Below are 57,671 nucleotides of genomic sequence, written 5' to 3' on the forward strand. Positions count from 1 at the left end.
ACCGGTCAATGACAACTACGGCCATGCCGCTGGAGACCGCCTGTTGATCGAGGTTGCGCAGCGACTCAAAAGTTGCGTCCGCGGTGACGATACGGTGGCTCGATTGGGTGGCGATGAATTCGTCCTGCTGCTGTCCGGCCTGGTTGACATCCATGAATGCGACCAAGCAGTCAAGCGTATCTCGTCCGCACTGACACAAGCATTCATCATTGCCGATCATGAAGTGCTGATTTCGGCCAGTATCGGCGTCACACTATATCCGCAGGACGGCTCGGATGCCGACACCCTGCTGCGGCATGCAGACCAGGCGATGTACATTGCCAAGCAGGCGGGACGCAATCGGCATCACCTGTTCGACCCGGAAAACGACCGCCGGGCCCGCCGTCGGCGTGACGAAGTCACGCGCATCCACGAAGGTTTGCTGGCTGGGGAATTCGTGCTTTACCACCAACCCAAGGTCGATATGCGACAAGGGCGGGTGATTGGCGCCGAAGCCCTGATCCGCTGGCAACACCCGGAGCGTGGCTTGCTGCCACCAGCAGAATTCCTGCCGGCAACCGAAGGTAATGAACTGGCCATCGAACTGGGCGACTGGGTGATCCGGACGGCGCTGGATCAGTTATCCGAATGGGCCGCAGCCGGCATAGACCTTGAACTGAGCATCAACATCGCTGGCGAGCACCTGCAACACCCCGGCTTTGCCCGGGAACTGGCCAGACACCTGGCTGCCCACCCCGACGTCCGCCCCGAACGGCTGGCACTCGAAGTGCTGGAAACGGCAGCCATCGACGATATTGCCGGCGTCGCCGATCTGTTTGGCGAATGCCGGCAACTCGGCGTCAGCTTCGCTCTGGATGATTTCGGAACGGGCTATTCATCGCTGACCTATTTCCGTCGCCTACCCGCCGAGATGCTGAAGATCGATCAATCATTTGTTCGCGACATGCTCGACGATCCGGAAGATCTGGCCATCGTCGAAGGGGTCATCGGCCTGACCCGTGCGTTCAAGCGCCAAGTGATTGCCGAAGGCGTCGAGACCGTCGAACACGGACTGGTCTTGCTACTGCTCGGCTGCGACTTGGCGCAGGGCTACGGCATTGCCCGCCCCATGCCGGCAGCCGAACTCCCCGACTGGATTGCAGCATTCCGGCCCGACGAGCTGTGGGGCGCCGCTTCGGCCTTTGAATGGTCACGCGAGGACCTCCCGATGCTGATCGCCGAAGTCGACCATCGCCGCTGGATGAAGGCCCTGGAAAAATACATGGGCGACGACACATCGAATTCCCCGATGCCGGAACTTGACGACAAGGCTTGCGGCTTCGGACGCTGGTATCACGGCGCGGGAGCCAAACGCTACGGTGACATTCCCGCCTTCCAGATGATCGAAGACGTTCACCTCCGGCTGCACCATATCGCCCGGCAAATGTCTGCGCAACACCAGAGCGAACTGCGTGAAGCACACACCGAACACTGGCCGGCATTGCACGAAACCAGCCTGCAACTCGCCGATTTGTTACAGCAGTTACAGGCCGAAATCCTGATCGGGACTCAGGCCAGCAAACGGTAAGCCGGCGAGTTCAGACCGCGCACGGCGGACAACAGCGCATCAATCGCCTTGGGTCGCACAAAACAGCTGCGCCAGGCCAGTGCGACTCGGCGCGACGGCTCGGGCGGGGTAAACGGGATGACGCTGATCATGTCGTTACGGTAAGGGTGCTGCAATGCACCGTCCGGCAAAACCGAAACCCCCAGCCCGGAAGCCACCATGCAACGTATGGTGCCAATCGAATGGCCGAGACGAATATCGGTTTCGGGACTGCTGACCTGTGGACAGGCACCAAGCACCTGATCGCGGAAACAGTTACCCGCCTTCAACAATAAAACCTCATCCCCTGCTACATCCTCCGGCGCGATGGCCTCGCGGGTTTCCCAAGGATGTCCGCTGGGCACTACCACCTTGAATACTTCATCGTACAAAGGACGGGTCAGTACCCCAGGCAAATCGAACGGCAATGCCAGGATGGCCACATCAAGATCGTTGTCGCGCAGCATTTCAGCCAGATTGGCCGTCATGTTTTCCTCGATGACCAAAGGCATGTTCGGCGCCACGCGTTTCAGTGAATGGATCAACTGCGGCAGCAAATATGGACCTATGGTGTGAATTACCCCAAGACGCAAGGTGCCATCCAGTTGATCACGCCCGCGCTGGGCGATCTGGCGGACTTTTTCGGCCTCGTCGAGCGCGTGCTGCGCCTGCTCCACCACTTTTGCACCAACCAGGCTGGGACTGACAAAGCCCTTGCCGCGCTCGAACAACTGCACACCCAATTCATCCTCAAGACGAGCGATAGCCACACTCAGCGTGGGCTGACTGACTGAACAGCGTTCGGCAGCACGGCTGAAATTCTTTTCCTGGGCAAGCGCCACGATGTAGCGCAACTCGGTCAAGGTCATGCTTTCTCCTCGAATACCAGGCTCAAATGGCCCCTTCAACTATAGGGGTTACCTATAGTCACTATAGCCAAAAGCCATGAAAATCATTGACTTGGATCAAGTCTAGCATAGAGACCAAGGGGAGAATGGGCTGACCGTTTTTACAAAGAGGGAGATTCAATATGAAACGTACCGTCCTTTCCACCGCCATCGCGCTACTCGCTGGCTTCACCATTCATAGCGCCGTCCAGGCCGCTGACGAACCGATTCAGCCGATCAAACCGGCAGCCAACATCAACCTCGGCATGGTTGAACTGGGCAAGAAGCTGTACTTCGATCCCCGCTTGTCCAAGTCCGGCTTCATCTCCTGCAACTCCTGTCACAACCTCTCGATGGGCGGCACCGACAATATTCCGACCTCGATCGGCGACAAGTGGCAACAAGGCCCGATCAACGCACCGACTGTGCTCAACTCCAGCCTCAACGTCGCCCAGTTCTGGGATGGCCGTGCGTCCGACCTCAAAGCCCAGGCTGGCGGCCCGATCGCCAACCCGGGCGAAATGGGTTTCACCCACACACTGGCAGTCAACGTACTTGAATCGATCCCGGGTTACGTCCGCGAATTCAAGCAAGTCTTCGGCAAGGACAAGATCAGCATCGAAGAAGTGACGCTGGCCATTGCCGAATTCGAAAAGACTCTGGTGACGCCGAATTCACGTTTCGACCAATGGCTTTTGGGTAAAAAGGATGCGTTGACCGCAGAAGAGCAAGCCGGCTACAAGCTGTTCAAGGATAGCGGCTGCGTTGCCTGCCATAACGGCGAAGCCGTTGGCGGCAACTCGTTCCAGAAGATGGGCGTCGTCGAGCCGTACAAGACCAAGGCCACGGCAGGCGGTCGAGCCGATGTGACGGGCAAGGATGCCGACCGCTTCAACTTCAAGGTACCGACGCTGCGCAATGTGGAAATGACCTATCCGTACTTCCACGACGGTGCAGCCAACACGCTGACCGAAGCCGTCGACATCATGGGCCGTCTGCAATTGGGCAAGAAGTTCACCAAGGATGAAAACGCCAAGGTCGTCGCCTTCCTGAAAACCCTGACCGGCGATCAACCAAACTTCCAGTTGCCCATCCTGCCGCCGTCTACCGACGCTACCCCGCGTCCGACGCCGTTCAAGTAAAGCAACTCACTTAGCGCCAATTCGGGGGCTGCGGTCCCCGTTTTTTTCTTGTTTGATTCACCTCAATCTGCCGGTACACTTGCGCGTCCATAATTTGCGCCTGACTCAACCGGGTTTTCTCCCATGCTGGAAGCTGACAATCTGGAATGCGTGCGCGGCGAGCGCCGCCTGTTCGCAGGCCTCGGCTTTCGTCTGGAAGCGGGGGAACTGCTCTACCTGCAAGGCCGCAATGGCGCCGGGAAAACCAGCCTGTTGCGCATGCTGATCGGACTGCTGCCGCCGGAAAACGGCGAAATCCGCTGGCGGGGCGAGCTGATCGATGAAGCGGGCGAGGCGTTTCGCGCCGATCTCTGCTACCTCGGCCACTTGAACGCCATCAAGGAAGACCTGACGCCGCTGGAAAACCTGCTGTCCGCCGCCCGCCTGGCCGGACTCACACTCTGCGAAGACGATGCAATCGATGCGCTGGAGCAGGTCGGTCTGGCTGGCCGGGAAGACCTGGCCTGCAAATATCTGTCGCAGGGCCAGAAACGCCGTGTCGCGCTGGCCCGCTTGGTCGTTGACCGGCGCCCGCTGTGGATACTCGATGAACCCTTCGTCGCCCTCGACGTTGCTGCGGTCGACTGGCTGGCCGGCATCATTTCCGGCCACCTGCAGCGCGGCGGCATGGCCGTCATGACCACCCATCAACTGGTTGCCATCCCGGCCGGCACCGTTCGCGAATTACGGATCGGTTGAGGCGCCGGGGATGCTAAATATCGTCTTTTCCGTCATCGCCCGCGACCTGAAGCTGGCCATGCGTCGCCAAGCCGATATTGTCTCGGCACTGTTCTTTTTCGTCATCGTGGTCAGCCTGTTCCCGCTCGGCATCGGCCCGGAACCGGACCTGCTGCGTCAATTGGCGCCCGGCGTGCTGTGGGTGGCGGCCTTGCTCGCCACGATGCTCTCGCTGCCGCGCATGTTTGCCGACGATCACCGTGACGGCACGCTCGAACAACTGGCCCTGTCGCCCAATCCGCTCGGTCTGATCGTCACCGGCAAAGTAATCGCTCACTGGCTGGTTTCAGGCCTGCCGCTGGCCCTGATCGCCCCCATCCTCGGCATCCAGTTCGACCTCTCGGGCGATGCACTGCTCGTATTGACCGGTGCCATCCTGCTTGGCACGCCGGCCCTGTCCGGCATTGGTGCCATTGGTGCTGCCTTGACGCTAGGCGTCCGTGGCGGCGGTGTTCTTTTGTCCCTGCTGGTTCTCCCGCTCTACATTCCGGTGCTAATATTCGGCGCTGGCGCAGTTGATGCGACGGTGTCCGGTCTCGGGGGGGAAGGACATCTTTCACTGCTCATTGCAATGACTTTTGCTGCAATCGGTTTCGCCCCCTGGGCGTCGGCTGCGGCCTTGAAGATCGCCCTCGAATGAACGACCGCTTCAATTTATCCCGCTTCAGCTTTTATCGCTTCGCCTCGCCCGCCATCTTTTATCCGCTGGCCGGCAAGATGATTCCCTGGTTCATCGCTGCCGCCGTGCTGTTCGGCCTGGCCGGCCTGTATATCGGCATGCTCGTCGCACCGACCGATTTCCAGCAGGGCGAGGGTTACCGGATCATCTTCATCCACGTCCCGACCTCCTGGATGAGCATGTTCATCTACCTGATCATGGCCTTCTGGGCCGCCATCGGCCTGGCCTTCAATACCCGGCTGTCCGGCATGATGGCGCAGGCACTGGCCCCGACCGGCGCGCTGATGGCCTTCCTGTCGCTATGGACCGGCGCGCTATGGGGCAAACCGATGTGGGGTACCTGGTGGGTGTGGGACGCCCGCCTGACCTCGGAACTGATCCTGCTTTTCCTTTATATCGGTTACATGGCGTTGACCGCAGCAATCGACGATGCACGGCGTGCCGACAAGGCCGGCGGCATTCTGTTGCTGGTCGGCGTGGTGAACATCCCGATCATCTATTTCTCGGTGAAATGGTGGAACACGCTGCATCAAGGCTCCAGCGTCAACCTGACCAAATCGGCGATGGCCGAAGTCATGCTGTGGGGCATGTTGCTAATGGCACTGGCTTTCTGGATGTATTCGATTGCTGTGGCCCTGACGCGGGTCCGCACGCTGATCCTCGAACGCGAACGCCATACCGACTGGGTCAAGGCCGAGCTGGAGGGCGTTAGCAAATGATTTACTGGAACAGTTTTGGCGATTTTCTCGCCATGGGTGGCTATGGACTGTACGTCTGGGGCTCTTTCGGCCTGACCGCGCTGGTCATGATCATTGAACCGATTGCCGTCGCGCGCCAACGCAAGACCACCATTACCCGCCTGAAGCGCCAGTTGCGCGCAGAGTCCCGGAGTCACGAAGCATGAAGTCACGCCATAAGAAACTCGCCCTGATCGCTGGCGCCGTCGCACTGATCGGCATCATCGCCGCCCTCGTGCTGAATGCCCTGAACAGCAACATCGCCCTTTACATATCGCCGACCGACGTCGTCGCCGGCAAGGCACCGCAGGACAAACTGTTCCGTATCGGCGGGCTGGTCAAGGAAGGCAGCATCCAGCGCCAGGCCGACGGCGTGACGATCCGCTTCATCATTACCGATTCGGAAACCGATGTCTTCGTCGATTATGTCGGCATCCTGCCCGACCTGTTCATGGAAGGCAAAGGCGCCGTGGCCCAGGGCAAGCTGATGCCCGATGGCACGATCAAGGCCAGCGAAGTGCTGGCCAAGCATGATGAGAACTACATGCCGCCAGAAGCTGCAAAGGCGTTGAACGATGCCCATGAACGTGGTGTCCAGAAGCAGAATGATAAAGCCGGCATTGCTGCCACACCCGCTGCCACACCTGCCGGCGCTCCAGCCACACCCGCAGCACCCGCACAACCGAAAGCGAGTTACTGAGCATGATTCCTGAAATTGGTCATTTCGCCCTCATTCTCGCCGCACTGACTGCGCTGCTGCTCGGCACCTTGCCGCTGATCGGTGCTCATACCGGACGCCAGCCATGGATTGCACTGGCCCGGCCGGCCACCACCGCATTCGCACTGCTCGTCACCTTTTCCTTTGCCTGCCTGACTTGGGCGTTCATCGCCAACGACTTTTCCGTCGTATATGTCGCCCAGCACTCGAACACGCTGCTGCCAACCGAATACCGCATGGCCGCCGTCTGGGGTGGCCACGAAGGTTCGCTGCTGCTGTGGATGCTGATGATGTCCTGGTGGGCACTGGCTGTCCGGCTGTTCTCCGGCCATCTGCCGGAAACCATGCTGGCCCGCGTCCTTGGTACGCTGGGACTGGTCTCTTTCGGCTTCCTGCTGTTCATCCTGTTCACGTCCAATCCCTTCCAGCGTCTTTTGCCGGGTGCGGCCGAAGGGCGCGATCTGAATCCGTTGCTGCAGGACCCCGGCCTGATCATTCATCCGCCGCTGCTCTACATGGGCTACGTCGGTTTTTCGGTCGCCTTCGCCTTCGCCATTGCCGCGCTGCTTTCCGGCAAGCTTGATGCCGCCTGGGCCCGCTGGTCGCGGCCGTGGACCACGGCGGCCTGGTGTTTCCTGACCTTGGGCATAGCGATGGGCTCGTGGTGGGCTTATTACGAGCTGGGCTGGGGTGGCTGGTGGTTCTGGGATCCGGTCGAAAACGCTTCCTTCATGCCCTGGCTGGTCGGCACCGCACTGATCCATTCGCTGGCCGCCACGGAAAAGCGCGGCAGCTTCAAGAACTGGACCGTGCTGCTGGCGATCTCGGCGTTCTCGTTGTCGCTGCTCGGTACCTTCCTCGTCCGCTCCGGTGTATTGACCTCGGTGCACGCCTTCGCCACTGATCCGACCCGCGGCATCTTCATCCTGATTTTCCTCGTCGCGGTGATTGGCTCATCGCTCGCGCTGTTTGCTTGGCGCGCGCCGTCAGTCGGACTGGGCGGGCGTTTCGGTCTGGTTTCCCGCGAATCGCTGCTGCTGACCAACAATGTATTGCTGGTGGTTTCCTGTGCCACCGTGCTGCTCGGCACACTGTACCCACTGCTGATCGATGCGCTTGGCGTTGGCAAGATTTCCGTCGGCCCACCGTATTTCGATGCGGTGTTCGTCCCGGTCATGTTGCCGATTCTTTTCCTGATGGCCGTCGCACCTTTCGCCCGCTGGAAGGAAGCCTCGGTGGCAGAAATTGTTCGTACCCTGCGCTGGGCCTTCGTCGCCGCACTCGTTGTCGCCATCGCCGTGCCGCTCATTTATGGCAAATTCAAGCTGTTGACCGCAATCGGCATCCTGCTCGCCGCCTGGATATCACTGGCTGCCGGACTCAACTTCATCCAGCGAACCAATCACACCCGTGCCGGCCGCAGCTTCATCGCTGCCGCGCTTGATCAGCCGGCCAGTTTTGCCGGCATGCATCTCGCCCACATCGGTATCGCGGTATTTGTCGTCGGTGTCACCATGGTCTCCAGCTACCAGCAGGAGAAAGACATCAAGATGGGGCCGGGCGACACCGTGGAGGTTGCCGGCTACAGCTTTACGTTCAACGGCGTCAAGGCGGTCAAGGGGCCGAATTACCAGGCCGCCCAAGGCGAATTCGATCTAGCCATGAACGGCAAGTTTCTGCGCAAGCTGAATCCGGAAAAACGCAACTATTTCTCCTCGACCATGCCGATGACCGAAGCCGCCATTGATGCCGGCCTGTTGCGCGATGTTTATGTTTCGCTCGGCGAACCGATCAACCCGGACCAGCCGGAAGGCGACTGGGCCGTACGGGTTTATTACAAGCCTTTCGTTGACTGGATCTGGGGCGGCAGCGTGTTGATGGCACTTGGCGGCTTGCTGGCCATGCTCGACCGGCGCTACCGGAATCGGCGTAAAAACCCCAAAGATGAGGCCATCACACCGGCCGGAGCGCAAGCATGAATCGTTATTACTGGATATTGGGCGCCTTTGCCGCGCTGGTTATTCTGCTCGCCGTCGGACTGAATCTGAACCCGCGCGAAGTGCCCTCACCACTGGTCGGCAAACCCGCACCGGCGTTCAAACTGGCGGTGCTGGGTAAGGAAGGCCAGACCATGAGTCCCGAAGACATGAAGGGCAAGGTCTGGCTGCTCAACGTCTGGGCCTCGTGGTGCGTCTCCTGCCGTCAGGAACACCCGGTGCTGGTCGACTTCTCGCGCCGTGGCAGCGGCACGCCGATCGTCGGCCTCAACTACAAGGAACTGCGCGGCGACGGCAGCATCGACATGCGTCGCATCGCCCCCGATCAGGAAGTGCCATTGGCCCTGCAACGCGCAAATGGCTGGCTGAGCGAACACGGTGACCCCTACCAGCTTACTGTTATGGACATCGATGGACGCGTCGGCATCGACTACGGGGTTTATGGCGTGCCGGAAACTTACGTCATCGACAAGGCCGGGATCATCCGGATGAAACACACCGGGCCGATCTCGCCGCAAATCCTCAGCGACAAAATCCTGCCGCTGGTCGCGGAGCTGAACAAATGATCTTCGCCCGCGTATTGTTTTTTGCCCTCAGCCTGCTGTCGACCGCAGTATTTGCTTCAGCCGCCAATGAAGCGGCGCTGGCCGAAGACCCGGTTGCCGAAAAGCGCCTGCAAGCACTATCCAAAGAGCTGCGCTGCCTGGTTTGCCAGAACGAGACGATTGCTGATTCGAACGCCGAACTGGCGGTCGATCTGCGCCGTGAAATTCGCGGCATGATCCGTGACGGGCGCTCGGATGCCGACATCCTCGACTTCATGGTGACCCGCTACGGCGATTTCGTGCTCTACCGACCACCCGTCAAAGCCATCACCTTGCTGCTCTGGGGTGGCCCCCTGATGCTCCTGTTGGTCGGCATCATCGCCATGCGCAGTTATCTGAAACGCCGCGGCATCCAGGTGGCAGCCAACGACAAGCCCCTCTCCGCCGAGGAAGCCCAGCGCGCCCAGTCGCTGCTCAAGGAAGTCGACCAAAAATGACCCAGTTCGCGATTTACGCCATCCTGCTCATCGTCACCGTAGCCGCATTCATTTTGCCGCCGCTGTGGTTCGGCAAACGCCGCCAGGCATCCGGAGCCGACCGGAAAGCCACCAACTTGGCCATTTTCCGTGATCAACTGGCCGATCTCGAGCGGGACCGGAGCGATGGCACGCTGCTTGAGGCTGATTTCGCACAGGCGAAGAACGAATTGCAACGGCGCTTGCTGGACGAAGTCGAAACCAGCGCTGAGCTCAACGCCAACACCACCCAACCGCCAAGCACGTCGACCAGTCGTCCAACCGCCATCATCCTGCTGCTTGTCTTGCCGATACTTGCAGTTGGCGCCTACGCCTTGCTCGGCAATCCCCGGGCGCTGGACCCGGTAGCGACGACACCGCAGAAGCAGATGACGGCTGCCGATATCGAAGGCATGGTGGCCAAACTGGCCGAGCGCATGAAGAACAACCCCGATGATCTCAATGGCTGGCTGATGCTGGCCCGCTCCTACAAGATGATGGGACGTTATAGCGATTCCGTCGACGCTTACGCCAAGGCCGAGTCGGTCATCGACAACGATCCGGAACTATTGGCCAGCTATGCAGAAACCATCGCCATGGCCAGCGGCAAGGGTTTAACCGGGAAGTCGCGAGAATTGATCGCCAAAGCACTGAAACTCGATCCAAAACACGCGCACAGCCTGTTCCTGGCCGGCGCAGCCGCGATGGAATCCGGCGATAGCAAAACGGCGATAGCCCACTGGGAAGCGCTGCTGCCGCAAGTCGAAGCGGGTTCCGAGCTGGATCAAATGCTGCGCAAGGGTATCGAGCAGATGAAACAGGGCAAGTGATGTTCTCCTGAGCGGGAAGGCGGTATGCTTGCGCATGTTGCCAATGTCTCCGGAGACCTCACGAATGTCACAAGAAAAATTCCGCCTCGTCACCCGCAGCGATTTCGACGGGCTTGTCTGTGCTGTCCTGCTGAACGAACTTGATCTGATCGACGACATCAAGTTCGTCCATCCCAAAGACATGCAGGATGGCAAGGTAGACATCACCCCGCGCGATATCACGACCAATCTGCCTTACGTCGCAGCAGCGCACATTGCCTTCGACCACCACCTCTCTGAAACCCTGCGCAATACCGGCGAACGCAAGAACCACATCATCGACCCGAAAGCACCGTCAGCGGCCCGCGTGGTCTATGACTACTACGGTGGCAAGGAAGCCTTCCCGAACATCACCGATGACATGATGGAAGCGGTAGACAAGGCCGATTCCGCACAATACAGCCGCGACGAAATCCTCGCCCCAACGGGCTGGGTATTGCTCAATTACCTGATGGATGCACGCACCGGCCTCGGCCGTTTCCGCGAATTCCGCATCAGCAATTACGCGTTGATGATGGACCTGATCAAATATTGCCGGAATCACGGCATCGACGACATCCTGATGCTGCCCGATGTGCGTGAGCGGGTCGATTTGTACAACGATCACGCCGAAAAGGCCAAGGAACAGATCCTGCGTTGCTCGACGGTGCACAAGAATCTGGTGGTACTCGATCTGCGCAATGAAGAAACCATCTACGCGACGAATCGCTTCATGATTTATGCGCTGTTCCCGCAAACCAACATTTCCATCCATGTGCTGTGGGGCCTGCAGCAACAAAATACCGTTTTTGCTACCGGCAAATCGATTCTTGATCGCGGCAGCAAGACCAACGTTGGGGAACTGATGCTGCAATACGGTGGCGGCGGCCATCATGCAGCCGGCACCTGCCAGGTAGCCAACGATCAGGCGGTTGCGACGTTGCAGGCATTGATCACCCGGATCAACGCTGACGGCTGATTATTCGGCTAGAGGGGAAAGCAGGAACGAGGGCGGCGTTTCGCCGTTCTCGATCATTTCCGTTTCCACCTTGATGCGCAGGATAAGCAGCCCCTTAAGCGTTTCGCGCGCCTTATCATCACTCCAGGCATCATGGTGCTCGTTAAGACAGGCGTCGATTTCATAACGATTATTGAGGTTGACCCCGCAAAGCATCGCGTACTTGCGGATTTCATGGTCTAACTCGCTCAATTCCCGTTCGTAATGTTCAAAGCTGCTCATGGTTTCTTTCAGTAAAAAAGGCCTGTTCGAAAACAGGCCTTTTTGATGGTTGACCGCAAGAATACTGTTTATTCGTGCAGTTTATCCGCGAATCTTATTCAAACTCGATGATCACCTGATCGACAGAAAGGCTCTCGCCGGCAGCAGCGGAGATTTTCTTGACCTTGCAATCCTGATCGGCCTTGAGGATGTTTTCCATCTTCATGGCTTCGATCACGGCGAGCTTTTCGCCAGCCTTCACTTCCTGACCGACCGTTACGGCAACTTCGCGCAGCAGCCCAGGCATCGGGGAGAGCAGGAACTTGGACAGATCCGGTGCAGCCTTCTCCGGCATCAATGCCAGAAGTTCAGCAGCACGCGCGCTCATCACCATGAAGTCGGCACGCGTCCCCCAATGGAACAGCGAGTACTTCGTCTTGTGCCGTTCGACCTGCAGCGTGAATTCTTCGCCATTGCAAGTGCCGTTGAACAGGGACTCGCCGAGCTTCCAGTCAGACAGGATCTCGTACTGCTCGCCGTTATACTCGACGTGGTAACCGCCAGGAATCGGGCGGGCAACAACGTGGTGGCTTTCGTTGCCATTCGGGTTCAGGCGAACGACACACCACTTATCGCCAACCAGACGTTCATGACCCTGCAACTGACCGGTAATAGAAGCTGAGCGGTCGGTAAAGGCACGGTAAACGTAGGCAGCAACGGAAACCAGCAGCGCCGGATCATCGTGCGGCACCATTGAGGCATCGAAGCCGGTCGGGTAGTGCTTGGGGATGAAACCGGTGTCGAAGATGCCGGAATGGAAGACCGGATGCTGCATCAGTGCGGCCTGGAACGGAATGTTCGACGAAATGCCGCGAATCACGAAACCGTTCAGCGCATCACGCATGCGGGAAATCGCCTGCTCGCGGGTGGCGCCGTGCACGATCAGCTTGGCGATCATCGAATCGTAGAACATCGAGATCTCACCACCGTCGTAGACACCGGTATCGACACGGACATGGCCCGCATCTTCCTTCGGCGGCTGGAACTTGACCAGACGACCGGTGGACGGCAGGAAGCCGCGGAACGGGTCTTCGGCGTTGATCCGACACTCCATCGCCCAGCCGTCGATCTTCACTTCAGCCTGGGTCAGCGGCAGCTTTTCGCCGTAGGCAACGCGGATCATCTGCTCGACCAGGTCGAGGCCGGTGATCAGTTCGGTAACCGGGTGTTCCACCTGCAGGCGGGTGTTCATTTCCAGGAAGTAGAACTCCTTGGTCGCGCCGGAAACGACGAATTCGACCGTACCGGCCGATTCGTAATTCACCGCACGGGCCAGAGCCACGGCCTGTTCGCCCATCGCCTTGCGCATTTCCGGATCGACGAACGGGCTCGGCGCCTCTTCGATGACCTTCTGGTGACGGCGCTGGATCGAGCAGTCACGTTCGTTCAGGTAGACGTAGTTGCCGTGCGAATCGCCGAGCACCTGGATTTCGATGTGACGCGGCTCGAGCACGTACTTCTCGATGAAGACGCGGTCGTCGCCGAAAGAATTGCGGGCTTCATTGACGCAGGACGAGAAACCTTCGTGCGCTTCGGCATCGTTGTAAGCGACGCGCAGACCCTTGCCACCGCCGCCGGCGGAGGCCTTGATCATCACCGGGTAACCGATCTTCCTGGCGATTTCGACAGCAGCATCCGGGCCATCGATGGCATCGTTGTGGCCCGGGATGGTATTGACCTTGGCTTCGATGGCCAGCTTCTTGGACTCGATCTTGTCGCCCATCTTTGCGATGGAGTAGTGCTTCGGACCGATGAACTTGATGCCTTCTTCTTCCAGACGGCGCGAGAACGCGGCGTTCTCGGACAGGAAGCCATAACCCGGATGAACCGCTTCAGCACCGGTCTGCTTGCAGGCGGCGATGATCTTGTCGGCAACCAGATAGGACTCTTTCGAGGCGGCAGGACCGATACAGACGGCTTCGTCAGCCAGATCGACGTGCAGCGAATCCTTGTCGGCTTCGGAATAAACGGCAACGGTCAGGATGCCCATCTTGCGGGCGGTCTTGATGACGCGGCAGGCGATCTCACCGCGGTTGGCAATCAGAATTTTCTTGAACATGTTCCTTTTTCTCCCTGACGCTTACAGAGGAATATTGCCGTGCTTGCGCCACGGGTTTTCGAGTTTCTTGTCGCGCAGCATGGCCAGCGAACGGGCGATCCGCTTGCGGGTCGCGTGCGGCATGATGACGTCGTCGATGAAGCCACGTGCACCGGCCACGAACGGGTTGGCGAACTTTTCCTTGTACTCGGCTTCGCGCTGGGCGAGCTTTTCCGGATCGTTCTTTTCTTCGCGGAAGATGATTTCCACGGCGCCCTTCGGACCCATCACGGCGATTTCAGCCGACGGCCAGGCCAGATTGACGTCGCCACGCAGGTGCTTGGACGACATCACGTCGTAGGCACCGCCGTAGGCCTTGCGGGTGATCACGGTAACCTTCGGCACGGTACATTCGGCGTAGGCGTAAAGCAGCTTGGCGCCGTGCTTGATGATGCCGCCGTATTCCTGCGTGGTACCCGGCATGAAGCCCGGGACATCGACGAAGGTGACGACCGGAATGTTGAAGGCATCGCAGAAACGGACGAAGCGGGCAGCCTTGATCGACGACTTGATGTCCAGGCAGCCGGCCAGAACCAGCGGCTGGTTGGCGACGATACCGACCGGATGGCCATCGATGCGCGAGAAGCCGACGATGATGTTCTTGGCGTAATCCGGCTGGATTTCGAAGAAGTCGCTGTCATCGGAAATCTTGATGATCAGTTCCTTCATGTCGTACGGCTTGTTCGCGTTATCCGGCACCAGGGTGTCGAGCGAATAATCCATGCGGTCGGCCGGATCGTTGGTCGGCGTGACCGGCGGCTTTTCCTTGTTGTTGGCCGGCAGGAAATTCATGAAGCGACGCAGCATGGCCAGTGCTTCAACGTCATTCTCGAAGGCCAGATCGGCGACACCGGACTTGCTGGTGTGGGTCACTGCACCACCCAGTTCTTCGGCGGTCACGTCTTCGTGGGTCACGGTCTTGACGACTTCCGGACCGGTCACGAACATGTAGGACGAGTCCTTGACCATGAAGATGAAATCGGTCATCGACGGCGAGTAGACCGCACCACCGGCACAGGGCCCCATGATCATCGAGATTTGCGGCACGACGCCGGAAGCCATCACGTTGCGCTGGAACACGTCTGCATAGCCACCGAGGGAGGCGACGCCTTCCTGGATGCGGGCGCCGCCCGAGTCGTTCAGGCCGATCACCGGCGCACCGACCTTCATCGCCTGATCCATGACCTTGCAGATTTTCTCGGCGTGGGTTTCCGACAGCGAGCCGCCGAACACGGTGAAATCCTGCGAGAAGACGAAAACCAGACGACCATTGATCGTGCCGTAACCGATCACGACACCGTCACCCGGAATCTTTTCGGCTTCGTTCATACCGAAATCGACGCAACGGTGTTCCTTGAACATGTCCCATTCTTCGAAAGAACCGGGATCAAGCAACAGTTCGAGACGCTCACGGGCGGAAAGCTTGCCCTTCTTGTGCTGGCTGTCGATACGCTTCTGGCCACCGCCGAGGCGGGCCATTTCGCGCTTTTTTTCCAGCTGGCGGATGATGTCGTGCATAGAAAACTCCCTGAGTGGAACGGGTGATTTGGAACTTAGTGTTTCAAATAATCGAGCAAGGCATACGCGGCAGCTGCCGGCGTCGTATGGCCCTGTTCAACGGATAGTGAGAAAGCGGGCAGGTTTTCCTGCACCCGCGGGTGATGCCGGAAATGCTGGCGCAAGCCGGAATCGATCAATTGCCACATCCAGCTCAGCGCCTGATGCTGGCGCTTGGCGGCGAACTCGCCGGTCGGCTTCAAGGCCGCCTGGTATTTCTCGACCTCGGCCCAGAACTCGACGATACCCTGCTTGTGCAAGGCCGACAGCGCGATCACAGGCGGCGACCAGTTGGGAGACGCCGGCCGCAGCATGTGCAGCGCGTTGCGCCACTGGGCACGGACGACGGCAGTCGCCTGCTTGTCGATGTCAGCCTTGTTGATGACCACCATGTCGGCAATCTCGACGATGCCTTTCTTGATCGCCTGCAGATCGTCACCAGCATTCGGCAACTGCAGCAGGCAGAACATGTCGACCATGCCGGCGACGGTCGTTTCCGACTGACCGACACCGACGGTCTCGATGATGATCACATCGTAGCCGGCCGCTTCGCACAGCAGCATGGCTTCGCGCGACTTCTCGGCAACGCCGCCGAGCGAACCGGACGATGGGCTCGGCCGGATGAAGGCTTCTTCACGCTGGCTCAACAACTCCATGCGCGTCTTGTCGCCGAGGATGGAACCGCCGGACACCGAAGACGAGGGATCGACGGCCAGCACCGCCAGTTTCTTGCCCTGTTCGATCAGCCAGACACCGAGCGCCTCGATGAAGGTCGATTTGCCGGCACCGGGCACGCCGGAGATACCGATGCGGATAGCGTTGCCGGTACTCGGCAACAGCGCGTTCAGCACCTGCTGCGCGCGCTGCTGATGATCGCCACGGGTCGACTCGATCAGCGTGATCGCCTTGGCCAGCGAACGACGCTGGCCGGCCAGCACACCGTCGACCAGGGTCTGGTCGGCAGCGGACAGGAGATTGGCTCGCACGGGCGCTTCGTCCAGTTTCATCCGGGCTTAAGCGCGCGCCTTGCGGATTTCTTCGAGCACCTTGACGGCCGAATCCTCAATCCGGGTTCCCGGACCGAAAACGGCCTTGGCTCCGGCATTGAACAGGTAATCGTAGTCCTGCGCCGGAATCACGCCACCAGCGAAGACGATGATGTCGTCACCGCCCTGCGCCTTCAGCGCCTGCACCAGTTGCGGCAGCAGGGTCTTGTGGCCGGCGGCCAGCGACGACACGCCGACGGCGTGCACGTCGTTTTCGATGGCCTGGCGGGCGGCTTCTTCCGGCGTCTGGAACAGCGGTCCCATGTCGATATCGAAGCCGAGGTCGGCGTAGGCGGTGGCAACTACCTTGGCGCCACGGTCATGACCGTCCTGGCCGAGCTTGGCGATCATGATACGCGGACGACGGCCTTCTTCTTCGGCGAATTTGGCGACATCGGCCTTGATCTGTTCCCAGCTTTCCTGACCTTCCACGACACCTCCGTAGACACCCGAAATGGTCTGGTTGTTGGCGCGGAAACGGCCGAAGACCTTTTCCAGCGCATCCGACACTTCACCGACCGTGGCACGCAGGCGCATGGCCTTGACGGTCAGGTCGAGCAGGTTGCCGTCACCGGTTTCGGCAGCCTTGGTTAATGCGGCCAAAGCAGCGTCGACCGCAGCAGAATCGCGCGTCGCGCGGATCTGCTTGAGGCGGGCAATCTGCGAATCACGCACGGCATGGTTGTCGATATCGAGGATGTCGATCGCGTCTTCCTTGGCCAGCTTGTACTTGTTCACGCCGACGATGACGTCCTTGCCGGAGTCGATGCGCGCCTGCTTGTCGGCGGCGCAAGTTTCGACCTGCATCTTCGCCCAGCCGGATTCGACGGCCTTGGTCATGCCGCCCATCGCCTCGATTTCCTCGATGATGCTCCAAGCCTTGTCGGCCATGTCCTGGGTCAGCTTTTCCATCATGTAGGAACCGGCCCACGGATCAACGACATTGGTGATGTGGGTTTCTTCCTGAATGATCAGCTGCGTGTTGCGAGCGATGCGCGACGAGAACTCGGTCGGCAGCGCGATCGCTTCATCGAGCGCGTTGGTGTGCAGCGACTGGGTGCCACCGAAGACGGCAGCCATCGCTTCGATGGTGGTCCGGACGACGTTGTTGTACGGGTCCTGTTCGGTCAGCGACCAGCCGGAAGTCTGGCTGTGCGTGCGCAGCATCATCGACTTCGGGCTCTTGGCCTCGAACTTGGTCATGATGCGGTGCCACAACAGGCGCGCGGCGCGCATCTTGGCGATTTCCAGATAGAAGTTCATGCCGACGGCCCAGAAGAAGGACAGACGGCCGGCAAAGGTATCGACATCCATGCCGGAAGCGATGCCGGTGCGCACGTATTCCATGCCGTCGGCCAGCGTGAAGGCCAGCTCGATGGCCTGGTTGGCGCCGGCTTCCTGAATGTGATACCCGGAAATCGAGATCGAGTTGAACTTCGGCATGTGCTGCGCCGTGTAGCCGAAGATGTCGGCGATGATCTTCATCGACGGCTTGGGCGGATAGATGTAGGTGTTCCGCACCATGAATTCTTTGAGAATGTCGTTCTGGATGGTGCCGGACAGCTTGTCCTGGCTGACACCCTGCTCTTCGGCGGCAACGATGTAGCCGGCGAGGATGGGCAGCACGGCGCCATTCATCGTCATCGACACCGAGACCTTGTCGAGCGGAATGCTGTCGAACAGGATCTTCATGTCTTCAACCGAATCGATCGCCACGCCGGCCTTGCCGACGTCGCCGGTCACCCGGGCGTTATCGGAGTCATAGCCACGGTGCGTCGCCAGGTCGAAAGCAACGGAAACGCCCTGACCACCGGCGGCCAGCGCCTTGCGGTAGAAGGCATTGGAGGCTTCGGCAGTGGAGAAGCCGGCGTACTGGCGAATGGTCCACGGCTTGACTGCATACATCGTCGGTTGCGGGCCGCGCAGATAGGGCGCAACGCCCGGCAGCGTGTCGGCGAACTCGAGACTTTCGACGTCCTTTTTCGTGTACAAGGCCTTGACCGCAAGGCCTTCCGGGGTATTCCAGACCAGATTATTGACGTCGCCACCTGGAGATTGCTTGGCCGCAGCCTTTTCCCATACGTCCAGGTTGTGGGAATCAAAGAATTTTTCAGACATGAAACACCTCTCGCCGATTCGATTTTTTCGGGCCGATAATGCAGAATACAAAATTCTACGCTTTCGCACCCGGCTTGACATAGCTAGCCTCACATAATACTGTATCCATAATTATGGAAGCAAGTACGACTACGTACCCAGCCTCCTGTCGTCACCACACCGGAACCATGACCCGCATCGCCCCCACCGCGCTTTATCAGGAAGTTGCCGAAAGACTGCGCCAACGCATTTTTGCTCACGAGCTGACGCCCGGCATGTGGATAGACGAGCAAATGCTTGCCGAACAGTACGGCATTTCCCGTACACCACTACGCGAAGCGCTGAAAGTACTGGCATCCGAAGGTCTGGTTGAACTGAAGCCACGGCGCGGCTGTTACGTCACCGAAATTTCCCGCCGCGATCTGGATGATATTTTCCCGTTGATGGCCATGCTGGAAGGTCGTTGCGCCGCTGACGCGGTCAGACGCGCCAAGCCTGCCGACATTGCCGACCTGAAGTCCATTCACGAAAGACTTGAATCGGCAGCGCGTGATGGACGGATTGATGCCTTCTTCGAAGCCAATCAGGAATTCCACCGGAGAATTCAGGAAATTGCCGACAATCGTTGGCTGCTCTCGGTCATTCAGGATCTGCGCAAGGTGCTGAAACTTTCCCGCCTGCATTCGCTGTCACTCGAAGGCCGCCTGCAGCAATCGCTGGACGAACACCGGCAAATCATGGCGGCGCTCGAAGCCGGCAATAGCGAGAAAGCTGAAAAAGAAATGCACGACCATCTACTGTCCGGCCGCGAAGCGCTGGCCAAAATGGACAGCAAAAACACGAAGCTTGGGTAAAACGCCCATTACGCACCGTTGACCGCAGCAAACTGCTTCCGGCTTACTTGCGGTAGCAGGTTTTGCACAGCCCAGCCGGCGATCAGCGCATTTGTGCTTCTATGTTGGCAAACAAAGAATCGTAAATAGCGACCAGCGCTTCGCGGTCAGCGCTGCCTTTGACCCACTGACGCGAACGAACGATTGAAACTGCCTGCTGCTCCATTTCGGAAAGACTGGCAATGTTGATTTCATGCCCATTCAAGATACTGTTTGCATCGGCCCGGGCATTTTGGGCCAAGGCGACCAGATGCATGTAATCCTCCATCGCCCGGGTTCCAGCCCCGATGGCGGCGGTCAATGCACCGACCTGCGTGGCCGAACTGGCGGAATGGGCAAGCTCATTGCCGAACTCGTCGGCCGTTGACCGCGCGCCTGAAACCGAATGATTGAGTTGGCGAATCTGCGCGGTTGCGCTTTCCATCGACAAATAAATGGCCGAAATCGCTTTGGCAATTTCCTCGGCGGCGATTTGCGACTGATCGGCCAGCTTCCTGACCTCATCGGCAACCACCGCAAAACCCCGGCCAGCCTCACCCGCCCGTGCCGCCTCAATCGCCGCATTCAAGGCCAGCAGATTGGTCTGCTTGGCAATACCATCGATACGTCCGGTCAGGTCCCGAATGGCAAGCGCCTTGCCGTTCAGGTCCTCCAATGCCGAAGTACCGCTTTCGGCAGCCCCTTGTGCCTCGCCCAAGGCGGCGGACATGCGGGTCGCGGCATCGGACATGGCAGAGGCAGATTGGGCAAACTCCGTGGACAGACTTTCCGAGTCAGCCGAATGCTTTTCAACCTCGGTCAGCGCGCTGCCTACATGCTGAATCGCCATCGACAAGCCGCGCTCCGAACGAAGGAAAATGCGCGACAACAGCGCTTCCCGAGCCACAGACTCCTGAGCGGCATCAAGACGATCCAGCAGTAGTTGCATTTGTTCGAGAACGTCACGGAATGCACCGTGCAAACCTGCTGTCTGCAGGCGACGCCAACCACGGCCTTCGGTCGACGCCTCAAGACCGCCAAGAATCTCGCGAAAAGTGCTTTCCGTCTGATCCAGCACCGAGTTCAGGTTGATCCGGATACTTTCCAGCATCGGGTCCTTGAGCGCATTGGGCATACGAGAAACCAGATTGCCGTCGCTACCTTGATTCAGCAGCTTGTCCAGCTCCTGCAAGGGAGAGGTGCTCTTTCTCGGCCAAAGCAGGCAAAGCAATGCCGGACAGAGGCAGCCCAAGCTAGCCCACGGTGACCAAAAAGCGGCACCGCCCCCAAGTACGACAAAAAGGCCAGCCAACAGCGGCCCGTTAAAGGGAGAAGATGAGTTCTTCATAGCCCATTCCTGATTGTTGCATGACATCCACCAGCACCTTGGTACCCGCCGCAATCGCATCGCGACTGCCGGCATTACGCTCGGCTTGCAGCATCTGCTGGTAAACCGGCTCGATTTTCTGCACCGCATCCCGTTTGGGGCAACGACGCACCGAGGTATAGCCGACGATACTTCGGCCAGGACCAAAATCCGGTGCGATATGCGTAAACACCCAGTAATAACTGCCATCCTTCGCCATGTTTTTTACGTAAGCAAAGAATTCCCGACCGGACTGAATAGTGTCCCAGGCCAACTTGAAGGCGGCACGCGGCATGTCTGGATGACGGATCAGATTGTGCTGGATACCAATCAATTCGGCTTCCGAATAACCCGAAAACTCGATAAAAATCGGGTTGCAGTAAGTAATGATGCCTTTGGGCGTGGTTTTGGAGACGATGAAATCTCCCTCCCGCATGATCCGCTCAACAGTTGTTGGCGCTATCGCTCGTTTCATGGTCTCCCCTCAAGCGCTACTTCCTCTTTGGAAAAACGCTTTGCAAGCACTGTTATTCGTTCTATTGGTTGTAGAGCATACGACCTTAGTAATAATTACGCCATAAACTGCCGGACAAAAAAGTTAAAAAGCCCCCCAAGCATTACCTGGAGGGCTTTTCACCGGCGCAACAACAATGCGCCGGAATCTACAACAGAAGTTGCTTAGTGATTGGAAGCAGATGCTGCACCGTAACCCGTTTGGGCACGGACATACTGATCACCAAAGGCTTCGATTTCCGTCTTGGCACGGGCGCTCGTATCCGTCGTCGAACCAATGTAAGCCAGCAGGAAAGCTATCGGCATGGCGAACAGCGCCGGCTGGGTGTAGGGGAATAGTGCGGCAGAATTGCCCAGCACGTCGACCCACACTGACTTCGAGAAGAGCACGAACAGCACGGCGGAAACCAGACCGCCGTAACCGCCCATCAATGCACCGCGCGTCGTCAGACCCTTCCAGTACATCGACAGGATGAGTACCGGGAAGTTGGCAGCGGCAGCAACACCGAAGGCCAGACCGACCATGAAGGCGATATTCTGCTTTTCAAAGGCGATACCCAGGATGATGGCAACCACACCGAGACAGATGGTGGCGATCTTGGAAACACGAATTTCCGTGGCTTCCGAGGCCGTCCCCTTCATGATCACGCGGGCGTAGATGTCGTGCGAGATGGCGGATGCGCCAGCCAGCGCCAGACCGGAAACAACCGCCAGGATGGTAGCGAAAGCCACCGCAGCCAGGAAGCCGAGCAGCATGTCGCCACCCACAGCCTTGGCCAGGTGCATGGCAACCATGTTACCGCCACCGATCAGCTTGCCGCCAACCACGCCACCTTCAAAGAATTCCGGATTCTGGCCGACAATGATGATACCGGTCAGGCCCATCAGGAAAATGACGTTGAAGAAGTAGGAAACAAAGCCCGAAGCGTAAAGCACCGACTTGCGCGCTTCCTTGGCGTCAGTCACGGTGAAGAAACGCATCAGGATGTGCGGCAGACCGGCAGTACCGAACATCAGGCCGAGACCCAGCGAGATGGCGGTAACCGGATCAGCCAGCAGGCTACCCGGATGCATCAGCTTCTCACCCAGCTTATGCACGCTCATTGCACTATCCAACACCTTGGTGAAGGAGAAGTTGAACTGGCTCATGGCCAGGAACATGACCAGCGTACCGCCGGCGAGCAGCATGCAGGCCTTGATGATCTGCACCCAGGTCGTCGCAACCATGCCACCGAAAGTCACGTACACCATCATCAAGATACCGACAGCGAAGATGGCAACGTTGTACTCAAGACCGAACAGCAGCTTGATCAACTGACCGGCACCGACCATCTGGGCGATCAGGTAGAAGCAAACCACGACCAGCGAAGAAATCGCGGCCATCGTCCGCACCTTGCCCTGATCGAGGCGATAGGCGGTAATGTCGGAGAAGGTGAACTTGCCCAGGTTACGCAGGCGTTCGGCCATCAGGAACAGAATGATCGGCCAGCCAGCGAAGAAGCAAAGCATGTAGATGTAACCATCGTAACCCTGCGTGTAAACCATGGCGGTCAGACCGAGCAACGTGGCGGCAGACATGTAGTCGCCGGCAATTGCCAGACCGTTCTGGAAGCCCGTGATACCACCGCCGGCGGTGTAGAAGTCCGACGTCGATTTGGTACGGCTGGCCGCCCAGTAAGTAATGCCCATCGTCATGGCGACGAAAATGCAGAACATCACGATAGCGTGCCAGTTGGTCGCCTGCTGCTCGGTCGGGCCGAGGGAATCGCCAGCGGCGATGGCCAGCGTACTAAGGCTCAGCAGCCCGATTGCGGAAATAATCTTGCGCATCATTTGTTCTCCTTCCAGGCGGCTTTGACCACTTCCTGCGACAGTGCATCAAATTCGGTATTGGCACGACGCACATACACGGCGGTCAACACCCAGAAGAAAATGAACATAAACAATTCGACCACCACGCCAACTGTCCATCGCGAACCTTCGGCAATCGGCTGACCCAGCGACGCCGGGGCAAATGCCACCACCATCACGAAGCCATAAAACATGGTCAAAACAATAAAGGCCAGTGTCCAGGCAAAACGTCCCCTTTTGGCGACGAGTTCCTGGAATTTGGGATTGACCCGCATCCTCTCGTACATCACGCTGCTCATCCTATATTCTCCTTATTAATAATTACCGTAAAAACCGGCGCAATTATTGTATCTTATGTAAGACATAAGAACCTTACGGCGCACCCAGGTTTTGAGCTTTGCGTCGCCCTCCCGGAACATAGAAATGAGCAGTGTCGACCTCTCCATCGCCGATGAAATAGCCACCCTTACCCTGAACAATCCCGGCAAGCTAAACGCCATCGACTTGTCCATGTGGCGACAACTCAGTAAAAACATGGGCATTATTGCGGTCGACCGCAATATTCGTTGTGTTTTGCTGCAGGGTGCCGGTACGGATGCGTTTGCTGCAGGTGGCGATCTGGAAGAATTCATCACCGGTCGGGCAACGCTGGCCCAGGCACTGCACTATCACGGCGAAGTCGCCGCAGCACTCAAGGCCATCGCCGAATGCCCTCAACCCACCATCGCGCTGATCCGTGGCGCCTGCATTGGTGGCGGGCTGGAAATCGCCGGCGCTTGCGATCTGCGTATTGCCGGTGAAACCGCCCGCTTCGGTGCGCCGATCAACAAGCTGGGCTTTTCGATGTATCCAGGTGAAATGGAAGGCCTGCTGCGCCTCGCCGGCCCTGCCGTCCTGAAGGAAATACTGCTTGAAGGGCGCATTCTGACGGCACGTGAAGCCTATGACAAAGGGTTGCTTACCCGCATCGTGCCGGACGCCCAGCTTGACGATGAAGCCTTCGCAACGGCCCGCCGGATCAGCCAGGGCGCACCGCTGGTTGCCAGTTGGCACAAACAATGGATTAACCGCCTGCTCGACGGTCGACCGCTATCGGAGGCCGAAAAAGCGGCATCTTTCGCATTTCTCGATACGGAAGACTACAAGGAAGGCTTGGCGGCTTTCTTCGAAAAGCGCAAACCAGCTTTCAAGGCGCGCTGAATCAGCTACCGAAAACAGTGTGCAGCATTTTTGCCGACAGCAGAATCAGCACACCCGCAAAGACTTTTTTCAGCACCCCAACAGGGAGACGATGCGCCAGAGCGGCGCCAAACGGCGCCGTGAAACTGGAAACCAGACTAACCAGCAGCAGCGCCGGCAAATAGACGTAACCCACCGACCACTCGGGCAAAGCGGCTGATCCCCAACCATTGAGCAAATAGCCCGCAGCCCCGGCCAGTGCAATCGGCAAGCCAATGGCAGCGGAAGTACCGATCGCATTCTGCATTTTAACATTGCACCAGGTCATGAACGGCACCGAAAGCGAACCGCCCCCGATGGCCACCAATGCCGATACCAGCCCGATCCCAGCGCCGACACCGGTCAGGCCAACCGCCCCCGGCAACTCTCGCGATGGCTTGGGCTTGACGTTAAGCACCATCTGCAAGGCCACATAGGCCATGAAACAGCCGAAAAATATGGCCAGCGGCGCGCTGGCGACACGCGAGGCGATAAAAGTGCCAGCAAAAGTACCCACCAGTATCCCCGGCGTCACCGCGCGCACAATATCCCAGCGCACCGCGCCGTGGGCATGATGGGCGCGCAAGCTGGCAATCGAGGTCATGACAATGGCGGCCATTGAAGTACCGAGCGCGAGATGCACCAGGTGCTCATGGGGAAAGCCCTGGGCCGCAAACAGCGTGGTCAACATTGGCACCATGATGCCGCCCCCGCCGACTCCCAGCAAGCCGGCAAAAAAACCGACGAAGGCGCCCAGCACCAGATAAGCGGCCAGCCATTCAAGTTCCATCAATCTTCTTCCGGGATATCGTTAGCACACAGCAGGCGGGAGGTGGGGGGCGGGGAAAAGCCGCCTCTGGCAACTTGTGCCAAATGCCGCTTTCCCGGCAAAAAAGCCCCCGCGAGTGCCGTCAGGCCGGCATCCTGAACCTGAGTCCAGAGTGGCTGCTTTCCTTCCGCATCAGGCACATTCGACGAAGAACGCGCACAACAGCGGACATTTGGTCCGCAACCGATGCCAATTAGCATTGGTTCAAGGAATATATGGCCTTAACAAACACCGCAGGGGACACTCGGCGGGCTACCCCGCAACAGTCAGATTTCCAACTGTTGCCGGGGCTCCAGCACGGCATCCAACCGTGCGCCCATGTCTTCGATTCTACGCTTCATCTCGGGTGACGCAACCGTTTCATCGGAAGCCCCGAGCGCTGGCAACGCCAGGCGTTCATGTGCGATATTCAACGCTGCCATCACGGCAACCCGTTCGGCAATGGTGTTTTTGGTACGCTGGGCAATGTCACGCATCTTGTTGTCGACCAAGCTGACCGCTGCCTGCAGGGCATCGCGCTCATCCGGCTGACAGGCGACACGATACTCACGCCCCATGATCTTGACGTCGAGGAAATTTGGCTCGGCGCTCATCTCATGCATCCTCCGGAATTTTTTCCATCAGGCCTTCCAGACGTTCACGGGCAGCCGTCATCGTCGAGCGCAAATGCAGCCGCTCTTCCTCTGCTGCAGCCATCTGGTTCTTCAAGACCTCGTTCTCGGCGCGCAACTGGTGAACCAGGGCAACGACCTGTTCGATCTTGGCTTCTAGCGCTTCAAATTCGCTGTTCATGGCGCGCACTATAGAGGGATAAACGCCGCCCGGTCAAGGACTAAGCGGCTATTTTCAAAGTGTTTTATACACAACGAAACCAAGCCCGGTTCGCACCTCGGCGCAATGCCATGTAGAATGCGCGCCGTGTCAGGTGCTGCGCGAGGTTTCACCAAGCGCAGTTAAACGGGAAAGCGGTGCGTCTCCAACGAGACCAATCCGCTGCTGCCCCCGCAACGGTAAGCAAGTGCGGACGTATCACAAGGCCACTGGGGAAACCTGGGAAGGCGATACGTCAAGACTTGCGAGCCCGGATACCGGCCTTACACACCTAGCGGAAGTGCCACGGGGTGGTGGCGCCGGTTATTCCAACCTGCTCTCTCCCCCGGCATTTTCTTTTCAATGCATTCCGGCATGCGGGGACGCCTGCCAGGAAAGGGAAAACATGTATCCACGTTTGAAGCCATTGGCCGCACTGCTGCCGCTCGCATTCGCCTTGCCGAGCGCACCCGCCTATTCCGTCGAGCAACTCGCTGCACTGGACACCGTGCTGGTCACCGCCACCCGTCAGCCACAGCGCGCCAACGAAGTCCTGTTTGACACCACCGTGATCGAAGCGGAAGAAATCCGCAATGCGGGCCCGACGGCGACCTTGAACGACCTGCTGGTCCGCCAGCCGGGCATAGAAATCAATGCCAAAGGCGGCGTTGGTACCGATTCCGGCATTTTCATTCGCGGCAGCAATAATTCGCATGCGCTGGTGCTGGTCGACGGCATGCGTCTCGGCTCCAGTACCACGGGTTATCCGGCCTGGGGGTTCATTCCACTGGAACAGGTCGAGCGGGTCGAAATCCTGCGTGGCTCCTGTTCGTCGCTGTATGGCTCCGATGCCATCGGTGGCGTGATCCAGATTTTCACCAAGCGCGGCGAAGGCCCGTTCCGTCCGTTTGTCGAAGCCGGCTACGGCAGCTGGAACACAAAATCACTCGCTGCGGGTTTTGGCGGCAGCCAGGATGCCTGGCGCTACAACTTCCAGTTTTCGCGTAAGGAAAGCGACTCCTACTCGGCCATTCGCAATCCAAAGAATTCCGCCTACAACCCGGACAAAGATGGCTACGAAATCACCAGCTCGTCGGGCAATCTGTCCTATGCCATCGCCCCGGGCCATGAACTGGGTGCCAGTTATTTGTATTCCGAGGGCTGGAATCGCTATGACACCTCACCGAAGAACAGCGACTTCAAGCAAACCGAAACGATTTACGGCACCAACCTGTACTCCCGAAACCAGCTGACCTCAATCTGGAACAGCACGATCAAACTCGGCAAGAGCATCGACCGCAGCCGGCAATATACCAACAAGGTGCTGGGCTCCCGCATCCAGTCGGAACAAACCCAACTGCAGTGGCAAAACGACATCACCCTGCCATTCGGCATGGCGCTACTGGCCGCCGAAAGGGTCGAACAGGGCGTTGCCGGATCACCCAATTACACGGTCCGGGAACGCAATATCAATTCTTACCTGGCGGGCTGGACCGGCAAACTGGCCGACCATCGCTTCCAGTTGAATGTGCGCCGCGACAACAACTCGCAGTTCGGCAACCATACGACCGGCAGCGCTGCCTATGGCTACCAGATCACCCAGGACTGGCGCGCCAACGTCTCCTACGGCACCGCGTTCAAAGCACCCACGTTCAACGACCTGTATTGGCCGGATTCCGGCAATCCCGACCTGAAACCGGAAAAATCGCAAAACCGCGAAGCTGCACTGCACTACGAAACCAACCAGCACCACGCCTCGGTGACGTATTACCGCAACAAGATCAGCGACCTGATCGAGTGGGCCCCAGCCGGCGGCATCTGGATTCCGTCGAATATTGCCAATGCGACACTCAGTGGCTGGTCGCTGGCCTACAACGGGCAACTGGCGCACGGCTTCAAACTGAGCGGCAGTCTCGATTTCCAGAACCCGGAAGACACGGATCGCAACCGGATCCTGCGTTACCGGGCCAAGCGCATCGCCAAGCTGGCGCTAAGCCGGGAGTTCGGCGATTTCAACGTCGGCACGGAAATCCAGGGCAGCAGCGAACGTTATAACGACGTGGCCAACAGCCAGGTTTTGCCCGGCTACGGCATCGTCAACCTGTTCGGCACCTATCGCCTGGACAAGGACTGGAGTCTGTTCGCCCGCGCCAACAACGTGTTCGACAGGAAATACGAACTGGTCCGCGATTACGCGACAGCAGAAGCCAACTTGTTTGTCGGCATTCGCTATAGTCCGAAGTAACCGACCATGCCTTCCCGTCATCGCGCCTTCCTGATCCTATCCAGCCTCGGCCTCCTGGCCGTGCTGAGTTTCGGGCTGGCGTTGACGGCCGGCAGTCTGAAAGTCGCAGCGGCCGATATTCTGGCCGCCTTGTTTGGCTACGGCGACGGGGCGGCCGACATGGTGTTGCAACTCCGCCTGCCGCGCGCCCTCGCCGGCTTTGCCTGCGGTGGCCTACTCGCCCTGGCCGGCGCGCTGATGCAGGTACTGCTGCGCAACCCGTTGGCCGACCCGTACATTCTGGGCATTTCCGGCGGCGCCGGCGTCGGCGCGATGTTTGCGATGCTGTTTGGCCTGCCGCTGCTGGCCGTCGACGGGCTGGCTTTTGCCGGCGCGCTGGCCGCCATGTTCATCGTGTTCGGGCTGGCCCACGGCGATGGCAGTTGGACGCAGACCCGCCTGTTGCTGACCGGGGTCATCGTCGCCGCCGGCTGCGGTGCACTGATTGCACTGATGCTGTCGATTGCCGACGAACGCAAGCTGCACGGCATGTTGTTCTGGCTGATGGGCGATCTCGGGCAGACCTTCGACTGGTGGCCGGCGCTGCTCGCACTGGTCGTCGCCCTGCTCTGCGCGATGCCTTTTGCCCGCGAACTCAATCTGCTCTCACGCGGCCTGATGCAGGCACAGGCCCTGGGTGTTGCGGTCGACCGGCTGCGCTACGCCATTTATCTGCTGGCCTCGCTGGCCACTGCCGCGTCGGTGACGACCGCCGGCTCGATCGGTTTTGTTGGACTGGTCGTGCCGCATCTGGTGCGCCTGGCGACCGGCAACGACCAGCGTCTGCTACTGCCCGCCGCTGTGCTAGCCGGCGGTTCGCTACTCGTGCTGGCCGATACGGCGGCACGCACCCTCATCGCACCACAACAATTGCCGGTCGGCGTACTGACCGCGTTGATCGGTGTGCCGGTCTTCCTGTTCCTGCTGTCGAGACAAGCCAAGTGAGTGCGCCCTTGCTCGAAGCCCGCCAACTCAGCGTTGAAATCGGCGGCAAAACCGTCGTCGACCGCATGAATCTGAGTCTCGCCCCCGGCGAGCGGCTGGCCATCCTCGGGCGCAATGGCGCCGGAAAATCGACCCTGTTGTCCACGCTGGCCGGCCTGCGCCAGCCACAAGCCGGCGCCGTGCTGCTCGATGGCGAAGACTGCGCTCTGCTCCCCCCGCGCCAAGCCGCATTGCGGCGCGCTTGGCTGGGCCAGTTCCAGGCTGACCCCTTCGGGTCGACGGTCATGGAAACGGCACTCACCGGACGCCACCCGCACCTCGGCCGCTGGGACTGGGAGTCGAAACGCGATGCCGAACTGGCACGCAGTGCCCTGCAAGCCGTTGGCCTGCAGGACATGGAAACCCGCCAGATCCACACCTTGTCCGGCGGCGAGCGCCAGCGTCTGGCCATTGCCACGCTGCTCACCCAGGCCGCGGCGCTCTACCTGCTCGACGAACCGCTGGCCCATCTCGATCTCAACCACCAGATGGCCGTCCTCCAGCTTTTCGCCGGTGCCGCCCGCGATTGCGGCGCCGGCATCATCATGGTCCTGCACGACCCGGCACTGGCACATCGTTTCTGCGACCGGGCCTTGCTGGTACATGGCGACGGTCGCTGCATCATGGGTACGGTCGACGACATCCTGACGGCAAAAACGCTGTCCGAACTTTACGGCTATGGCCTGCGTCAGATCGACGATGGCGGCCATCGCTGCTTCATCCCGGAGTAAGACACCATGGCAATCAGCCACGAACAACGCATGCAGAAAAAAAAGACCGTCGTCGACGGCAAGATCGACGCCGCTCAGCAGGAACGCGGCGTGCTGGTGGTCAACACCGGCAACGGCAAGGGCAAGTCCTCTGCCGCCTTCGGCGTCGTGGCCCGCGCGCTCGGCCACGGCATCAAGGTCGGCGTCGTGCAGTTCGTCAAGGGCCGTTCGGACACCGGCGAAGAAGCCTTCTTCCGTCAGCAGCCCAACGTCGCCTGGCATGTCGGCGGCGAAGGCTTTACCTGGGAAACCCAGGACAAGGAACGCGACGCCCAAGCCGCTCAGGCCGCCTGGGCAGTCGCCTGCCAGCACCTGGAAAACCCGGAAATTGGCCTGCTCGTCCTCGACGAAATGACCTACGCTTTCAAGTACGGCTGGCTCGACCTCGACGCGGTACTCGCCCGCCTGCTATCACGCCCAGTCATGCAGCACGTCATAATAACCGGCCGCGCCGCACCGCAGGCACTGCGCGATGCCGCTGACACAGTCAGCGACATCGGCATGGAAAAACATGCCTTCCAGGTCGGTGTCAAAGCCATGCCCGGGCTGGAGTGGTGATGGCGTTGACGGCCCGACGACTGTCGCTATCGATCAGCCGAAAATTGCTGGAGCGCCTGGAACCCTGTAAGTGCGAAACTTCCGTCCACCCATCCACGGGCGACGCTACTCCAGTGTCTCGACAACGACCTGCCGGCTTTCCGTCAAACCATTGGGATCGACCACCCGCAGCAGGTAGCAGCCGGCTTGCGGCGGTTTCCATTCCAGCGTCTCGCCGGGTTTCACCCGGCCGAGTAGTGTGTCGTCAACGAACCAGTTGAGCGGCCCGACGGTTTCGCTTTCGGCCCGCAGGTACAGGGCTTGCGGTGCATTCAGACGGCTCAGATGAATGACGCCACGCTGCGGGGCGACGATCTGCGGTGGTGCCGCCGGCGCCACCGCATCGTCGCAGACCAGTTCCGCTGGCTGGCGCCGGGGTAGCCCGGCCTTGCGGAACAGGCTCGCCATCTCCGACGACCAGTGTTCGACCACCTCTTCCCGGACATGCTGGCCCGGCGTGCAAGTCGGCTGGCCGGTACGCTGGTCGATGAGGACAGTCCGGTGCAAGGTGCTTTCGCGGATCGGCGACTTACCGGCGATGAACCAGGCCGGGCGGAGCAAGCGACAGGCGGCATTGGGCAGATCGCCGCTGGCCGCGCAGACATCAACCCGGCGCAGATCGGCCGGCTGGGTCTGGGCCATTTCGCCGGGATCGAGCCGTTCGGCCCGCAAGGCATCAACGATACGCAGGAACAGGGGCGCCGCCACGTCGATACCGGTCAGGCCGGGATTGCTGGCTCCGTCGAAATGGCCGACCCAGACGACCAGCGCATGGCGGCCGAAAACCCCGGCCGTCCACGCATCGCGAAAGCCCCAGGAGGTGCCCGTCTTCCAGGCCACGGCCGGGCGGGCCGGGGTGTAAGTGTCGGGGCGCGGCGTCTGGCGCAGCATTTCAATGACGATGCGCGCGGCGGCCGGGCTGAGCAGCGTCAGTTCCCGCGCCGGTCCGCTGGCGGCGGTCTCCAAGTAGCGCAGCTCGCGCCATTGCCCGGCGTTGGCCAGCATGGCGTAGAAACGCACCAGTTCTTCCGCCGTCAGTTCGCCGCCGCCGAGCACCAGAGCCAGGCCGTAATGGGCTTCCGGCAACAGCTTGTCGACGCCCCCCTGCTTGAGAAAGTCGTAAAGGCGGGGGCGGTTCAGGCGCGCGGCCAGATCGACCGCCGGTACATTGCGGCTGCGGATCAGCGCCTCCTGGGCGGCAACCGGCCCGGAGAAACGCCCGTCGAAATTTTCCGGCGAGAAGCCACCAAAGCTGCTCGGCGCATCGCGCAGGATGGAAGCCGAGTGGATCAGGCCCTGGTCGAGCGCTAGCCCATAGATGAAGGGCTTCAGCGTCGAACCAGGCGAACGTTTGGCGAACACGCCATTCACCTGGCCGGCGATCGCCTCGTTGCGATAGTCGGCCGAACCGATCAGGGCCTTAACCTGCATGGTCGAGGTATCGACCAGCACCGCCGAGGCGTTGTCGATGCCGACATCGGCACGGCTCTTGAGATATTCACGCAGCACCCGTTCGATGACTGACTGCATTTTCAGATTAACCGCCGCGACGATTTCGCGCTCGGCGGTCTGGCGCAACAGGTAGTCAGTCAGGTGCGGGGCCCGGAAAGGCAAGGCCGAGCGTGGCCGGAAGACGATCCGCAAGGCATCGGCGCTGACTAGGTCGGCCATGGCCGGGTAACGCTCGGCCCACAGCCCAGCTAGGCGCTGGCGGGCGGCGACCAGGTCTGGTGTCGCCAGGCTGGCGGCGGATTCGCGCAGGCGTTTGTTCGGATTCTGAGGAATGACCGCCAGATTGAGCGCTTCCGGCACGCTCAGCTGGCGCGCCGGCTTGTCGAAATAGATCAGGCTGGCCGTACCGACCCCTTCAATATTGCCGCCGAAGGGCGCCGTATTGAGATAGGCCTCGAGAATTTCGTCCTTGCTGTAGCGCAGCTCCAACCAGAGAGCGGCGGCAATCTGCCTAACCTTGCCGAACAGACTGCGGCTGTCGATACCGTACAGTCGCCGCGCCAGCTGCATGGTGATCGTCGAGCCGCCCACCCGCCGCCCGCCGACCGCAGTCCCGACGCCCGCCCTGAGCAGGGCCCACGGGTTGGCACCGGGGTGCGCGTAGAACCAGCGGTCCTCGTAAAGCAACATGGCTTGCTGCATCGGCGCCGCGATTTCAGCCAGCGGTACCCACAGCCGGAACTGGCCGTCGGCCGCCAGCGTCAGCCGGAGGATTTCACCCCCGGCCGCCGCAACACTGCGCGACGAGGGAACAAGGTCGGCGAGCGGCGCCTTGGGTAGCAGGCGCGGCAGCAGCAGAGCGACCAGCAGGGCAAACCCCCAGGCCGTACTCTGCCACCAGCGCCAACGCCGGATGCCGGGCATGACCGCTAGACCTACTTCGCCACCGCATTCACCTTGAACGCCGCGCCAGCCGAGCGGCCATAGACGCGCCGCTCGTACATCGCCTCGCCGTAGGCGGCAGGCACCACGAAGTTACCGGCATTGGTTGCCCGCACCCGGTAAGTCACCTCGGTCATGGAGCTACCGACCGTACCGTAGAACAGCACGCGATCTTCGCGGATATCGGCGTAGTCGATTGCCCAGCTGCTCTTACCGCCCAGACGCCGCTGCCACAGCGGCACGTCTGGCGCATCGTCGTCAGCGGGCGCGGTCAGCACTGGCTCAAGGCCGCCGGGCAGGACGTCCACCAGGGCCACCTGCTCGATCTGGCTGCGCTCGGTAGCACGCACCCGGACGCGCGCCGTCAGTTCGTCGCCGACTTGCGCCTCGCTCACCACATTGCCCTTGGCATCAAGGAACTCGCGAATGATTTCCAGGCCCTTGACAACCGATTCCCTAGGCACGCTCTTCTCGTAGCCCGATTCCAACCAGCCGTAGAACAGCGGGAATTCACCCCCGTTGTTCAGTTTCAGGGAGCTGCTGTCGAGCGGCACGGCGAGCTTGGCCAGCGCCAGTTTTTGCGGCACCTCGAGCGCCTTGGCCACGTTGGTGGCGTTGACCGCGCTGACCCCAAGCTTGCCGGCGGCCGATTGCGCAGCCCGCGCGGCGTAGGCATCGATTGCCATGACTAGGCGTGCCGCTGACAGGCTCTGGTAGTAGTTCTCCTGAATGGCCTTTGCCATCTGCTCCCAGGTCGCCATCGGCAAGGCCTTGAGCCGGCCGGGGAAGTGCAGGGCAACGAGCTGGATCAGTCCGGCATGCTGCACCAGCGGATCGTAGTAGTAATTCCAGCGCCAGTCCTTCCAGGGATCCTCCTCAGCCAGCAACGACTCCAGCGCCGGCTGTAACAGTTCCTGGGCGATCCGCTCCTGCTTGGTCAGCATGAAGCCCGCCGCCAGATAGGCTGCGCCCAGATCGCGACGCAGGAATTCGCGGCGCCTGGCATCGTTTTCCTTGTTCAGGCGCTGACGCAGGCCATCGTGGAGGTTGCTCAGGATAGCCGTGGTCACGATTCCCTGCCGGGTCAGCAGGTAGGCCGCCTGAGCCTGGACCCGCCACTGATAGTCATAGGGGGAAACATCGGCGAGCTGGCTTTGCAAGTAAACATTGGCCCGCTGCAGCAGGTCGTTGGGCACGGCAAACTTACGCTCCCTGGCTTCAACCAGCAGATTCACCACATAGGTCGTGGCGAACAGGTCGGAGAAATTGCCCGGCCACATGGCGATGCCGCCGTCGGATGTCTGACGCGAGCGAACCTGGGCCAGATAGCGTTCGAAGCTTTTCTTCGGATCCGGCGCCCGGGCGTCCTTCTGCCGGGCGCGTTGCAGTTGCTCCTGCACTTCCGGACGGCCGGCCAGGATCACCGCCGGGAAAATCTGGCTGGTGATCTGTTCTGAACAACCGTGCGGATAGACTTCGAGGTATTGCAGCAAGCCGAAAGAGTAAGCCCAGGGCGAGGTCGACAAGGCCAATTCGCTGCGTTTGAAATTGGGATAGAGATCGACCTGACTGTCCAGTTTCGCCTCGCCGCGAAATAGACCCGTCTGCACTTGAGTGACATAGGGCGAGGCCGGGCGAATGCTCAGCTCGGTCGTCAGTTGTGCCTTGGCATCGCCAACCCGGGCGCTGAAAGTGACTTTGGCAGACCCCAGTTGGGCGGCCGCCGCTGACTTGGCCTTGACCCGGAACTTGGTGGCGGCTTCCGAACGCTCACTGATCTTGAGCGTCTGCGTCGCCGGCCCAACGACTTCGAGACCGGGTGAAACGCTCAGCGTCAAGGCCACGGGAGCATCCTTACCGCTACCCTTGGTCTGGTTAGCGACGCCGACGCCGATTTCCACTTCATCACCGGGCGTCATCGCTACCGGCACATTGGGTAGCAGCACGACATCGCCGCGCACCAGGGTATTGGTGGTGGACGTCGACACCGCGTCCTCATTGACCGTCACCGCCATGACCCGCAAGCTGCCGTTGAAGCTCTCCGGTACCGTATAGGAAAACTCGCGGCTGCCATTGACCTCGACGATGCCCGACCAGAAGACCACGGGCTTGTCGGTGCGCCGCTTGAAGGGATTGAGGTGCTTGCCTGCCTCGCCTTCGCCATCACCGCCGGGCGCTGCCTGCATGAGCTTCTTGAATTCCGGCAGGATCAGATCGAGCGTCTGCTGGGTACCAACCTCGAGGGCGCGCTTCTGGAAGAAATGTTTGAGCGGGTCCGGCGCCTGATAGCGGGCGACCTGCAGGATGCCTTCATCGACGGCAAAGACGATGGCCCGGCTGGGGACCTTAGCCTCCAGACGGAATTTGGCCGTCTGCCCCGGCTTGATGAGTTCCGGCGCCGTCAGGCTCACCACGTTGGTCCGTTTGGCCAGGCTGGTCGCGAAGGGCACGACGCCGTAGCTGAGCGGGCTCATGTAGATCTCGTTGGAGGCGAGATCGCGGGCGAACTGCACCGAGACATAGCCGTTGCCCTCGAAATCTTTGGGGAGCGTGATTTTTTGCACCGAAGCCGTGTCCTTGGCGGTAAACCAGTGATGCACGAAAACCTTGTCGCGCTCGATGGTGATCAGGCCGCTGCCGGCGTAGGGTGCGCGGATGCTCACCTCGACTTCCTCGCCCGGCGCGTAGTCCTTCTTGTTGAGCGACAACTGCAATTCGGCATTGCGGTCGAGCGAACGGGAGACATTGCCGTTGCCGGCCACGCTGTAATCGACCCGCGCCAGTTCGAGGCTCTGGGCATCGCGCACGACGTAGGCGAAATTGCCCGGCGTCTGGGTTGCCAGCATGACGCTGACGCCATTGGCACCAACGCTGAAGGCATCTTCCTTGAGTACGGTTTCCTTGCTGCGCGATTCGTACTTGTAAAGCCCGTTGGGCTGTTTCAGCAACACCGAAACCACCTTGCGTTCGAGGCGTACCAACTTGAGGTTGTTGACCGCCGCTTTCTTCGCCCGGGGATCGATCGCGATGAAATTGACGTTACGCACACCGCTACGGGTGATGTAGCCGAGATCGCCGTCGGCCTTGTAGCCGATCAGGAAAGGCCGGTCGGAAACCAGGGCCGAGGCTTCCGCCGCGACACTGCGGCCACCTTCCGGCTCGAATGCCTTGACCAGCAGGTGCAGCTGGTAGGTAGCTTGGACGTAACGCTGCAGGCCGAGCGCAATATCGGTATTGCCGGCACTGTCCGAGTTGCTGCCCTGTAGCGGCTCATGGTGGCGCTCGCGGGCCCGGGCCGGGTCGAAGAAGGCGTAGTCGGGATGATTGCGGAAGGCCGGGTAGGCCGGCGCCAGCGTCAACTCGGCCTCGATGCGGCGATCCGGAGCCGGTGTGCCGAACAGGTTCTGTACATTCACCTTCGCCGCCAGATCCTTGGGATGCACCCAGCCGCCATCGGCTTCCTGCGACAGGCGGGCCATCACCTTCATGCGGTCGGGCATGAACTCCTGGACCTTGACGGTGACGCTGCCCAGCCGCAAGGACGGCACTTCGGGCGCGCCCGGCGCGGCGGAACCGCTGTCGCGGGCCAAGTTGAGATTGATCGTGTAATTGCCGGTCGGCGAACTGTCCTGTGTCGCATGGCTGAATTCCGCCATGCCGGCCGCCCCCAACTTGAGCTTTTCGCGCCGCACAGTGAGGCCGCGGGCGTCGATCACCTCGGCCTCGACCGGCAGGTCGGCGAGCTTTTGCGCCCAGTTGGCCGATTTGGCCATGATGCCGATGTTCATCGTGTCGCCGGGTCGATAGATGCCCCGGTCGGAAAAGAGATAGGCCTGGATCTGGTTGGGCAACGCGCCCGAGCGCACGCCACCGATATCGAAGCGCGACAGGTCGAGATTGCGATCGGCCCGGTTGAGCGGCAGGAAACTCATGTCGCCGCCTTTCCTGACGACCAGCACGACCGGCGTCTTTTCCCGCGTCATTCCGGTCAAGCTGGGCAAATGCGCCCGCCCTTGGGCATCGGCGGCCTGGCTGGTGAGAACCGCGCCATTGCGTGCCCAGACCTCGACCATCGCGCCGGCCACCGGTTGGCCGCTGGCAATCGACTGGACGAAGACATCCCGCGAACCATCGAGCGCCCGCTTGGCGACGATGCCCAAGTCGGTCACGATGACCAGCCGGCGATCGCGCATCTGGGTCGGATCGACATTCTCCGCGGCATCCTCTCTCTCGCCCTCGTAATAGCCTTCCTCACCCTCGCCTTCGCCGCCATATCGCGGGCGATCGGCTTCGGGATCGGGCGCGGCGACGTTGGCCGCCTTGGGGTCGTAGCCCTGGACCGTCAGCAGGAAAATGCCGCGGCGATCCGTCGCATCGGCCCGCAGGTATTCGCTGAAATCGACCGTCTCGTAATGCGTCTTGCCCGGCTTTAGGCTGAGCGGAATCTGCTTCTCGAAGCGCTCGGTCAGGTGATCCTGGGTGATTCCCGAATAGAACTCGGGACGCGCCATGTCGCCCTGCGACTGGGTGACCAGATGCTGCAACTGTTGCGGCAGCAGGCGGCCGATTTCCAGCCGTACACCGGGCAGGTCGCGGACCACGATGGGCAGCTTCTTGTCGCCGGACAACGCCAGCAGCGAGCCTTTGCTCATGATGCCCAACTCCGGCGCCGAGCGCTTGATGCGGAGAATCTCGTCACGGTTGGCGGCCAGTTGATAGCCGCCCACCGACTTGAGGCCTTTCTGGATGCGGACCAGCAGGTAGCGGCCGGGTTCGGCAACGAACTTGAAGGCATGCCCCTCACCGCTTTCCCGTTCGGCCGGCAGCAGCAGCAAGGGCAGCTTCGACGACTGCTTGAGCACCGCCTCGGTAATTTCGGCGGGATCGCTCCAGGCATAGGCCTCGTCGCCATTCGGCCCTTTCGCAGGCAGCAGCCAGGCGGTCGTCGCCCGGTTCATTTCCTTTTCGTGCACCGCCATGCCGGTCGTCAGCTGCAGGACGTTTTCCGGGTCGCCGTTGTCGGCCGTGACGATCAGTTGCTTGAGTTCGGTAATGTCGAGACTGAACAGGCCGGGAATCGCCACCGCCTTGACCACCTCGTTCGCCGTCCCCTTACCACCGCGCTGGGCCGTAACCCCGGCGCCGATGTGCAGGCTCAGCGGCACGTCGCTCTGGGGAATCGGCAGCGGATCGGAATGCACCGATGCCGCCAGCCGAAGCTTATCGTAGGTCACCGTATATTTCAGCGCGTCGCCAAACTTAGCCAGACTGCTGACGGCCCCCTCAGCGAGCAGACGTAACTTCTTCTCGAAAATATCGGGATTGACCGGATGCGAGAAGGCAACCTCGAACACCGCCTTGCGCAGGCTGACCTGGACCGGGTCCTGATAAAACTCCGCACCGCGGATGTCGACCTCGAATGTCGGCGCGGCAAAACTCAGCTCGCGCTCCGCCGTGACGTGCGGAGCCAAGGTCTTGGCGCCAAGCTTGACCGTGTAGCGTTCGCCGATCGGCCAATCCTCATTGGGCAGGAATTCGAGCCGGTTGGCCGCGCTCCACGTCCATTTGCCGGGCAGAGCCGGGGACAGCTCGATATCCTGAGCCTCCTTGCCGACCCGGGCGAGCGGCGCCGCCGATACCGAAAACTTGAAGATCACCGGCCGTGGCTTACCGTCACCATCATATGGAGTCCGCGTCGGACCTTCGACCCGGATATCAGTGGTTTTGATCTCGCCCTGGTCGGGACGTGCCCCGGAGAAAGTCTGCCAGTCCCACCAGTTTTTCCAGCCGCCGACCGGACCATGTGTGGCGCCCCAGACACCGCCAATGAGCAGCACAACAAGGAGGACAACCCAGGCGGCCTGATCACGGCACCAGCGGCCGAGCGGAGAAAGTCGGGTTTGCAGCCAGGCCAACCAGACCGGCGGCTGCCAGTTCATGTCGCCGAGCACTACCCGACCCAGTGCCGCCAAAGGCCGCCAAGCGATACGGGCAACCCGGCTCAGGCCGACGGCGACGCGACATACTTTCTCATGCATACCCATGATCACCCCTGAATCATTTTTTTTTCATCCCGGCAAAGCTGGAAACCATATTCTGGCCAATTACATGCATCACAAGCCCGGTTCTGACATGACGGATAGGCAGGAAGAGCAATCGGCGGAGAATTCCACCGTAATTATCTTCTATCCATATAACATATGGAAGCGACAAATCAATGCACGTGCATCGATCGAGAGGCGCAGGTGGAGTGGTGATCGCTTTGACAGCCCACCGAGCAATGCGTACGATCATGCGCATTCACTGACAAGAAGAAATCGTCATGGCCCTCCTCACCAGCAGCACACCAAAAAGCCGCCTGTCGCTATCGATCAGCCGGGAATTGCTGGAACGCCTCGAACCCTACAAGCACGAAATCAATTTCTCGGCCGAAGCCGAGCAGCTCTTTACCCGCCTGCTCGAGCAAAGGGAAAACCGTGACTGGGCGAAGCGCAACGCCGATGCGCTGGTCGAACACGGCCGGGCAATTGCCGCCAACGGTCTAGCCGGCAGCGAATTCGAGCGCATCTAGGACGTGGCGCAATACGACATTTACCCCAATCCGGGTAGCCGGAGGGCCGACATTCCCTTTCTCGTCGCCATCCAGAACGACCACATCTCCAGTCGCACCGGTGCTACCGTAGTCATTCCCCTGCGCGCCGGACTGCCGCCGGTCGAAATCATGGCGCCACAAGTAGAGGTTCCTAGGCATGGCCATTTCATATTGTCCACCGACGAAATCTTCACCATCGACAACCATCGCCTGCGCCATGCCGTGGGCAGCCTTAACTTGACCGACCGGGCGAAAATCCGGCCAGCCATCGACAAGCTGATCGGCGAGTACTGATCCCGCATCATCGAATCAAGAAGACTTTACGTTTTCTCCATCCCCTACCTTGGTACCTGATTTGCCAGCCTCCAACATCGTTTTCGACTTCATTTCCTGCTCCGCCCTGCTCATCGCCGCTCCCGCCTCCGGGCAAGGCAAAACCACCGTGGTCGCCGCGCTCGCCCGCCTGCACGCCCGCCAGGGACGGCGGGTTACCGTGTTCAAGTGCGGTCCGGATTTTCTCGATCCGCAAATTCATGCCTTCGCCAGCGGTCGACCGTGCCAGAATCTCGATCTGGGCATGTGCGGCGAAGCCGATGCCCGCTGGCGACTGGCCCGCGCCGCCAAAGACTCCGACCTGATCCTGATCGAAGGCGTCATGGGCCTGTTCGACGGCCAGCCATCCGCCGCCGATATTGCCGAACGCTTCGCTATCCCGGTCATGGCCTTGATCGATGCCGGCGCCATGGCGCAGACCTTTGGCGCCATGGCGCACGGCCTCGCCACTTACCGGCCCGGCCTGCCTTTTGCCGGTGTGCTGGCCAACCGCGTCGGCAGCGCGCGCCACGCGGAAATCCTGAAAGACAGCCTGCCGCCCGGTATGGGCTGGTTCGGGGCCTTGCCAAAAAGCGGCGACAGCCTGCCGGAACGCCACCTCGGCTTGTTGCAGGCCGCAGAAATCGACGACCTCGCCACCCGCTTGGACAAATTGGCCGATGCGCTGGAAGCCAGTGCCGGCACGACGGGAAATACGCAAAATTCTGCGGTCGACCTGCCCAAACCGGTGATTTTTACCGCCGCACCGCCGCCGGCACTGCCCCCCTTACTCGCCGGCCAGCGCATCGCCATCGCCCGCGATGCAGCCTACGGTTTCATTTATCCGGCCAACCTGGAAACCCTGCACAGCCTGGGTGCCGAGTTGCGATTTTTCTCGCCGGTCGCCGGCGAGCCTTTGCCGGATTGCGACGCCGTCTGGCTACCCGGTGGCTACCCCGAACTGCACGCCACGGCACTCACGGAAAATGCGCCGCTGTGGCAGGCGCTGCGTACCCATGTCGCCGCCGGCAAACCGCTACTCGCCGAATGTGGCGGTATGATGAGTCTGTTCGAAGAGGTCGTGGACAAGGCCGGTGTTGCCCATCGCTTCGCCGGCCTGCTCCCGGGCCGCTCGATGATGCAGCAACGTCTTGCCGCATTGGGCACGCAGTTCGCCGAACTGCCGGAAGGCCGCCTTGCCGGGCATACCTTCCATTACTCGAAAAGCGACTCCTCACTAACCCCGCTGGCCCATGCGACCACGCCTGATGGCCGGCCAGGTGAGGCGATCTACCGCCAGGAGCGGCTGACCGCTTCCTACGTGCACTTCTATTTCCCGTCGAATCCGGAAGCTGTCGCCGCACTCTTCAAGCCCTGAAACACTGCGGATTTTGCGAATAGTTATTTAGCCACACCCTGATTTTTCCGATGCTAAAGCTGCGTACAATACAGCCACAACTTTGTCTAAAGGAGACATCCATGAACAAATTCATCGCGATGGCAGCCGCTGTAATCATCGGCTTCACGCTGAACATCAATGATGCAGAAGCCAAGCGCCTGGGTGGCGGTGGCTCGTCCGGCATGCAACGTCAGGCCGCACCGGCCAACAACAACGTCACGTCGGCACCGAGCAAGCCGTCAACGGCTGCTGCACCACAAGCCCAGCCCAAGCGCTCGTGGATGGGCCCGCTGGCCGGTCTGGCAGCCGGTCTGGGTCTGGCCGCGCTGGCTTCCCACCTCGGTTTTGGTGAAGAACTGGCCAACTTCATGATGATCGCCCTGCTCGGCGTCGTCGTAATCGCGGCAATCGGTTTCTTCATGCGCAAGAAGGCGGCAGCGGCAGCCGCAGCACAAGGACATGGCATGCAGTACGCTGGCGCAGGCGCGAACTTCAACGCCACCCCCGGCAACAATGCACGCCCTGACTTCACCCCGGCTGGCGGTTCGTCTTACGCCCCAGCCGCCGCAGGTGCGGTTGCCGGCGCTGCTACCGGTGCCGCAATGGCAGCCAACGGATCGACCTCGGGCAATATCCCGGCCGACTTCGATGTCGACGGTTTCGTACGCAACGCCAAGGTCAACTTCATTCGCCTGCAAGCGGCCAACGATGCCGGCAATCTGGACGACATCCGCGAATTCACCTCGCCGGAAATGTTCGCCGAAATCAAGCTGGCCATCGCTGAACGCAAGGGCGCCAGCCAGGAAACCGATGTCCTTCATCTTGATGCTCAGGTGATCGACGTAGCCGAAGAAGGCAATCGCTACATCGTCAGCGTGCATTTCAGCGGCGAGATTCGCGAAGAGCGCAATGCAGCACCGGAGAACTTCTCGGAAATCTGGCACATGAGCAAGCCGGTCGACGGCAATCGTGGCTGGGTGATCGCCGGGATTCAGCAAGTCCAGTAATCCAGCCCGGCTTGGGGTCCCGCAGGGGATCTCATTTCTGGTCAAAAAAGCCGGCGGCAACCCCGCCGGTTTTTTTATGCGCGCCGGGGTTTGTATACTGTGCCAAACAAATCGATGGATCACCCGTGCATCAGCCAACAATCCGCATTGAAGCTCTGAGTCCCGAGTTCGCCGACGCCGTCACATTATTGGCTGCGACCCTGTCATTACCGCAAACCGGCGATGCCGGCCATGCCCTGCAACTCGGCCCACGCGGCCTGCAATTGCAGGAACTCGGCCCGGATGCCGCCGGCCCGGTACGCGTCGATTTCGTCGAGGGCGCATTAGCCCACCGGCGCCAGCAAGGCGGCGGCAACGGACAAATGATCGCCAAGGCCGTCGGCGTGCAACCCGGCATCCGGCCGATCATTCTCGACGCCACCGCCGGCCTGGGACGCGACGCCTTTGTGCTGGCCGGTCTCGGCTGTCAGCTCTGCCTGATCGAGCGCCAGCCGATCATCGCGGCGCTGTTGGCCGACGGCCTGCAACGGGGACGGCTCGATCCGGAAATCGAACCGATCATGCAGCGCATGCGTTTGCTGCAAGGCAATGCGATCGCGTTGATGCACGCCTGGCAGGACGAAGCGCCACAGGTGATTTATCTCGACCCGATGTTTCCGGAGCGCACCAAGACGTCGCTGGTCAAAAAGGAAATGCGCGTCTTTCGCCCACTGGTCGGCGATGACGATGACGCCCCGGAACTGCTGGTCGCCGCACTGGAGCTGGCCTCGCATCGCGTCGTGATCAAGCGACCGCGCAAGGCGCCAAGCATCCCCGGCCAGTTGCCGGGTTATGTCATCGAAGGAAAATCCAGCCGCTTCGACATTTATCCGAAAAAGGCGCTGAAGGCGAAATCCTGAATTCGCTTCCCGGTCAAAAGCTCACAACTCAGCGCAATTCAGGCAAATTCCTGCGGTCGACCGCAGAATCAGCCCTTTTTCCATGCTTCTGGGGCCAGCCTTTGGTTCTATGGTCCTGGGGCCAGCCTTTGCTTCCCTAGTCGCGAAACTCAGTCCTTTTCCGGCAACAAGGAAAGAACGCTGCCGATGACGATCAGTGCGGGTGGTCTGACACCTTCTTCTTGCGCCGTTTTCGGCAGGCCGCCCAGCGTACTGGGGAAGATTTTCTGCTCGGGCAGGGTGGCCTTGTAGATCAACGCAGCCGGCGTATCCGGCGCCAGACCGGCCGCCATCAGGTTATCGGCAATGCTCTGCAAACCGGTCACCCCCATGTAGATGACCAGTGTCTGATTCGGCTGCGCCAGTGCAGTCCAATTCATTTCGACCTGTTCGTCCTTCAGATGCCCGGTGACAAACGTGCAAGTCTGGGCGTGATCGCGATGCGTCAGCGGAAATCCAAATGCCGCCGCAGCCCCCAGCGCAGCGGTGATGCCCGGCACCACCTCCACCGGAATATGCGCAGCCCGCAACAATTCGAGCTCTTCACCACCCCGGCCGAAGACGAAAGGATCACCGCCCTTCAGGCGAACCACGCGTTTGCCACTGCTGGCCAGGCGCAGCAACAAATGGCTGATTTCCTCCTGCGGCATGGTGTGCATGGAAGCGATCTTGCCAACGTAAATCCGCTCGGTGGCAGGAGGAATCATATCGATGATCTGCCGGCCGACCAGATTGTCGTAGACCACAACTTCCGCCGCCTGAATCAGCCGGCTGGCCTTCAGAGTCAGTAGCTCCGGATCTCCGGGGCCGGCCCCGACCAGGGCAACAGAACCCGTGGTCAGCGTTGTCTTTTGTTCCATCGTCCACTCCCGACCCAAGGCCGCCGAAAAGCGCCGCAGTATACGCTCAGCCTGGGGCAGTTCCCAAGGCAGTGGGTAACCAGTGCAACAGTTTTTCCTGCAGGATATCGAGCTTGATCGGCTTGCTCAGGTAGTCGTCCATGCCAGCTGCCAGACAGTACTCACGATCACCTTCCATCGCATTGGCGGTCAGGGCGATGATAGGCAAACGTGCCACGGCTCCTCGTTCAAGCTCGATCTCGCGCCAACGGCGTGTCGCGGAAAAACCATCCATCACCGGCATCTGGCAATCCATCAGAACGACATCCCAGACGCTATCGCACATCCAGGCCAGCCCGGCCTCGCCATTCTCCGCCAGTGCCGGCGTGATACCCAGCTTGCCCAGCAATGCGCGAACCAACATCTGGTTGATCGTATTGTCCTCAACGACCAGCACACGCAAACCGGCCAAGCCATCGCTAGCCATGCTGAGCATCGGCCTGACCACACTCGCTTGGGGCGATGGCAGCGAGACATCGAGCAGCGCGGCTAGGGCAGATTGACGAAGCGGCAGATACAGTCGGCGCAAGCCGGTCAGTTCATCACTGTCTTCGATGCCTTGACGACGCGTCAACAACAGCACCGGTTGCGGCTCGGGCAACCCGGCTTGCCGGCAGGCATCACGTAACGTACCGGCACGATGTACCGGCGCAGGCGCATTGCTCAGATCAAGCAGGATCAATCGATCCGGCGAGTGGCGCAGGATTTCCACCGCCTGCACATGATCGGTGGTGCTACGCACATCAAACCCCCAGCTTTGCAACTGGGCCGGCAACAATCGGCGGTGACCAACGTAGAGCACCGGCGAACCCGCCGGCAAACCCGAGCGTAGATCCAGCCCTGCCGGCGGCTCACTGAAACACACCGAAAAATGAAAGGTGGCACCGGCACCAGGCTGACTGTGCATGCCAATCTCGCCCCCCATCAACTGCACCAATTGACGGCTGATCGCCAAACCCAGACCGGTGCCGCCAAAACGTCGGGTAATCGAACCATCCACCTGCGAGAACGACTGAAACAACAGCGATTGCTTGTCTTCAGCGATACCGATCCCGGTGTCGCTGACGGCGATCTCCAGCCGACAGGGCTGCTCCGGGTCGGCACAAACCTGAATCTCGACTTCCCCTGCCTCGGTAAACTTGATGGCATTGCCCAGCAAATTGCTCAACACCTGACGCAAACGCCCTTCGTCACCAACGACTTGGCGCGGCAGGGCCGAGCCGGTGCGATAGCCGATCTCCAGCCCCTTATCTGCAGCCCGTTCGGCAAAGAGTTCCAGCACCTCTTCGATACTCAGCAGCGGGTCAAAAATCACATTCTCGAACTGCAGCTTGCCCGCCTCGATTTTCGACAAATCGAGGATGTCGTTGATGATCTTGAGCAAGGACTCCGAGCTTTTCTGCACGGTCAACGCCAATGAACGCTGTTCTTCGTTGAGCGAGGTATCGAGCAACAGATCGTTCATCCCGATGACACCGTTCATCGGCGTCCGGATTTCGTGGCTCATGTTGGCCAGAAACTCGGATTTGATACGCGCCGACTCCAGCGCTTCGTCACGCGCCAGGCGCAAGGCGGCCTCCTGGGCAAGACGCTCGGTCACATCGACGATCACGCCGGCAAAGAAGCTGTCACCGCCGGTTTCCACATGACTGACCGCCAGATGTATCGAAAAAATCTCGCCATTCTTGCGCCGGGCATTAAGCATACGCAGATGGCCGATCACGTTGGCTTCGCCGGTTTCCAGATAGCGTGCCAGATAATTGTCGTGCTGGTCGGCATGCGGGTTCGGCATCAACATGCTGACATTTTGTCCGGTCATTTCCTCAGCTGAATAACCGAACATGTCCGCCGCCACGCGATTGGTCTGAACGATCCGGCCGCGCGTATCAATCACCACCACCGCCTCCAAAATACTGTCAAAAATGGCTCGCTGCTTGGCTTCATTGAGGCGCAACGCATGCCGTGCATCATTGCGATGCGTGATTTCGGCACGTAACTGGCGGTTTGATGCTGCCTTGTCCCGCATGGCCTGACGCATATTGCGCAGACTGATCCACAACAAGAGCAAAATCGCACCAATCATCACCGCCGACAGATAAGCCGCATTACGCAAACCACCAGCCAGAGACTCTTCCGCAAGGCGCATCGAACGACGGATTTCGAGCACCCCGCGCACATCACCGACCACCCAGTCGGTCTTCGGCGATCCGGGATAAGTGTTGTGACACGCCACGCAGCTCTCAAGCATCCGATCTGCCGTGGCATAGCGCAGGATTCGCTCACCGTTCATCTCGACCACGCGAAAATAGGGCTGGCCTGGATCGGTTTTCAAGCTGGCCATGGCGGCGCGCTGAAAATCGTCCAGCACGCGCTTTTCCGCCCGCCAGGGAAAAGCCAGATCGCTGTATAACTGCACCCCGAAACTCTCATTCTGACCGGACAGAAATTCACCGAAATCCAGGGTGAAAGTTGCCGGCAAAGGCAGGGCGTTGGGCAAATGACGATACGCATGGGTAATCTGCATACCGCTGGCGCGCGCCCGGGGAACAATTTCGGCGCTGTAAAAATTGCGAAACTGAGTCACCGAGCGAGAGAAACTTCTTGCGTCGTCAACCGCTGTATCGAGATCGCGCTGACCGATTTGCTGCGCCAGATACCAGATCACAAAACCGGCGCCCAAGGTCAGGAAAACGCCAAGCAACGGGACAAACAGGGTCAGGAAACGCTGCGGCAGAGGGCTTTCAAAACCATCGGAGGAGTCGGGGGAGTCGGGTGGCAAGCTCATTCCATAATGATAGCTGCAAAATTTCCGGAGGCATTCATAAGTGGACGGCACGAAGACCGGGGTAGCGACGCAAGCAAATCGCATTATTGCGGTCGACGCACCTCAATGAGAAGAAAGCGGGCTTGGTTGCAGGGAAAAACGGTCTATACTGAAAATAGTTGATTGGAACAGTCGAGTATTATTCTGAAGCACAAAAAATCCCGGTGTCTGCCCCTTGCCGCAACCCGGCAGTCGCCTATCGGAGTGCGCGTATGCTAATGATTCAGGAAGAGGCCATACAACGAATGCGGCGTGACCACGCATGCATGATTGACCTGATTCAGCGCATCAAGGCTTCATGCACGCAAAACGGTGTTGTTGAAAGTTGTCATCATTGCCAGTCGGATCATCGCCAACTGTGTCACGCCAATATCGAACAACTGGTCAAAGCCTTCGTCGAGGCCACGCTCAAGCACAACGTGATCGAATCCCTGTACATGCAGGATGGCGTGCCAAAAGACCACCGCATCGCGCACAACAAGGCACACCAGGCCATTGCACAACAACTGCAGGCCATTCGCATCATTTTCTCGGAAGATGGCAACTGTGTTCTGGCCATTCATGGCGTAGACGATGTGCTGGCTACGCTGCAGACACACTTCGCCGAATTCGATCAACAGCTGGAAAGCTACCTGCTGCAGTTGTAATCCGCCGCGGACTCGCCTATTTGCTGCTCGGCAACAACCACGCCGCGAGCGCTTCAAACAGTCGATCCGGATCGACCGGTTTGCTGAGATGGTCGTTCATGCCGGCATCCAGACAGATTTGCCTGTCCTCACTGAAGGCATTCGCCGTCATGGCGAGAATCGGCACTTCCGCATAACCGGGCAGTTTCCGGATTTCCCGGGTAGCATCGATGCCGTTCATCTTGGGCATCTGCATATCCATCAAGATCAAGTCGTAGCGATTTTGCCGGGCCAGCGCCACGGCAACTATGCCATCTTCCGCCACATCGACCCGTAGCCCGACATCTGTCAGCAAACCGTACGAAACTTCCTGATTGATCGGTTCGTCTTCAACCAGCAAGATATGGCGACCGGCACACTCATGGCGCAGCCGTACCTCGGCCGACTGCTGTGCCTCAGCCTTCGGGGGTGACAGCAAGGGTTGGTCGGGCAAACGATCCAGCTGCACGATGAACCAGAAGGTACTCCCTTCACCCGGCTTGCTGTTGATGCCGATATCGCCCCCCATCATGCCGATCAAGCGCTTGCTGATGGCCAGCCCAAGGCCGGTCCCGCCATACTTCCGGGTCATTGAATTATCAGCTTGTTCAAACGCCGTAAACAGGCGTTGCTGATCGTCGACATTGATACCGACGCCGGTATCGCTTACCTCGAAACGCAGGACCGCTGTATCGCCCCGCGTATCCAGCGCCAGCACACGCACATCAATCCGGCCCTGCTGGGTAAACTTGATCGCATTGCCGACAAGATTGAGCAGCACTTGGCCCAAGCGCAGTGGATCGCCCTGCATCGGCATGCCGGCCAGTTCGGCGGGCAGATGAATATCCAGCAGCAAACCCTTGTCGACCGCCCTTTGCCCAATCAGGGCGGTCAACTTGTCCATCAAGTCCCCCAGCGTAAACGGAACGCTCTCCAGCGTCAGACGCTCGGCCTCGATTTTCGACAAATCGAGAATATCGTTGATCAATACCAGCAAATGCTGCGATGCCTGATCGATCTTGCCGAGATAATCGCGCAACTGTGGCTCATCGGTGCGGCGCAGGGCGATCGCCGCCATCCCCATGATGGCATTCATCGGCGTCCGCAGCTCATGACTCATATTGGCCAGGAAAGTGCTCTTTGCCCGACTGGCGGTTTCTGCTGCTTCCTTGGCGATAGTCAAGGCCGTTGTCCGCTCCTCTACCAGATGCTCCAGATGATGGCGGTAATGCTCCAGCTCCATTTCTGCCAGACGACGCTCGGTAATATCCTGGACGGTGCCGACTGAACGCAGCGGTTTGCCATCTTCTCCATACAGCGTTTCACCCCGTTGCTGCACGTACTTTATACGGCCATCCGGCAACAACAGGCGATGCGAGATGTCTACCCTGGAGAGTCCGGTCGCCAGACCACGCTGATAATTCTCATGCAGACTGTCGCGATCCTCCGGATGCACGGCGGCAAGGAAGGTTTCGTAGCAGCAATCGAACTGCGCCTTGTCAATTTCGAAGATGCGATGAACCTCGTCCGACCAGGTCAGGCGCCGGGTCAGCAAGTCGAACTCCCAATCGCCGATCCGCCCGATACGCTGCGCCTCGCTCAAGCGCAGGGTGCTGCGCAGCAAAGCACTTTCGATTTGCTTGCGCTCGGTGATATCGGTGGAAATGCCGCACAAACCCCAAACCTCCTTGGTCTCGCCATGGATATAAATCGGTGTCTTGATTTCCCAATAAGTGCGGCTATGGCCAGTTTCATCCTGTACTTCGATTTCTTCTTCCGTATGCTCTCCAGCTAACACGAGTGCATCAACCTCCTTCAGGCGTTGCACGGTGGCCGGCGGAAAGAAACGTTCGTCGGCACTGCCCGGCAGTTCCTCGGCACGAACGCCGAACAGGTCGAGCGTAGGCTGGTTGGCATAAACATAGCGACCGGAAGCGTCTTTCATGTAGATGAACGAACTCACGTAATCCAGCGCCTCGCGGAAGCGCTCTGCTTCGGTCAACGCCGCCCGTAAGCGAATTTCCGTTTGCTTGATATCGGAAATATCGGAAACCAGGACAAAGAAGCCACGTACCTCACCGTCCAGGATGTCCGGGATGTAATGCGCCCAGGTGTAACCCGTACTGCCATCTGCCTTGATCAGCGTGCGCTCGAACGAGCAAGCCTCACCTCCCAAGGCAGTACGGATAAAAGGCTCATTGCGCTTGAACAATTCTTCGCCGAGCAACTCCTGGATCGTCAAGCCGTGCATCTGTGCCGGCTCCCGGCCAAACCATTCCCGGTAGGCGCTGTTGGCGAAGCCACAACGCAACTCGGCACTCCAGTAACCCACCATGCCGGGAATGATATCGATCAGCGAACGAAGAAAATGCTCGTTGCCGGCCAGTGCGGCATTGGCTGAAGCAAGCAACTGTTCGGCGCTATGCCGACGCCTTTGCAGCAGGTACAAGCCGCCCATGCAACTCAAGGCGAGCAGGGCAAATAGACTGACTTCGGCACGCAGCCGATCACGCCAGTCGGCATACAGCACTTCCATATCCCGACTGATCGCGATGACCAGCGCCTTGTCCATCTTCAAGGCGGCTGGCTGCACGGTGCGTTGCGCCATCATCCGGTACTCACCGGTCGTCATGACCTTACCGATCAACACGCTAGCCGCTTCCCCGCTCTGCCGATGGCGACTGAAGAAAGAGCCGGAACGGGCCAGATCCGCCCCTTGCAAATCCAGCCGCTCGGGCATGGTCAGAAACAGCTTGCCATCGCCATGGGCCAGCGCAGACCACATGTCTGGTGTGCGATTCACCGCATCCAGCATCATCCTGAATTCCTCCGGATCGAGCGTTGCCGCGACGACCCCGGCAAACTCGCCGTTTTCTCCCGGAATCACGCGCACCACATTCATCGACCAGACGCCCAAGCTCGTCAGGAAAGGCGGGCCGATGTAAAAACGTTCTACATCCGGATTTTTCTGCGCCACCTGGAAATACTCGCGCTCGGAAATCGTCGCACCAATCAGTTCGGAACGATTCGCCGCCAGGATTTTCCCTTGTGCACTGATGATCGCCATCGTCCGCACCCCCGGCATGGCGTCGACAAAAGCGCGCAGGCGTAAAGTTGCGCGATTCATGCCATCTGGCTGACTCTCCCAGTATTTGACATCGTTCCGAACGCTATTCAGCGCTCGGGAAACCGAATCCAGATGGCGACTCAGGCTGTCATGCAAAATTTTGCTCTGGGCCGTCAGATGCTCACGTTCACGGGCTTCAATCGCGGCGTGCTCGTCCATCGCCGACCAGCCGATGAAGCCGCCAAGGGTCAGCAACGCCCCCAGAAGGAACAGCCATTCCTTCATGCGTTACCTGAGCAAAAGAGCAGAGAAAGAGAGTGAGCGAGCCATAACTTTAGTCATAGTTTGTATGCACCAAGTATCGGCCACGTTCACTGGCCTGTCCAGCAAGGATCGCCTCACCTCCGGCGCTTGCCTGCTGCTTCAGGCGAAAGGCAACTCGACCCGGAAAGTGCTGCCGCGTCCAGGATGACTTTCAACACCAATACTTCCACCCATCATCTCGACCAGTTTCCTGCTCAGTGCCAAGCCCAACCCGGTACCGCCGTATTTCCGGGTCGACGACCCGTCCCCCTGCTCAAACAGCGTAAAAATCCGCTGCTGATCTTCGAATGCAATGCCGATACCGCTGTCGATCACTTCGAAACAGACCATTCTCTGTCCGGTCAGCGAAGTACTTTCCCGAGCCGAAAGCTGTACCGAACCCGCATCGGTGAATTTGACGGCGTTGCTCAGCAGGTTGCTCAATACGTGGCCCAGACGCAGGGAATCGCCCAGCAAGGGACGCTCGCGCAGTATCGGCGCCAGATCGACCAGAAGCGCCAAACCCTTTCTTGCCGCACTTTCCCTGGGCTGGGTCAACAGAGGCTCCAGGAAGTCGGGAAGCAGGAAACTGTCCTGCTTCAACACCAACTGATCCGCCTCGATACTGGCAATTTCGATCAGGTCATTGAGCAGGTTGAGCAGGCGTTCGGCAGACTCACTCTGGCGGTCTAGCAATTCCCGGACTTTCGGTTCGCTGACACGGCGTTTCACCATCTCGCCCAAGCCCATGATGCCGTTCATCGGTGTGCGCAATTCATGGCTGATGTTGGCCAGGAAGATACTTTTTGCACGACTGGCCACTTCAGCCGCTTCCTTCGCCAGTTGCAACTCCTCGGTGCGCCGGCCGACCATCGTTTCCAGATCCTGCCGATAGCGCTCGCGTTCCTGCTCGGCCCGCCGACGCTCGGAAATGTCCCGGGTGATCCCGACGATCTGGTAGGGCTGCCCCTGGTCATCCAGAATTATCGCCGTCACCACCTCGGTAGGAATGATCCGGCCATCCCTGCACGGCTGATCGATTTCCAGCTGGGAAAACCGCGCAGCATCGTCACCTTCGGCAATCCGCCGCAGGCTATCCTGCAATGCCGTCTGAACGTCCACCAACGACGCCGGGGTCAATGCAGAGTCCAGGGTTTGCTGCATGGCTTCCTCGGCCGACAAGCCGCGCAGACGTTCCACCGACGGACTGATGTAACTGAAACGCAAGGACGGCAACTCCAGCGTCCAGATCACGTCTGTACTGTTTTCGGTAATCAGCCGATAGCGCATCTCGCTCCGCGCCAGCGCCTCCCGTGCCCGCGAGCGCTCGACAGCCAGCGCCGCCAGCCGGGCATGATTCTCGATGGCCAGAATCTGTTCTCCACTCGGGGCGGCCACCTGTTTCCGGTACATCGCAAAAGTACCAACGACCTTGCCGTTCCTGTCCTTGAACGGCTCGGACCAGCATGAGCGCAATCCGGTTTTCGCCACGATGGCGCGGAACGCTGTCCAATAGGGATGATTGAGGACATCCTCAACCACCACGCGCTCACCGCGAAAAGCTGCGGTACCGCATGATCCGACACCATCGCCGATCACTAAACAACTGATCGCCTGACTGTAATCCTCGGGCAGACTCGGTGCGATCCCTCGCGACAAATGCCTACCCTCGGCATCAAGCAACAATATCGAGCAAAAAACATCGGGATCCATACGCTCGACGCCGGCAACCAGCGTAAGCAAAACCTGCTCGAGCGATTCTCCCTGATTCAGTTGTTCGAGCACCTGAGCCTGCAACTGCAACTCTTCGGTCCGCCGGGCCAGCGAACGCTGGCTGCGACTCAAGCGCCGATTCATGCGAATGCTGTACAGCGCCGCCGCACCAGTCAAGAGCAGAATCGCCAAGGCAATACCAAGAATGCGATAAAGCCTTTCATTCAGGTAGCCACGCTCCTCCTGAAACAGAAAACCATCCAGCGAGACAGTCCTGGGCAGCATGCCGAGATCCGCATAGGTATCAGCAATGTGCTGCCAGCGCCCCACATGCATGTAACCGATACCGACAAGATCACTGCGAATCAGCGGCTGCATCTGGCCGGATTCGAATTCCAGGAATGCCCGGTCCAGGCTGCCGGCGGATTTTGCAAGAATGACGCCAATCGTTTCGTCGATGTGCGCCATGGCATATTCCCAGCCGCGCAAACTGGCCTGACGAAATGCTTCCGCCCGTTCGGGATGATCGACCAATTCCCGACTACTGCTGAACAGGTTATCGCCGTAGAAATCAATGCCGGCCGCACGGGGAGAAAATGTCTGATAGTCGAAGCCACCCTGGCGCAAGGCAAATGGCTCGCTGATCGAATAAGCCGACATGACCTCGACTTGCCCCTGAACCAGCGCACTGGTATCGAATTGATGCGGCAACCGGGTGATCCGGTCGAGCGGCACCTTCTCCCATTTGAGGTAGGCAAGCAGTTCTTCCGAATGCGGCTCGAGCATGATGCGCTTGTCGACCAGATCATGGACGCTGCGCAGGCCTTCGCTTCTGGCGGCGAGAAAAACCAGCGGCGAATGCTGGAAGATCACGGCCATCACAACGACTGGCTTGCCTTTGCCTCGCTCCAGCAGCAAGCTGCTGGTACCAACGCCATAGTTGGCCCGGCCGGCCAGCACTTCCGTAACCACATCGGTGGCAGGACTGGCTTCGCGAATCTCCACATCCAGCCCGACATCCCGGTAATAACCCTTTTCCTGGGCCATGTAGTAGCCGGCAAACTGGAATGCGTGGGTCCATTTCAGCTGCAGGACTACCCCTTCCGCGGCGCATGCAGCAGAGGCAAACAGTCCAAGAATGGCCAAAAAACTGATGATCCGGGTATTGCTCATCGATTTGCCGCTACCTTGCCATGAGAACCGGAAAAGTATGACACACCACCCGGCAATATCCCTGCTACTCCGCGCGGCTAGACCGCAAAGCGGCTGACCGTACCCTGCATCCCGGTCGCAGTTTCAAGCAATTGGTGAGCACCGTTCGACACATCGGCGGCTACCGCATTGTTCTCATCCGACAAACCGGAAATTCTCTCGACATGGCTGCGGATATTTTCAGTCGCCACCCCCTGTTCGCGTAGAGCATCGGAAATACTCGCCACGACCGTCACCACCTTGGCCGCGCTATCGCGGATACGCTGGATTGCCACCCCGGCTTCGTTCGCCAGCGCAACGCCCTGATCGACTTGGCTCACCCCGGCCTCCATGGTCGACACCGCTTCGTTCATGCCGACCTGGATGGCTTGGATCATGCCGGCGATTTCCCGGGTGGCGCTTGCCGTCCGTTCAGCCAGTTTGCGCACTTCATCGGCCACAACGGCAAAACCACGCCCACTTTCACCCGCACGGGCAGCCTCGATTGCCGCATTCAAGGCAAGCAGGTTGGTCTGGTCGGCAATCTCCCGAATTACCATGATGACGGAGGAAATACGCTGCGACTCGCCGCCCAGCGCCAGGATCGTATCGGTTGAATGGCGCACCGTCCGGGCAATAGCCTCCATACTGCTGACGGCGTTGTGAATTACCGCCGCACCATTTTCACACGTGTTGCCGGAGGCGACCGAAATGGCGTGCGCCTCGGCAGCGCTATCCACCACTTGAGCCATACTGCTGCTGACCTCTTCAGTCGTGCTCGCCACACCGGCGGTCGATTCGCTCTGCGCCTGCGATGACAGCGCCACTCGGTCAGCCACCGCAACCATGATCTGCGCGTGCATTGCCACCTGGTCGGCATTGCGCTGTATCTCGGTCAACATGCTGCGAAACATCCCACGCAAATGGCTGATCGAAGCCAGCAGGCTGCTGTGGTCAAGCGGATTCACCTCGATACGCAAGGCAAGATTGCCGGAGGCCACGTGCCGGGTGATTTCACAGGCATAACGCGGATCGCCCCCAAGCAGACGCTGCAGATTGCGAATCACCATGGTGCCCAGCAGGCTGACCAAGAGCACAATCGCCAAGCCCAGACCACCGAGCAGCAGGTAGTTCTCTTCGATAATTGCTGCGGCTTGCTTTTCGTCCTCGGCAATCCGTGCATTGGCCATCACCACAACCTGATCGATGACCGCCCGGTGCTCGGCGTAAAGTGCGGCCAGCTCCGGCAACAGGCGTTCGGCAGCCTCACGGTCGCCGGCCTTCAAGGCAGGAATGAATGCCTGATCGCGGCGTTCAAGAAAGGCGACGCCCGGCCGGTAGGCATCTTCCACCATCAAGGTTTTCATCACGCCGGGTTCCAGGTCCTTGACCCAGACCTGGTGGCGGACATCAAAATCCTGGCGCAACTGCGCGCTCTTCTCGAATAGCGCCGGCAAGGCGGCCGGTTCGGCACGCAGCATTTCGAGAACCACCAGATAGGACTCGATCAAATACTCGGGCGGCGGCAGGATGTCGGCCACCAGATCCTTGCCCTGCACCACGCGTTGATAAATCGGACCATTGACCTGAACCTTGCCGAGGCCGTTATAGACCACCGCACCAGCCACGGCAAAACCGATCAGAAACGCCGCCATTAACAGGCGAAGCTGGCTGTTGACCGCCATATCGGGAACCCGCCGAAAAAAATTCAGCCGACGCCATGGCGATGCGCTGACGGCATGCCCACCTTCCAGCCGCACCTTCGCCGTTCCCTGACGAAACTGACGATACAATTCATCCGCTGCCGCAACCTGCTGGCGGCTCGGCTTGGTCCGCATCGACGTATAACCGACAATCCGGCCGTTGTCGTCAATCGGCGCGACATGAGCATTTACCCAGTAAAAATCGCCGTTCTTGCAGCGATTCTTGACAATGCCATTCCACGGTTTGCCCTGACCCAGCGTCGCCCACAAATCGGCAAAAGCCTCAACCGGCATTTCCGGATGGCGCACGATGTTGTGACTGTGCCCCAGCAACTCATCCTCGGAAAACCCGGAAATGCGAACGAAGTCCTGATTGACATAGGTAATCACCCCTTTCAAATCCGTCTTGGTGACGATGGTGACACCCTCGTCCATGACGATTTCGTGGTTGGTGATTGGCAGATTGGTTTTCATGATTCCGGTTACTCCCTTTGCCCTCAGGCAGATCGGCAGGCAGACCCTCCCGACCTCCATGAACAAGCTTGATAGCGTCAGCGAAAGGACAACCAAGCAGGAAACGCGCCCATCATAAAAACACATGCCAATCGGTTTTTAATCGAAGAAACCCCTTTTAAAACAATGAAAAAAAAGAAAGCGCTCAAACCCCAACAAAAAACACCGGCGCCAGAAATACCACCCTCATGTCGGCTATGCGACAGGGCAGAAAGGACCAACAATGCGCGCGGCGGCAAATCGCCCGGATCAGGTCAAATGCCGACAAGCCTCGCGCACACTAAGCTTGGACAAAACCGCCCGCTGCGCATCGACAAAAGCCCGCACAAAATCGGGGTTCCAGCGGGCGTAATCGCGCAGCGCCCAACCAATCGCCTTGCGGATGAAAAACTCCCGCTCGCCAGCCAGCTGCAACGCATGACGCGCCAGCCTGACTTCGTCCGTTTCCAGTCGCCAACCCAGTTGATGCAGCATCGCCGCCCGGCGCACCCAAAAATCGGCATCGGCTATCCACGCATCCATCACCGCTGACGCCGCCGGATCACGCTTCACCGCGACACGCAGCAGCGCGCCAATGACCGCGCTCAAACCATCCACCGTCTCCCACCACGGATCCCGCTGCAGCAGTTCGCGCAACTCGGGCAGATGCGCGACATCCAGCATGCGGACATGCCGACGCAGCAAGTCGATGGCCGTATAGCGAAACTCCCGCTCGGACTTCGCCCACAACAAACGCGCCACAGCCAACAAGACCCCGGCATCGGTCGGCGGCGGGCGTATCAACCCCAACACTGCAGCCCGACGCACCGGCGCCGGCAAACCGAGAAAATCGAAACGGTTCAACAGATAAGCCTTCATCTGCACCGCCCGTCCGGCATCGGCAAGCGGACGCAGAGCGGCCTCAATCGCCGCGACGCGGGCTTCGGGCAACAAATCTGGAGACGACGCTATCCGGATCACAAGCAGCCCTCCTTGAGCGCTTCATTAAGTTTGCTGGCGCAGGCCACGACAAGCGCAGCCTGCATCGCACGCATTCTCGATGATAAAACTGCCCAAATATTGCGGTCGACCGCAGAAATTGGTGGTTTTCTGATGACGAAATGATTCGCTGCTTACGAGCACGCTTCAGCAACCAATTTGCGCACTTGGGGCGGTAGGCCAGCAAGATACGATTGCTTTGGTTGCGTCAAATTCTGCTGCCTGATCCCCCAATGCTTCATCGCCCGCGAAGTAAGTTGTGCTTCGCCTTGGCTAACGTTGCGGTCAGCGTGCACGATGTCGAAAATCGTACGCAACAGGGCTTGCCGAACATTGCGCTGGCGAATCTCGTTGAGCATCGCTTCAATTGCGGGGTGTTCGAGATCAAGTTGTCCATTCCGGTGGCGTAACCCGCTTTGATCGATGTCTTCACAAAACTCGCGCATCACTGTGTCGAATGTTTCGCTGGCGATACCGAGGCGATTAACAATATCCTGGCTTTCCAGACACTCGATTTCCGATTTATCGAGGCCACCATCCGCCAAGAGCGTCAGGGCAATAATCCGGGATTT

46 protein-coding genes, 1 other RNA gene and 1 riboswitch (2 of these 48 cut by a window edge) are annotated in these 57,671 nt (G+C 59.7%); of the genes, 24 read left to right on the forward strand and 23 right to left on the reverse strand.

All coding sequences use genetic code 11. The features are described 5' to 3' along the window. On the forward strand, positions 1-1,567 hold the 3' portion of the coding sequence (locus RCI20_RS01975; RefSeq protein WP_306602822.1) for an EAL domain-containing protein. 2,363 nt of this gene lie to the left of the window's left edge; only the last 1,567 of its 3,930 coding nucleotides appear in the window; its start codon lies off the left edge, out of view; the stop codon is at positions 1,565-1,567. Here RCI20_RS01975 and RCI20_RS01980 read toward each other — a convergent pair. Continuing rightward, positions 1,549-2,454, reverse strand: coding sequence for a hydrogen peroxide-inducible genes activator (locus tag RCI20_RS01980; RefSeq protein ID WP_306602823.1), 906 nt, complete (start codon positions 2,452-2,454; stop codon positions 1,549-1,551). The genes RCI20_RS01975 and RCI20_RS01980 overlap by 19 nt on opposite strands. Positions 2,455-2,615: 161 nt before the next feature. Here RCI20_RS01980 and RCI20_RS01985 point away from each other — a divergent pair, with 161 nt between their 5' ends. From RCI20_RS01985 to RCI20_RS02035, 11 genes are all read left to right on the forward strand, one after another. Beyond that, positions 2,616-3,614, forward strand: coding sequence for a cytochrome-c peroxidase (locus RCI20_RS01985; protein WP_306602824.1), 999 nt, complete (start codon positions 2,616-2,618; stop codon positions 3,612-3,614). A gap of 123 nt (positions 3,615-3,737) precedes the next feature. Next, positions 3,738-4,352, forward strand: coding sequence for a cytochrome c biogenesis heme-transporting ATPase CcmA (gene ccmA, locus RCI20_RS01990; RefSeq protein WP_306602825.1), 615 nt, complete (start codon positions 3,738-3,740; stop codon positions 4,350-4,352). 10 nt (positions 4,353-4,362) lie between these two features. Beyond that, positions 4,363-5,031, forward strand: coding sequence for a heme exporter protein CcmB (gene ccmB / locus RCI20_RS01995; RefSeq protein ID WP_306602826.1), 669 nt, complete (start codon positions 4,363-4,365; stop codon positions 5,029-5,031). Beyond that, on the forward strand, positions 5,028-5,789 hold the full coding sequence (gene ccmC / locus RCI20_RS02000) for a heme ABC transporter permease CcmC (RefSeq protein ID WP_306602827.1): 762 nt from the start codon (positions 5,028-5,030) through the stop codon (positions 5,787-5,789). The genes ccmB and ccmC overlap by 4 nt, the downstream gene beginning before the upstream one ends. Beyond that, on the forward strand, positions 5,786-5,974 hold the full coding sequence (gene ccmD / locus RCI20_RS02005) for a heme exporter protein CcmD (RefSeq protein ID WP_306602828.1): 189 nt from the start codon (positions 5,786-5,788) through the stop codon (positions 5,972-5,974). Before ccmC ends, ccmD begins: the two co-directional genes overlap by 4 nt. Beyond that, positions 5,971-6,507, forward strand: a complete 537-nt coding sequence (gene ccmE, locus RCI20_RS02010; protein ID WP_306602829.1) for a cytochrome c maturation protein CcmE — start codon at positions 5,971-5,973, stop codon at positions 6,505-6,507. Before ccmD ends, ccmE begins: the two co-directional genes overlap by 4 nt. Before the next feature lie 2 nt (positions 6,508-6,509). Then, positions 6,510-8,504, forward strand: a complete 1,995-nt coding sequence (locus RCI20_RS02015) for a heme lyase CcmF/NrfE family subunit (RefSeq protein WP_306602830.1) — start codon at positions 6,510-6,512, stop codon at positions 8,502-8,504. Beyond that, a complete protein-coding gene (locus tag RCI20_RS02020) occupies positions 8,501-9,088 on the forward strand; it encodes a DsbE family thiol:disulfide interchange protein (protein ID WP_306602831.1) in 588 nt (195 codons plus the stop codon). Before RCI20_RS02015 ends, RCI20_RS02020 begins: the two co-directional genes overlap by 4 nt. Next, entirely contained in the window at positions 9,085-9,564 is a 480-nt protein-coding gene (locus RCI20_RS02025; protein WP_306602832.1) for a cytochrome c-type biogenesis protein, read from the forward strand. Before RCI20_RS02020 ends, RCI20_RS02025 begins: the two co-directional genes overlap by 4 nt. Then, positions 9,561-10,412, forward strand: coding sequence for a c-type cytochrome biogenesis protein CcmI (gene ccmI, locus RCI20_RS02030; protein ID WP_306602833.1), 852 nt, complete (start codon positions 9,561-9,563; stop codon positions 10,410-10,412). Before RCI20_RS02025 ends, ccmI begins: the two co-directional genes overlap by 4 nt. A 64-nt stretch (positions 10,413-10,476) precedes the next feature. Continuing rightward, positions 10,477-11,409 carry an exopolyphosphatase gene (locus RCI20_RS02035; RefSeq protein ID WP_306602834.1) on the forward strand — a complete coding sequence of 311 codons (933 nt, stop codon included), beginning with the start codon at positions 10,477-10,479 and terminating at the stop codon, positions 11,407-11,409. Here the strand turns inward: RCI20_RS02035 and RCI20_RS02040 are convergent, their stop codons facing one another. The 5 genes from RCI20_RS02040 to scpA form a co-directional block, all read right to left on the reverse strand. Beyond that, positions 11,410-11,670 carry a hypothetical protein gene (locus RCI20_RS02040; protein ID WP_306602835.1) on the reverse strand — a complete coding sequence of 87 codons (261 nt, stop codon included), beginning with the start codon at positions 11,668-11,670 and terminating at the stop codon, positions 11,410-11,412. Positions 11,671-11,764: 94 nt separating this feature from the next. Then, a complete protein-coding gene (gene accC, locus RCI20_RS02045; RefSeq protein ID WP_306602836.1) occupies positions 11,765-13,768 on the reverse strand; it encodes an acetyl-CoA carboxylase biotin carboxylase subunit in 2,004 nt (667 codons plus the stop codon). A 21-nt stretch (positions 13,769-13,789) separates the two neighbouring features. Then, positions 13,790-15,325, reverse strand: coding sequence for an acyl-CoA carboxylase subunit beta (locus tag RCI20_RS02050; RefSeq protein ID WP_306602837.1), 1,536 nt, complete (start codon positions 15,323-15,325; stop codon positions 13,790-13,792). 35 nt (positions 15,326-15,360) lie between these two features. Next, positions 15,361-16,350 carry a methylmalonyl Co-A mutase-associated GTPase MeaB gene (gene meaB / locus RCI20_RS02055; RefSeq protein WP_373691457.1) on the reverse strand — a complete coding sequence of 330 codons (990 nt, stop codon included), beginning with the start codon at positions 16,348-16,350 and terminating at the stop codon, positions 15,361-15,363. 27 nt (positions 16,351-16,377) lie between these two features. Continuing rightward, positions 16,378-18,528, reverse strand: a complete 2,151-nt coding sequence (gene scpA, locus RCI20_RS02060) for a methylmalonyl-CoA mutase (RefSeq protein ID WP_306602840.1) — start codon at positions 18,526-18,528, stop codon at positions 16,378-16,380. Between the two features lie 167 nt (positions 18,529-18,695). Between scpA and RCI20_RS02065 the strand changes: the two genes are divergently transcribed. Next, positions 18,696-19,361 carry a GntR family transcriptional regulator gene (locus RCI20_RS02065; protein WP_306602841.1) on the forward strand — a complete coding sequence of 222 codons (666 nt, stop codon included), beginning with the start codon at positions 18,696-18,698 and terminating at the stop codon, positions 19,359-19,361. An 82-nt stretch (positions 19,362-19,443) separates the two neighbouring features. Here RCI20_RS02065 and RCI20_RS02070 read toward each other — a convergent pair whose 3' ends face one another. From RCI20_RS02070 to RCI20_RS02085, 4 genes are all read right to left on the reverse strand, one after another. Continuing rightward, positions 19,444-20,727, reverse strand: a complete 1,284-nt coding sequence (locus RCI20_RS02070) for a methyl-accepting chemotaxis protein (protein ID WP_373691458.1) — start codon at positions 20,725-20,727, stop codon at positions 19,444-19,446. Next, entirely contained in the window at positions 20,702-21,220 is a 519-nt protein-coding gene (locus RCI20_RS02075; protein ID WP_306602844.1) for a PAS domain-containing protein, read from the reverse strand. Before RCI20_RS02075 ends, RCI20_RS02070 begins: the two co-directional genes overlap by 26 nt. A gap of 203 nt (positions 21,221-21,423) precedes the next feature. After that, positions 21,424-23,091 carry a cation acetate symporter gene (locus tag RCI20_RS02080; protein WP_306602845.1) on the reverse strand — a complete coding sequence of 556 codons (1,668 nt, stop codon included), beginning with the start codon at positions 23,089-23,091 and terminating at the stop codon, positions 21,424-21,426. Beyond that, positions 23,088-23,408, reverse strand: a complete 321-nt coding sequence (locus RCI20_RS02085; RefSeq protein ID WP_306602846.1) for a DUF485 domain-containing protein — start codon at positions 23,406-23,408, stop codon at positions 23,088-23,090. Before RCI20_RS02085 ends, RCI20_RS02080 begins: the two co-directional genes overlap by 4 nt. 124 nt (positions 23,409-23,532) lie before the next feature. Here RCI20_RS02085 and RCI20_RS02090 point away from each other — a divergent pair, with 124 nt between their 5' ends. After that, positions 23,533-24,309 carry an enoyl-CoA hydratase/isomerase family protein gene (locus RCI20_RS02090; protein ID WP_306602847.1) on the forward strand — a complete coding sequence of 259 codons (777 nt, stop codon included), beginning with the start codon at positions 23,533-23,535 and terminating at the stop codon, positions 24,307-24,309. 1 nt (position 24,310) lies between these two features. Here RCI20_RS02090 and RCI20_RS02095 read toward each other — a convergent pair whose 3' ends face one another. The 4 genes from RCI20_RS02095 to RCI20_RS02110 form a co-directional block, all read right to left on the reverse strand. Next, positions 24,311-25,117 (reverse strand): sulfite exporter TauE/SafE family protein, encoded by an 807-nt coding sequence (locus RCI20_RS02095; RefSeq protein ID WP_306602848.1) that lies wholly within the window; start codon positions 25,115-25,117, stop codon positions 24,311-24,313. A 102-nt stretch (positions 25,118-25,219) separates the two neighbouring features. Continuing rightward, a non-coding RNA gene (gene ssrS, locus RCI20_RS02100) (6S RNA) lies at positions 25,220-25,399 on the reverse strand. 23 nt (positions 25,400-25,422) lie between these two features. Continuing rightward, positions 25,423-25,749, reverse strand: a complete 327-nt coding sequence (locus RCI20_RS02105; protein ID WP_306602850.1) for a cell division protein ZapA — start codon at positions 25,747-25,749, stop codon at positions 25,423-25,425. A 1-nt stretch (position 25,750) separates the two neighbouring features. Further along, positions 25,751-25,948, reverse strand: coding sequence for a hypothetical protein (locus RCI20_RS02110; RefSeq protein WP_306602851.1), 198 nt, complete (start codon positions 25,946-25,948; stop codon positions 25,751-25,753). 114 nt (positions 25,949-26,062) lie between these two features. After that, a riboswitch (cobalamin riboswitch) is annotated at positions 26,063-26,268 on the forward strand. Between the two features lie 104 nt (positions 26,269-26,372). Here RCI20_RS02110 and RCI20_RS02115 point away from each other — a divergent pair. From RCI20_RS02115 to cobO, 4 genes are read left to right on the forward strand one after another with little or no spacing between them, the layout of a single operon-like run. Continuing rightward, a complete protein-coding gene (locus tag RCI20_RS02115; protein ID WP_306602852.1) occupies positions 26,373-28,211 on the forward strand; it encodes a TonB-dependent receptor domain-containing protein in 1,839 nt (612 codons plus the stop codon). Positions 28,212-28,217: 6 nt separating this feature from the next. Continuing rightward, positions 28,218-29,195 (forward strand): iron ABC transporter permease, encoded by a 978-nt coding sequence (locus tag RCI20_RS02120; protein WP_306602853.1) that lies wholly within the window; start codon positions 28,218-28,220, stop codon positions 29,193-29,195. Then, positions 29,192-29,965 carry an ABC transporter ATP-binding protein gene (locus RCI20_RS02125; RefSeq protein ID WP_306602854.1) on the forward strand — a complete coding sequence of 258 codons (774 nt, stop codon included), beginning with the start codon at positions 29,192-29,194 and terminating at the stop codon, positions 29,963-29,965. Before RCI20_RS02120 ends, RCI20_RS02125 begins: the two co-directional genes overlap by 4 nt. Positions 29,966-29,971: 6 nt before the next feature. Next, positions 29,972-30,562, forward strand: a complete 591-nt coding sequence (gene cobO, locus RCI20_RS02130; RefSeq protein ID WP_306602855.1) for a cob(I)yrinic acid a,c-diamide adenosyltransferase — start codon at positions 29,972-29,974, stop codon at positions 30,560-30,562. 105 nt (positions 30,563-30,667) lie between these two features. On the opposite strand, the gene pbpC is transcribed toward cobO, so the two are convergent. Together pbpC and RCI20_RS02140 are read right to left on the reverse strand one after the other, a co-directional pair. After that, a complete protein-coding gene (gene pbpC, locus RCI20_RS02135; protein ID WP_306602856.1) occupies positions 30,668-32,977 on the reverse strand; it encodes a penicillin-binding protein 1C in 2,310 nt (769 codons plus the stop codon). 11 nt (positions 32,978-32,988) lie between these two features. Beyond that, the gene (locus RCI20_RS02140; RefSeq protein WP_306602857.1) at positions 32,989-39,039 is read right to left on the reverse strand and encodes an alpha-2-macroglobulin; all 6,051 of its coding nucleotides are present in this window, start codon (positions 39,037-39,039) and stop codon (positions 32,989-32,991) included. Between the two features lie 278 nt (positions 39,040-39,317). On the opposite strand from RCI20_RS02140, the gene RCI20_RS02145 reads away from it, so the two are divergent. From RCI20_RS02145 to RCI20_RS02165, 5 genes are all read left to right on the forward strand, one after another. Beyond that, positions 39,318-39,566, forward strand: coding sequence for a type II toxin-antitoxin system CcdA family antitoxin (locus tag RCI20_RS02145; protein WP_306602858.1), 249 nt, complete (start codon positions 39,318-39,320; stop codon positions 39,564-39,566). Positions 39,567-39,569: 3 nt separating this feature from the next. Then, positions 39,570-39,881: a CcdB family protein gene (locus tag RCI20_RS02150; RefSeq protein WP_306602859.1), complete on the forward strand. Its 312-nt coding sequence runs from the start codon at positions 39,570-39,572 to the stop codon at positions 39,879-39,881. 61 nt (positions 39,882-39,942) lie between these two features. Further along, entirely contained in the window at positions 39,943-41,277 is a 1,335-nt protein-coding gene (locus RCI20_RS02155; protein ID WP_306602860.1) for a cobyrinate a,c-diamide synthase, read from the forward strand. A gap of 101 nt (positions 41,278-41,378) precedes the next feature. Continuing rightward, positions 41,379-42,305: a Tim44 domain-containing protein gene (locus RCI20_RS02160; protein WP_306602862.1), complete on the forward strand. Its 927-nt coding sequence runs from the start codon at positions 41,379-41,381 to the stop codon at positions 42,303-42,305. 125 nt (positions 42,306-42,430) lie between these two features. Next, the gene (locus RCI20_RS02165) at positions 42,431-43,204 is read left to right on the forward strand and encodes a class I SAM-dependent methyltransferase (RefSeq protein ID WP_306602863.1); all 774 of its coding nucleotides are present in this window, start codon (positions 42,431-42,433) and stop codon (positions 43,202-43,204) included. Between the two features lie 149 nt (positions 43,205-43,353). Here the strand turns inward: RCI20_RS02165 and cobA are convergent, their stop codons facing one another. Continuing rightward, a complete protein-coding gene (cobA, locus tag RCI20_RS02170) occupies positions 43,354-44,103 on the reverse strand; it encodes a uroporphyrinogen-III C-methyltransferase (protein ID WP_306602865.1) in 750 nt (249 codons plus the stop codon). Between the two features lie 46 nt (positions 44,104-44,149). Then, positions 44,150-46,921 carry an ATP-binding protein gene (locus tag RCI20_RS02175; protein ID WP_306602866.1) on the reverse strand — a complete coding sequence of 924 codons (2,772 nt, stop codon included), beginning with the start codon at positions 46,919-46,921 and terminating at the stop codon, positions 44,150-44,152. 311 nt (positions 46,922-47,232) lie between these two features. Here RCI20_RS02175 and RCI20_RS02180 point away from each other — a divergent pair, with 311 nt between their 5' ends. Then, positions 47,233-47,613: a hypothetical protein gene (locus tag RCI20_RS02180; protein ID WP_306602867.1), complete on the forward strand. Its 381-nt coding sequence runs from the start codon at positions 47,233-47,235 to the stop codon at positions 47,611-47,613. A gap of 16 nt (positions 47,614-47,629) precedes the next feature. On the opposite strand, the gene RCI20_RS02185 is transcribed toward RCI20_RS02180, so the two are convergent. From RCI20_RS02185 to RCI20_RS02205, 5 genes are all read right to left on the reverse strand, one after another. After that, the gene (locus RCI20_RS02185; protein WP_306602868.1) at positions 47,630-50,983 is read right to left on the reverse strand and encodes a PAS domain-containing protein; all 3,354 of its coding nucleotides are present in this window, start codon (positions 50,981-50,983) and stop codon (positions 47,630-47,632) included. Between the two features lie 138 nt (positions 50,984-51,121). After that, complete coding sequence (locus tag RCI20_RS02190) at positions 51,122-53,887, reverse strand: ABC transporter substrate-binding protein (RefSeq protein WP_306602869.1); 2,766 nt, start codon at positions 53,885-53,887, stop codon at positions 51,122-51,124. Between the two features lie 77 nt (positions 53,888-53,964). Then, positions 53,965-56,082, reverse strand: a complete 2,118-nt coding sequence (locus RCI20_RS02195; RefSeq protein ID WP_306602871.1) for a PAS domain-containing methyl-accepting chemotaxis protein — start codon at positions 56,080-56,082, stop codon at positions 53,965-53,967. 288 nt (positions 56,083-56,370) lie between these two features. Continuing rightward, a complete protein-coding gene (locus tag RCI20_RS02200) occupies positions 56,371-57,051 on the reverse strand; it encodes a DNA alkylation repair protein (protein WP_306602872.1) in 681 nt (226 codons plus the stop codon). Positions 57,052-57,233: 182 nt separating this feature from the next. Then, positions 57,234-57,671 carry the 3' portion of a TerB family tellurite resistance protein gene (locus RCI20_RS02205; RefSeq protein WP_306602873.1) on the reverse strand. 33 nt of this gene lie beyond the right edge of the window, so 438 of the gene's 471 nt are visible here — the last part of the coding sequence; the start codon falls outside the window, past its right edge — the gene reads right to left on this strand; the stop codon is at positions 57,234-57,236.

The sequence above is a fragment of the Azonexus sp. genome (genome assembly GCF_030824335.1).
GTDB lineage: Bacteria > Pseudomonadota > Gammaproteobacteria > Burkholderiales > Rhodocyclaceae > Azonexus.

Bases quoted from the DNA above. Each gene is read 5' to 3' on its own strand.
- RCI20_RS01980 (WP_306602823.1), bottom strand. From the start codon at position 2,454: ATGACCTTGACCGAGTTGCGCTACATCGTGGCGCTTGCCCAGGAAAAG.
- RCI20_RS01985 (WP_306602824.1), top strand. From the start codon at position 2,616: ATGAAACGTACCGTCCTTTCCACCGCCATCGCGCTACTCGCTGGCTTC.
- ccmA (WP_306602825.1), top strand. From the start codon at position 3,738: ATGCTGGAAGCTGACAATCTGGAATGCGTGCGCGGCGAGCGCCGCCTG.
- ccmB (WP_306602826.1), top strand. From the start codon at position 4,363: ATGCTAAATATCGTCTTTTCCGTCATCGCCCGCGACCTGAAGCTGGCC.
- ccmC (WP_306602827.1), top strand. From the start codon at position 5,028: ATGAACGACCGCTTCAATTTATCCCGCTTCAGCTTTTATCGCTTCGCC.
- ccmD (WP_306602828.1), top strand. From the start codon at position 5,786: ATGATTTACTGGAACAGTTTTGGCGATTTTCTCGCCATGGGTGGCTAT.
- ccmE (WP_306602829.1), top strand. From the start codon at position 5,971: ATGAAGTCACGCCATAAGAAACTCGCCCTGATCGCTGGCGCCGTCGCA.
- RCI20_RS02015 (WP_306602830.1), top strand. From the start codon at position 6,510: ATGATTCCTGAAATTGGTCATTTCGCCCTCATTCTCGCCGCACTGACT.
- RCI20_RS02020 (WP_306602831.1), top strand. From the start codon at position 8,501: ATGAATCGTTATTACTGGATATTGGGCGCCTTTGCCGCGCTGGTTATT.
- RCI20_RS02025 (WP_306602832.1), top strand. From the start codon at position 9,085: ATGATCTTCGCCCGCGTATTGTTTTTTGCCCTCAGCCTGCTGTCGACC.
- ccmI (WP_306602833.1), top strand. From the start codon at position 9,561: ATGACCCAGTTCGCGATTTACGCCATCCTGCTCATCGTCACCGTAGCC.
- RCI20_RS02035 (WP_306602834.1), top strand. From the start codon at position 10,477: ATGTCACAAGAAAAATTCCGCCTCGTCACCCGCAGCGATTTCGACGGG.
- RCI20_RS02040 (WP_306602835.1), bottom strand. From the start codon at position 11,670: ATGAGCAGCTTTGAACATTACGAACGGGAATTGAGCGAGTTAGACCAT.
- accC (WP_306602836.1), bottom strand. From the start codon at position 13,768: ATGTTCAAGAAAATTCTGATTGCCAACCGCGGTGAGATCGCCTGCCGC.
- RCI20_RS02050 (WP_306602837.1), bottom strand. From the start codon at position 15,325: ATGCACGACATCATCCGCCAGCTGGAAAAAAAGCGCGAAATGGCCCGC.
- scpA (WP_306602840.1), bottom strand. From the start codon at position 18,528: ATGTCTGAAAAATTCTTTGATTCCCACAACCTGGACGTATGGGAAAAG.
- RCI20_RS02065 (WP_306602841.1), top strand. From the start codon at position 18,696: ATGACCCGCATCGCCCCCACCGCGCTTTATCAGGAAGTTGCCGAAAGA.
- RCI20_RS02070 (WP_373691458.1), bottom strand. From the start codon at position 20,727: ATGAAGAACTCATCTTCTCCCTTTAACGGGCCGCTGTTGGCTGGCCTT.
- RCI20_RS02075 (WP_306602844.1), bottom strand. From the start codon at position 21,220: ATGAAACGAGCGATAGCGCCAACAACTGTTGAGCGGATCATGCGGGAG.
- RCI20_RS02080 (WP_306602845.1), bottom strand. From the start codon at position 23,091: ATGATGCGCAAGATTATTTCCGCAATCGGGCTGCTGAGCCTTAGTACG.
- RCI20_RS02085 (WP_306602846.1), bottom strand. From the start codon at position 23,408: ATGAGCAGCGTGATGTACGAGAGGATGCGGGTCAATCCCAAATTCCAG.
- RCI20_RS02090 (WP_306602847.1), top strand. From the start codon at position 23,533: ATGAGCAGTGTCGACCTCTCCATCGCCGATGAAATAGCCACCCTTACC.
- RCI20_RS02095 (WP_306602848.1), bottom strand. From the start codon at position 25,117: ATGGAACTTGAATGGCTGGCCGCTTATCTGGTGCTGGGCGCCTTCGTC.
- RCI20_RS02105 (WP_306602850.1), bottom strand. From the start codon at position 25,749: ATGAGCGCCGAGCCAAATTTCCTCGACGTCAAGATCATGGGGCGTGAG.
- RCI20_RS02110 (WP_306602851.1), bottom strand. From the start codon at position 25,948: ATGAACAGCGAATTTGAAGCGCTAGAAGCCAAGATCGAACAGGTCGTT.
- RCI20_RS02115 (WP_306602852.1), top strand. From the start codon at position 26,373: ATGTATCCACGTTTGAAGCCATTGGCCGCACTGCTGCCGCTCGCATTC.
- RCI20_RS02120 (WP_306602853.1), top strand. From the start codon at position 28,218: ATGCCTTCCCGTCATCGCGCCTTCCTGATCCTATCCAGCCTCGGCCTC.
- cobO (WP_306602855.1), top strand. From the start codon at position 29,972: ATGGCAATCAGCCACGAACAACGCATGCAGAAAAAAAAGACCGTCGTC.
- pbpC (WP_306602856.1), bottom strand. From the start codon at position 32,977: ATGCCCGGCATCCGGCGTTGGCGCTGGTGGCAGAGTACGGCCTGGGGG.
- RCI20_RS02140 (WP_306602857.1), bottom strand. From the start codon at position 39,039: ATGGGTATGCATGAGAAAGTATGTCGCGTCGCCGTCGGCCTGAGCCGG.
- RCI20_RS02145 (WP_306602858.1), top strand. From the start codon at position 39,318: ATGGCCCTCCTCACCAGCAGCACACCAAAAAGCCGCCTGTCGCTATCG.
- RCI20_RS02160 (WP_306602862.1), top strand. From the start codon at position 41,379: ATGAACAAATTCATCGCGATGGCAGCCGCTGTAATCATCGGCTTCACG.
- cobA (WP_306602865.1), bottom strand. From the start codon at position 44,103: ATGGAACAAAAGACAACGCTGACCACGGGTTCTGTTGCCCTGGTCGGG.
- RCI20_RS02180 (WP_306602867.1), top strand. From the start codon at position 47,233: ATGATTGACCTGATTCAGCGCATCAAGGCTTCATGCACGCAAAACGGT.
- RCI20_RS02185 (WP_306602868.1), bottom strand. From the start codon at position 50,983: ATGAAGGAATGGCTGTTCCTTCTGGGGGCGTTGCTGACCCTTGGCGGC.
- RCI20_RS02190 (WP_306602869.1), bottom strand. From the start codon at position 53,887: ATGAGCAATACCCGGATCATCAGTTTTTTGGCCATTCTTGGACTGTTT.
- RCI20_RS02195 (WP_306602871.1), bottom strand. From the start codon at position 56,082: ATGAAAACCAATCTGCCAATCACCAACCACGAAATCGTCATGGACGAG.